Source organism: Algoriphagus marincola DSM 16067 (assembly GCF_000429405.1).
GTDB lineage: Bacteria > Bacteroidota > Bacteroidia > Cytophagales > Cyclobacteriaceae > Algoriphagus > Algoriphagus marincola.
Genome location: NZ_AUBU01000002.1, coordinates 344,701 through 402,371, shown reverse-complemented (window position 1 = coordinate 402,371; position 57,671 = coordinate 344,701). Strand labels below are relative to the sequence as shown.

Below are 57,671 nucleotides of genomic sequence, written 5' to 3'. Positions count from 1 at the left end.
GCCATTAGAAGCTTCCGACCCAAGGTGCTATTCAAGGTTTTTGTAACCCAACTCATAGATTTTTTCTTTGGTTAAAACGAACTTGTTTTTCTAAACTGGAGCCAAATTTACGCCCCGAACAGCTAGTAAACAATCCATTCGTCAAGCCCAATCTTATTTTAAAAGGTTCTAAATAATTTGTGCGATTTTAGAGTCTTTTACCCATAAAATCACATCGAAATAACCTACTGTTTGATTTTATTGTTTGATATTGAAAGGAATTTCTACTTTCTTCCGTTTATTTCGTAGAGAGTCTATATACAAACCATATTGCTCGGCAACCTTTGTCCGGCAAAAGGTGTTTTGATCAACAAAAGAGAACTTGAAAAATATGAAGCTCAATCATTTCTTATCACTATTTTTTTGCTTTCTGTTTTTTAGCATTTCCCAGGCTTGGGCTACTCACATCCGGGCAGGTGAAATCATCGCTGAACGGATCTCCGTCCAAACACTAACTTACAGAATTACTGTTGTTGGATACACGGACACCCGGTCGAATGTTGTTTTTGGTCCTGGTGTGATCAACTTTGGAGACGGACGAGAAGAACAACTCAATACAGAAAGTGATTTTTCACTTGTCGAATTGGTTGCGCCACAAGTGGAGAAAAATACTTTTGTCATCACGCACACTTTCCAAGGACCTGGAACTTACAACATCCGGTTTCAAGAATTCAACAGAAATGATCTAACGCTTAACATGGACAACTCGGTGGACACACCTTTCTATGTTGAGACTCAAATTACCATTGATCCTTTTATAGGGGTGAATAATTCCCCAGTTCTTACAATTCCTCCTGTTGACAATGGAGCTGTAAACGTTCGTTTTATTCATAATCCAGGAGCTTATGATCCGGATGGAGACAGCTTGGCTTATGAATTGGATATCCCAAAACAAGCTTTCCAAAGACCGGTAAATAACTATCGCGATCCAAATGTCGCTGAGTTTTCTACCAATCAGGAATCAGGAGCGACTCCAGCTCTTTTTGGAATTGATGAAATATTTGGTGACTTGATTTGGGATGCCCCGGGTACTGCGGGGCAGTTCAATGTGGCTTTTCGCATTAAAGAATATCGAAAACTTGATGGCGTATGGACTCAGATCGGCTATGTGGTTCGGGATATGCAAATCATCATTGAAAACTCCAATAATAGACGCCCCGAATTGATTCTGCCGCCTGATCTCTGTGTGGAAGCCGGAACACTGATAGAAGAAATTATTCAAGGTCAAGATCCTGATGGCGATCCGGTGAAAATTGAAGTCTTCGGCGAACCTATGGAAATTACTACCTCTCCTGCCTCCTATAGTCCAGAAGAGGCATTTCAGTCTTCCCCCGCCGTGATCGATTTCAATTGGCAGACAGTTTGCAACCATGTGCGTGCACGGGAATATGATGTACGAGTAAGAATTACGGATCAACCTCGTTCAGGACCTTCTCTGGTGGATGTGAAAACTTGGCGAATCAAGGTAATCGGACCTCCACCTGTCTGGGATGATTTGGAACAGCAGCAAGGTAGAACCGTAGATCTCACCTGGGATCCATACGTCTGTGCAAACTCGGCTTCAGAAATGCAGGTTTGGAGAAGAATCAACTCCGACCCTTATGTTCCGGATAGTTGCGAGACAGGAATCCGTCCGGGTTTTGAGCTAATCGGAACCACGGATATGGAGACGTTTAATTTCACAGATCTGAATGGCGGTGCAGGTTTAGCTCCAGGAAATACTTATTGCTACCGATTGGTGGCAGCCTTTCCAGAACCAAGACTTGGCGAGAGTATCGTTTCCGAAGAAATCTGTATCACGATCGACGTAGATGTACCGATCATCACGAATGTAAGCGTAGAAGAAACAGATACTGAAAATGGAGAAATCTTTGTAAAATGGACTCCTCCCTATGATATTGATCAAACACAATTCCCTGGACCTTACACCTATGAGCTCATCAGACAAGATGGCTTTACAGGGACAAGCAATCGAGTAAGCCTGGGGACGACAAGTGATACTTTATTTACAGACACCGGACTAAACACAGAAAATCTGGTCTATAATTACAAAGTTATCCTCCTGGACAACGGCACCAAAATAGATACATCCTCGACTGCTTCCTCTGTTCGATTAGAACCAAGTATAATCAATCAAGCTATCGAGTTAAATTGGACATTTGACGTACCTTGGAATAATTCCATCTCAGAATTTAGGCACGAGGTTTACCGAAACAGAACGGATGCGGATGCTCAGGATGAAAATACTTTTGAGCTCATTGCTGAAGTGGATGTCACCCAAAGCGGTTTTGTCTTCCTGGACGATGGCAGCTTCAACGGTATTCCATTAGTCAGGGATATCGAATATTGTTACTATGTCGTCACCAAAGGTGCTTACAATGTGGAAGGACTTGTTTATCCATTGGAAAACAAATCTCAAATCGTCTGTGCCAAACCTGATGACAATAGACTCCCCTGTCCTCCAGTCCTTACTTTCGAAGGTCCTGAATGCTCCGCTTATTTAGCAGAACAGCCTTGCAACACCAACACGTTTGTTCATGATTTGAGCTGGGAACCTGATTTCTCCGGGGATTGTGATGACGAACTAGCTGGATATAGACTTTATTTCACCCCAGATGGAGAAGAAGGTCAGTTTGAATTGGTGGCTGAATTGAGTTCGCTAGAATTGGCTACAAGAATCAATAACCTTCCAACCTACAGAGGCTGTTACTACATCACTGCGGTGGACAGATCGGGTAATGAAAGTGAGCCCAGTAATGTCGTCTGCGTAGACAATTGCCCAAATTACGAATTACCAAATGCCTTTACTCCGAATGGTGATGGTCTAAATGACACATTTATCGCCTTCGACAACCCATTCTCTCAATGTCCTAGATTTGTGACGGGGGTAGAAATATTCATTGTCAATAGATGGGGAGCTGAGGTATTCCGATACAACAGCCTGGAATCTGCCGAGAATGACATATTTATCCGGTGGGATGGTCGAGACCAAAACGGTAATGAATTGGCTGCAGGTACTTATTTCTATTCAGGAAAAGTATTCTTCGATGTCTTAGATCCAAGCCAGCGCGAGCAGGAACTCAAAGGCACCATTCAGATTCTTCGATGAATCGCCAAAAATCAATAATCTTCTTCGATGGAGTGTGCAATCTTTGCAATAGCTCCATCGATTTTATCATCAAAAGGGATAAAAACAACCAATTTTTAGTAGGAGCGCTTCAGGATGATTTTTCTAAGAAAATCCTAAGTTCCTATGATGTCAAAGAGGATTACCTTGATTCATTGGTACTCCTTGAGGACGGCAATATTTACTACAGAAGCACGGCGGCATTAATGATTTCCAGAAAGCTTTCTGGCTTTTGGCCATTTTTTTACGCCTTCATCATTCTACCCTCCTGGCTTCGGGATCCGATTTATGATTGGATTGGAAGGAATCGCTATCGTTGGTTTGGAAAAAAAGAAACTTGCCGGCTCCCGACCCCCGAGGAAAAGTCTAAATTTCTTTCCCCTGAAAATTTTTCTCAAAAAGACTGAATAATCATCCAATAAATCGGCATCCCCAAGGTGATATTGAAAGGGAAGGTAATCGCCAAGGCCATGGGAATGTAAAGACCTTCATCCGCTTCGGGATTGGCTAGCTTCATGGCCGCCGGCACTGCAATGTAAGATGCACTCGCTGCCAAAATCGAAAAGATAAATCGATCGCCTGCTGCCGGTGCAATCCAATAGCTCAACACCGCCACGATACAACCATTTACTAGTGGAACTAATATGGCGAAAACTGTAGAGAAGTACCCATTTTTGAAAAAAGACCTCAACTTCCTGCCACTACTGATTCCCATATCCAAAAGGAAGACTGCCAGAAAGCCTTTGAAAATATCCGTGACAAAAGGCTTGATTCCTTCCGCCTGCTTTTCATCAGCGATCAGACCTATCACCAAACTACCCAAAATCAGTAATACTGATCCATTTGTAAAGGCATGCGTGATGATTTTACTGAGACTACCTTTTGATTTTTTCTTTGTCGAATACTTCCTAAGCAAAACCACTCCTGAAATGATAGCAGGAGCCTCCATCAAAGCCATCACTGCAACCATATGCCCTCCAAATGTGACCCCTTGGGCATCCAAAAAGGAAGCTGCTGCTACAAAAGTAACTGCTGAAATGGATCCATACGCTGCCGATATAGCTGCCGAATTAGCAGTATTCAATTTGGTGCGCAGGATAAAGAAGGTATAAATAGGTACCGCTGCCGACAATACCAACCCGAAAACCAAAGCCCAAACGATGTATAAATCAAATTCACTGTGGGAAAGCTCCTGACCACCCTTGAATCCAATGGAAAGCATCAAATAGAGTGCAATAAACTTAGCTGAGGTAGGTGGTATCTCCAGATCAGATTTAAATCTTACCGCTAAGATCCCCAATACAAAAAACAGTAAACTTGGGTTGGTGAGATTGTTTATCAGAATTTCAAAATTCATGCGACAAAGATTTGCGGTAAAAAATTTAAAAAAAACAAAAACATAATTTTTTTTTATCGTATTAGTAAGATGTATTATAAAATGTTATGAATCTAAACTTCAACCATCTCAAAGCCCTGCAGGCAGTGGCCAAGTATGAAAGCATTACCAAAGCCGCTAAGTCTTTGGATATGACTCAGCCCGCGGTATCCGTTCAGTTGAAAAACCTTCAGGATCAGTTTGATGTCCCTCTTACCGAAGTGATTGGTAAAAAGGTCCACATCACGGAGTTTGGTCTTGAACTCGTCGAAATGTCAGAGCGCATATTCAGCGAAATGAATCAAATCGAGCAACGGATGAAAGAACTAAAGGGACTCCTGGCCGGTAAAATCCGTATATCAGCAGTCTCTACCGGCAAATATATCATTCCCTATTTGATTTCGGAGTTTATGAAACTGCATCCTCATGTAGAAATCAGCCTTGAAGTTTCCAATCGCTACAAGGTCTTGGCTCATTTGGAAGAAAATAGCACCGATTTGGCTTTTCTTTCGATTTCTCCTGAGGACTTGGACTTGGATTCAGTGACTTTAGCCGAGAATAAATGGTATTTAGCATGTTCTCCCGAGCATTCGGAAAAATTCCAGAGTCTAATTGATCAAGACAAATGGGGAGAGATTCCTTTTATTTTAAGGGAAAAAGGATCTGGAACCCGGGTCATCATGGAGCGATTTTTTGAAGATCGGGATATTGCTATCAAAAGCCGGATGGAATTATCCACCAATGAAGCTGTCAAACAGGCCGTGATGGCAGGACTTGGAGTGAGTGTTTTATCACTGTACTCTATGCGAAGTGAAGTGGCTGATGGCAGAATCAAACTCCTTGAATTCAAAGGATTGCCCATCAAGGCGCATTGGAGATTGGTATGGTTAAAGCAAAAAAGGCATCAACCTGCGGTCATGGCTTTTATTCGTTGGCTGACCGAAAACAATCAGGAAGTCTTCGGAAAGCTCCTCAATCCATAAGAAAGGTAAAGGCTTGTCTAAAAGCCCTATATTTGCGCACAAACCAACCTAAAATACATGAACGCATTTGTTTTTCCTGGGCAAGGAGCCCAATTCCCAGGAATGGGAAAAGAGCTGTATGAGACTAATTCTCTTGCCAAAGAGCTTTTCGAAAAGGCTAATGAAATTCTTGGATTTCGAATCACAGACATCATGTTTGAAGGTTCCGCTGAGGAACTTAAGCAAACCCAGGTCACGCAGCCTGCGATTTTTTTGCATTCCGTAATCTTGGCAAAATGCACTCCTGATTTCAAGCCTGATATGGTAGCTGGGCATTCTTTGGGAGAATTTTCTGCATTGGTGGCTAATGGAGTTTTAGCCTTCGAAGATGGGCTACGCTTGGTACATCAGCGGGCTTTGGCTATGCAGGAAGCTTGCGAGATTAATCCATCCACGATGGCTGCTATCTTAGGATTGGCAGATGAAAAAGTTGAGGAAATCTGTGCCAGTATCTCAGAGGAAATCGTAGTGCCGGCGAATTACAATTGCCCGGGTCAATTGGTGATCTCAGGAAGTAATAAAGGAATCGAAATTGCCTGTGAGAAAATGAAAGAAGCAGGGGCAAAAAGGGCGTTGCCCCTTCAGGTAGGAGGAGCTTTTCACTCTCCACTGATGGAGCCTGCAAGAGAAAAACTTCAAAAGGCCATCGAAATGACACAATTCTCTGTTGGCTCTTGCCCAGTTTACCAAAATGTAAGCACCACGGCTGTCACGGATGTAAACGAAATCAAGGAAAATCTTATCGCCCAGCTCACCGCACCTGTAAAATGGACTCAATCTGTCCAGAATATGGTGAAGGATGGAGCTACCGAATTTATCGAATGCGGCCCAGGAAAGGTACTTCAGGGTTTAGTTAAAAAAATCCATTCTGAAGCACAGGTTTCTGGGCTTTGATATTAAATAGCTAGGCTGTCTTTTTCAGAAGGCAGCCTATTTTTTCCATTTTTTCACTTTTGATTCATCCTCACATGCTTCGAGAAGCTCCAAAGAATTTTTATTAAGCTTAGGGTGAACCCAATCGGGAAGCAACTCGGCAAGTGGTGCTAAAACAAATCGACGCTTATGAAGATGCGGATGTGGAATAATAAGGTTTGGCACTTGAATCTCCTGATCTTCCCAATACAAAATATCAATATCCATGGTTCGATCTCCCCATGTGACTTCGCGCTCCCTTCCCAAATCGCGCTCAATGGTCTGCAAAAAGCTCAAAAATTTGAGAGGTACCTCCTCAGTACTTACCAAGAGCACTTGATTCAGAAAATCTCCCTCAGCCTTTCCTCCCCATGCTTCCGTAGAAAAAATGGATGATTCCCCTTTAATCAGTGCTTTTGAAACAAGCATTTGTTTAGCCTCTCGAATCAGCTGCTCCCGATCTCCTAAGTTCCCTCCCAAAATCAAAACTACCTCTTGAACCATTCCCCTTGAATTTTACTTTCATTAGTCCCTCAAAATAAACTATTTTTACCCCAACTAATACAACTACTATGAAATTCTTAGGAAATGTTCTGGCAGTCATTGTCGGTTTATTCGTTTTCACCATTTTGAGCATCCTGCTCTTTTTTGGGCTGATTGGAATTTTGGCAGCATCTGGCGAAAAGGAAGTCTCACTGAAAGACAACACCGTTCTGCATTTGAATCTCAATGGCCGAATGCTTGTAGAGCGAACCTCAGAGGATGACCTGAATTTTGGACAATTCGGAAACCCTTTTGGAGGAAGTATGCAGGCAGGCATGATTAATCTCAAAAAAGCAATTCGAGAGGCAAAAACCAACGAGAAGATCAAAGGAATCTATCTCAATACCGGACTGATTCTAGCTGGACAAGCTAATCTACTCGAACTTAGAGAAGAGCTAGAAAGCTTTAAAGAGTCCGGAAAATTCATCCTCGCTTATGACGAAGCTTATGGCGAAGGAGGATACTATTTGGCTTCTGTAGCTGATGAGATTTATCTCAACCCAATGGGGGCAATTGATTTCAATGGACTCGCCTCAGAAGTAATCTTTTTGAAGGGCTTCTTCGAAAAAGTCGGAATTAAGCCAGTAGTATTTCGGGTAGGTGAATTCAAAAGTGCCGTCGAGCCTTACATCTTGGAGAAGATGAGCCCTGAAAACCGTCTTCAAACAGAATATTTCTTAGAAGACATCAATCAGGAAATGATCAAGGCCGTGGCAGACTCTCGAGGTCTGAGCCTAGACAGCATGGCTACTATCAATGATCAAATGCTGGTAAGGGAGGCCGAAGACGCGGTGACATACAATCTGGTGAACAGATTGACCTACGAGGATGAGGTGCATGCTATCCTGAGAGAAAAACTGGGATTGGATGAGGATGACGACATCCCAACAATCAATGCCACTGATCTAGGTTCGTTGGCAAAAAGCAAAAACCTCACATCCAAAAATAGAATTGCTGTTATCCTTGCTGAAGGAGAGATCGTCAGTGGCAGTGTAGATGGGGTAATCAGCTCTGATAAATTTGCCAAGGAGATTCGGAAAGCCAGAAAAGACGATGATATCAAAGCAATCGTTCTTCGGGTTAATTCACCAGGCGGATCGATTTTAGCTTCAGAGGTAATCTGGAGAGAAATGAGTGAAGCCAAAAAAGTGAAGCCCGTCTATGTATCCATGGGAGAAGTAGCTGCTTCAGGTGGTTATTACATTTCCGCCCCGGCAGATACCATCGTGGCCCAGCCAAACACAATCACCGGCTCCATTGGGATTTTCGGCTTATGGTTCAATGTACAGGAATTGATTAATGATAAACTGGGAGTAACGACCGATGTGGTCACCACAGGTGAGCTTTCAGACTTTATGAATGTAGCCCGACCACTGACAGAAGTGGAAAAAACCATCGTACAAAAATCTATCGAAGATGGCTATGAAAAATTTATCAGCCGTGTAGCTGAAGGTAGAGACATGAGCCCTGAGGCTGTAAAAGAGGTTGCCTCCGGAAGAGTTTGGACTGGAAATCAAGCTAAAGAACGTGGTCTAGTCGATGTTTTGGGTGGTTTGGATACCACCATTGACCTCGCTGCAAAGAGAATTGAGGCAGGAGATGATTACCGGGTAATTTATTATCCGCAGCAAAAGCCATGGTTTGAAAAACTAATGGAAGACTTCTCCGATAATGTAGAAGCTAGAATCCTTCAGGCCCAACTTGGAGAATATTACGGCCTCTACAAAAATCTAGAAAAAGTAAAAACCTATCAGGGAATTCAGGCAAGGATGCCTCAGGAGATCAAAATCAAATAATGAAAAAAGCCTCGGTTGAAAATTTCGACCGAGGCTTTTTTTATGGCTTTTGCAGAAGAATCAACCAGGCTTTTTCTACATCTCCTTCTTCCAAAGTCTCTTTGGCTAGCAGATGTAAATGATCTGCCCAACTCGCTGGATCATTTTGGAAACGGACCCGCATTTCTTGTATTTCGGGTTTTTCTCCAAACTTTTCGATTTCCTCTTCACTCGGAAGACTCTCCACATTTCCCAACCTTCCCAGATTATTCCCAGTCAGTATAGCACTGTTTCGGATATCCTCGGGGATTTGGTCTACACCGATTCCCAGAGTCCTCAGTGGCTTTGGAATTTCGAAAAGACAAGATCCGTTGGTTCGTGAATACCAATTTCCACCAAGACGAGCTACCAAATCCAATTTATTGGGGTCGATTATACCCTTTTCATCCAAAATATCTTCGTCTACATGGACGCAAAGCACTTCACAAATAACTAGATTTCCCGCTCCTCCTGTGTCACCTAGTGATTTCACTTCATTGACTTTACACTCCATGGAAACCCTGGCTTCTTTGATCCTCGGAGGTTTGACTTGTGAGGAAGGCACAGCCGTAAAACCTGCCTTCACAAATTCATCTACTCCTTTTGGGTACTCGGTACTCGCCAAAGACATTTGCTCGACCATACCATAATGCACCACATGAATCACCACTTCCGGTACCTCATGGACATTTTCCAAGGTGTGCTTGGTGGTATTATCACGCACACGCCGAGAAGGAGAAAAAACCAAAATCGGGGGATTGGTACTGAATAGATTAAAGAAACTAAAAGGACTGAGGTTAAAATTTCCCTCTGAGTCAATGGTACTTGCAAAGGCAATGGGTCGTGGCGCCACGCTGCCTTGTAGCAAAGCATGAAATTCAGGAACTGGTAGGTCTTTTGGGTAAATAGTCTTCATGAATCAGTTTGATTGGAAAAATTCATTCTTTCTTAACAGCATGAATTACCTCAGGATTTTTCTTTTGTTCAAATTAAAAGGCAATTTTATCGGACTAAACCCAGAATTTGAAAATGAAATCTCAAGCACTTATCAAAAGCCTTTCCCTCCTTTTACTTTTCATAGTCAGTTTTGCGCCTTTCTCCATGGCCCAAACTCACCAACTAGCCACCTTCAATATCCGATGGGATAATCCTGGCGATACTGGTAATCTTTGGAAGGATAGGCTACCCCATGTTACATCGCTGATCCAATTTCATCAAATAGGAATCGTAGGGACGCAAGAAGGCCTAAAGCATCAAGTCGAACAGTTGAGTAACTCCCTTGGGTTTGATTATTTGGGAGTAGGCAGGGATGATGGCGCTCAAAAAGGAGAATACACCGCCATTCTTTACGATGGATCCCAATACGAATTACTTGACCAAGGTACTTTTTGGCTATCCCCTACTCCTGAGGTCCCAAGTAAGGGTTGGGATGCCGCGCTTAATCGGATTTGCTCCTGGGGGAAATTTCTAAGTGCTGAGAAAGAGGAGTTCTACGTGTTCAATATCCACTACGACCATATCGGGCAGGAGGCCAGGGAAGAAAGCAGCAAATTAGTTGTTCGGAAAATTGAAGAAATCAATACCGAAAAGCTTCCGGTAGTTTTATTGGGTGATTTCAATGTTACACCTGATAACCCTGCCTACACCACCATTACCTCCTCTGGGGGCTGGAAAGATGCCCGTTTGATTTCCAAAACACCTTCTTACGGACCTGCAGGTACTTTCACTGGATTTGATTGGGAAAAAATGCCTGATGGAATCATAGACCATATTTTCGTCAAAGGGCAGGTTCAAGTAATCAGACATGGTATCCTAAGCGATAATTATGGTAAAAAATACCCCTCTGATCACTTTCCTGTGATGGTTGAGGTTCAATTTCGGTGAGACTGGAAATAAAAATACCCCCAAAAAGTTATGACTATTTGGGGGCAAATAAGTGAAAACTTTCCTTAAGAATTCATCAGCTCTTCAATTTCCTCCGCTTCAATCGGGATATTCCGCATCAAGTCGAAGTAGCCATTTTCTTGGATGACGATGTTATTCTCCAAGCGTACTCCTAGGTTTTCTGCTGGAATGTAGATCCCTGGCTCAACGGTAAATACCATACCCGGTGTAATCGGGCCATGCATAGTTCCCACATCGTGCACATCCAAGCCTAAATGATGGGAAGTGCCATGCATAAAATACTTTTTGTAGGCTGGCCATTTTGGATCTTGGTTTTTCACATCAGTCTGATCAATCAGGCCAAGACCGATCAATTCGGATTGCATGATAAGCCCTACTTCTTTATGATAGTCTTGAATATTGGTACCTGGTCTCAGAATATTCATTGCTTCTCGCTGAACGCGTAAGACTGCATCGTAAACAGCTTTTTGGCGCTCGGTAAATTTCCCATTCACTGGAATAGTCCGAGTCATATCTGCATTGTAATTTCCATATTCTGCACCCACATCCATCAGCAATAAGTCGCCATCATGGCACGGGCGGCTATTCTCAATATAATGCAATACACAGGCATTGGCACCCGAGGCAATGATCGGTTCGTAGGCAAAGCCCTTGCTTCGGTTTCTCACAAATTCATGTAGGTATTCCGCCTCAATTTCAAACTCGGTAACACCGGGTTTCACAAAATTCAAAATCCGCCTAAAACCTTTCTCCGTAATATCACAGGCTATTTGGAGTTGATCGATTTCAGCCTGCTCTTTTGCACCACGGAGTTCATGCATAATCGGAGCCAGTCGCTCATACTCATGAAGCGGAAAACGCTCCTTGCACGACTTGATAAATCGGGCATCTCGAGTCTCTACCACCACTCCCGCTCTGAGGTGCTCATTTGTATTCAGGTAAACGCGCTCCGAAAGCGCCATTACTGAATTGAAGATTTGATCAAAATCAGAAAGCCAATGAATGTTTTTAATTCCCGAAGCTGCTTCTGCTTCTTCTTTGGTGTATTTATGCCCTTCCCAAACCGCGATATGTTCATTTGTCTCCCGCAGGAAAAGTACCTCCCGCCAAGCTGGATTAGGGCAGTCAGGTGCGATCAGGAGTATGGTCTCTTCCTGATCTATGCCACAGAGGTAAAAAAGATCATTGTTTTGTCGAAAACGCATCGTGCCATCAGCGTTGGTTGGCATGATGTCGTTCGAATTGAAAATTGCGACCGAATCTTTGGCTAGTTTTTGAGCCAGTTTTTCTCTATTTCGAATGTAAAGGTCCGCGGAAAGTGGTTGGTATTTCATTGTCTATCTTTTATTTTTTTGATCAAAGGGATTTTAAGAATAAGCTCATTAAAAGCAGAATCTGGGATAATTATATTTGATTTGAAACAAGACCGGGATAGAAATTTGTTTTCTTTGTGTTACCGGAAATTGAAATTGAAACAAACTTCTCAGGAATCCAAGTTTGTTTAGAAATCTTGGTTTTTGGTTTTCAAAATAATTTATGCATCAGATAAAAGAGCTTGCAAACGGCATTCGGATCGTTCATCAGGAAGTCTCTCATACGCGCTTGGTCCATTGTGGATTTGTACTCAATATTGGCAGCCGAGATGAGACCAAGGAGCAAGAAGGTTTGGCTCATTTCTGGGAGCACATGGCTTTCAAGGGTACCAAAAGACGAAAAACCTTTCACATCCTAAATCGCCTGGAATCCCTCGGTGGAGAGCTCAATGCCTACACAACCAAAGAAAAAATCTGCTTTTATGCATCGGTCCTGAAGGATCATTATTCCAAAGCTGCCGAACTGCTCTTTGATATCACTTTCAATTCAACTTTTCCAACCAAAGAAATCGAGAAGGAGCGACAGGTAATCTTGGAAGAAATGGCCATGTACCGAGATTCACCGGATGATTCTATTCAGGACGAACTCGACGCTTTGGTCTTTGACAATCATGCCCTAGGTCGAAATATCCTTGGAAGAGAAGAGACAGTGGGACATTTCACCCAACAGGATTTCTTTGAGTTTATTGGGAGTCGCCTTGACACCTCCCAACTTGTTTTTTCCATTGTTGGAAACATTTCCTTTGCCAAAGCTTTGAAGATCATTGAAGGCCCACTTTCCGAAATTCCAGCCAAGCGAACTCTCTACCTCAGAAGCCCTTTCAAAGGATACCTACCCAAGCTAGAAAGACTGAATCGGGATATCACGCAGTCTCTTTGTGGAATCGGAAGGCCTGCTTATTCTCAGCATGACCCAAGAAGGTATAAACTTTACCTTTTGAACAATATCCTCGGCGGACCAAGCATGAATAGCCGCTTGAATATGGCGCTTCGCGAAAAGCACGGGCTCGTGTATAGTATAGAGTCTACCTTCCAGCCTTTCTCAGATATAGGCTTTTTTGGGATCTTTTTTGGTACGGAAGAAAAGACCCTTCCCAAGGCCAAAAAGCTGGTTCAGAAAGAACTCAAGCGACTTCGGGAAAAAAAATTGGGTAGTCTGCAACTGCATATGGCCAAGGAGCAAGCAATCGGTCAGATGGCGATGGCGGAAGAAAACTATGCTGCCCTTATGTTGGTATTTGGGAAAAGCCTGATTGACCATGGCAAAATTGATCCTTTGGATAAGATTTTTGAGCAAATCAAGCAAACAACAGCTGAAGACTTACTCGAAATCGCGAATGAAATCCTAGACCCGGTACAATTAACCTCATTGACTTATTTACCCAATTGATCATGGAATTCATCGATTCGGAACTCCTAGACTATTGTGAAGCCCATACAAGCGAAGAAGATGCGCTTTTGAAAAAAATCACCCGGGAAACGCAGGCCAAGGTACTGATGCCTCGGATGCTTTCAGGTCAACTTCAGGGTAAATTTCTAGAGTTGATGGTCAAAATGCATCAACCGAAGACTATTTTGGAAATCGGTACTTATACCGGTTATTCGGCTATTTGCATGGCAAGAGGTCTATCCAAGGAAGGCAAACTCATTACTTTGGATATCAATGACGAATTGGAGAAAATGGTCAGAGGCTTTTTTGAAGAAAGTGGGTTGATTGCCCAAATTGACTATCGACTTGGGAATGCGCTTGACTTGATTCCTACTATTGAAGGTGATTTTGATTTTGTATTTATAGATGCCGACAAGGAGAATTACCTGCCCTATTACCAGCTCGTGATAGATCGGGTTTCGAAAGGTGGCGTCATCCTCGCTGACAATGTACTTTGGTCGGGAAAAGTCCTTCCAAAAGGCAGAAAAAAACTCGATAAGGATACAGCTGCCCTGCTGGAATTCAACCGATTTGTACAAGAAGACCCACGAGTCGAAAATAGTCTTTTGCCCATTCGAGATGGATTGATGCTTGCCAGAAAGCTTTAAACCCGAAATATGCATTAGACTTCTTATTACGAGTCCAAACCGCTTCAAAATCAATCCGCTTTGCTGCATTTAGCTCAATCACCGTAGCGGTGCTATGCCTCATTCACTAAATGCTTGATTTTATTGCGGTTTGATCTCTCACTACAGATTCTAATACATAGTCCGGGTTAAGGAAATTTTAGGAATCATTTTTGCAGAAGGTCAGAAAGAAAAATCTTTACTGTCCCCATGAAGCTGATTTCTCGCATCATTTTTACCAAAATCCTTTTTATAAGCCTTTTTTCGAGTCTTTTCGCTCAAATCCCGCAGGTTCCTGCTGAGATGGAATTTGCCGATCTTATTCTTCGGATAAACCCTCAAGCAAGAAGGGAAATTCAACTCGATGTGGATGCACTTCATCGCAGTCCCAAGCACTTTCAGGTAAAAATGGATCGATTCAATTTATATCGTCCCATTATAGAGCGGGAGTTTCGGGCAGCTGGTGTGCCTGAAGACCTCAAATATTTAGTCATTCAGGAAAGTGGATTGATTGCAGATGCTGTCTCTACATCCAATGCAGTTGGATTTTGGCAATTCAAACAAGGGACGGCTGAGGAAGTATCTATTCGGGTAGATAGACAGGTAGATGAAAGGAAAAATATCGTCAACTCCTCTCGCGGAGCGGCTTTGTACTTAAGAGGACACAATCGCACTTTTGACAATTGGATGGTATCCCTGATCGCCTATCAAATGGGTGCAGGTGGGGCCAAAGCTTATTTCGGTGACCGCTATCGGGGTAAACGCATAGTTGATGTGGATCGAAATTCGCACTGGTATTTCAAGAAATTCCTGGCACATAAAGTCGCCTTTGGGGAACAGGTTTTCCAACTTACGAGTAATACCAATTCGCTTCGACTTGCAGAGGTGAAGGTAAATGGCCCTACAAGTTTGGATGCCTTGGCTAAAAAGTACAAGGTCAGTGAGGAGCATTTGAAGGAAATGAATAAATGGACTTCCAACGGAAAAATTCCTACCGGTGGCCCCTACTACTTGGTTTTTGTGACTGATGATCAAGTTGAGTTTGAAACGGGAATCGAGCCTAAAAATCCAGCAAAAAGTAGTAATGCAGGCAAGTCAAGCCCCAAATACAGCACAGCTAACTCCTATCCGCGCATTGCAGGTAATACTACCAAAGCATCCCAACCGGACCAAATCACTGTCAACAATCTAGATGGTGTTCAGGCGGCATCTACCACCACACAGGATACTTTTGCTGAAAAGATCGGCATCAAAGAGAAGCGATTCCGTCGATGGAATGACCTGGAGCCAGGAGAGCGAGTAGAAGCAGGTGAATATTATTACACCGAAAAGAAAAAAGCCAAAGCTGAGGTAGCGACTCATATCGTACAGCCCGGTGAGACACTTTGGAGCATCTCGCAAAAGTATGGAATCAAACTTTCATCCTTGAAAGCTAAAAACCGTATCCGAAGGGATCAGGATTTGAAAGCTGGAATGGTATTGAACCTCCAAGAACACCGCAAGCGGGGTGAGGACATCCCATTGGTACAGATTTCAAATACTTCTAAAACAGTGATTGCCAAAAACGAGCAAATTGTCAGCCAGCCGAAGCCGAACCCGGTAACATCAGCCTCTTCCAACCAGAAGGCTACGAACTCAGCTAGTTTAACGCATACTGTTTCTCCCGGAGAAACATTGTACGCGATATCCAAAAAATATGGTGTGACTGTAGATCAGCTCAAATCCTGGAATCGAATCGGAAGTCAAAATATCATTAGCGTGGGGCAGAAATTAACTATCTTCAAGCCCTGAAACGCGTCTGTTTTAATCCCATGAAACGATTTCTTCTACTTTTAAGCCTTATTTTCATTGGGCTTGGGGGAAAGCTTCTTGCCCAAGACCAGCAGATTATCCCGGATACGGTTTTGATAGCCGGGGATACCCTGCTCATGATTGGGGATTCCTTGATTGTAGAAGAACCAAAAAAAGAGATTTTCTGGAAGACAGGTGGGAATTACAACCTCAATATTGTACAGGTAACCTTGAGTAATTGGGCTGCGGGTGGAGCCTCCTCCTTTGCACTGAATACCGGAGTTTCACTTTTTGCCAATTACAAAAAAGACAAAAAGGTATGGGACACGCAGCTTACCGTCAATCTGGGTTTTAGTAGGCAGAATGATCGGGTTTTCCCTACCAGAAAAACCAATGACAATTTTCTTTTTGTGAGTAATTACGGTAGAGAACTCTCGGAGACATTCTACCTTTCCACGCAGTTGGAAGCTCGTACCCAACTTTTGGAAGGATTTAAATATGCCCGCCCTTCGGGAAGTGAGTCGGATACCCGTACTAAAATATCCGATCTATTGTCCCCAGGCTATGTGCAGTCATCCACGGGTCTCAACTACAGGAAAACTTATGAGAAAAAAGGGAAATTATCAATCATCCTCTCCCCTTTCACAGGCCGTTTTACCATCGTCCTGAATGACTCTTTGAGTAATGCCGGAGCTTTTGGTGTAACCCCGGGAGAGAATGTCCGAGCTGAAGCCGGGATGTCTTTGGCTACTTCGATCGCAGACTTCCAGCTGATGGAAAATGTGACCTGGCGTGCTGATCTAAATCTCTTCTCAAATTATGAGCGATTCGGAAATATGGTTGTAAACTTCAACTCCATCATTCGAATGAAGGTAAACAAATACATCTCCACCCGAATAGAGACGACTTTGATATATGATGAGGAGGTGTTTATCAAGCAAGATGACGGCCCAGCAAAACAAGCTGTTCAGCTACAGAATCTCGTCAACTTTGGCATATCGCTGGACTTTTAGAAGTCCGGGTCTAGGTCAAACTTCTTCGAAAACTCCAATAAGGCCGGATGCTTTTTGAGCAGATGCTTAAATTTATCCTGATCGGTGTAAAGCTTGGGTGAACCAGCATCATCTTCTTCCTTGACATCCAATTGGATGGCGATTTTTCCAGCCCCACTTTTTTTACGGAAGATCCCAATCAAATCAGGCTTCATTTTTTCAGCAATCTCTTCCTGAACATGGCCCATGACTTCAATGAAAATGGTTCCCTCCTCCACTTTTTTAACTTGCTGTAGGATGGCCAACTCCAGGTTCCGCTTTTCAGACTTCCAAAGTTCAATCACCTCAGGCAAATATTGATCTAGCATTTCCTGCTTAAAAACTCCTACAGAAGTGGTAGGAATCAATTCTATTGGCATCTTCTCCTCTTGGGATGGCTCCTTTACTTCCGGCTTTACCTCTTTCTTTAAAAAAGTTTTTGCCTGAGAAAAATTCGTGGGAACCGAGATAGTCTTTTGGACAGGAGTCTTTTTGGAATGGACTTCGGCTACTTCAGGTTTTGGAGTTCCGTTCGTGGTCTCAGCTTTGGGAGCTAAGCTTTTTTTTTTGAATCCTCCACAGCAAGCGCTGCAAGGTTTAAAGCTGCCGGAATTTTGGCCATTTTCATCAAAGCCAATTCCACATGCAAGCGCTGATTTTTACTGCTCTTGTAATGAATATCGCATTGATTGGCGATGGATAGCGCACTCAAAAGAAATGACTGACTACTCGCTTTGGACTGCTCAATATAGTTGGCTTTCACCTCATCGGACACTTCCAGTAGATTCACCGTAGCCGAATCCTGTACCACCAACAAATCTCTGAAATGCTCCGCCAGTCCCACGACAAAATTATGCCCATCGAACCCCTTTTTGAGGATTTCGTCAAAGATCAACAAAGTGTCTGCAATATTTCCAGCGAGAAGCGCCTCTACCACTTTGAAATAATAGTCATAGTCCAAAATGTGGAGATTAGCGATGGTCTCTTGATAGGTGACTTTCTTCCCCGCGGAATAGGTAACAATCAAGTCAAAAATCGAAAGTGCATCCCGAAGTGCTCCATCTGCTTTAGCAGCAATCAGTCGCAAAGCCTCATCCTCATAATCTACACTCTCCTCTTTGGCGATGTATTGCAAATGTTCCGCAATGTGCTTGATCTGAATTCGGTTGAAATCAAAAATCTGACATCGGGAAAGGATAGTAGGTATAATCTTATGCTTTTCTGTAGTCGCAAGAATGAAAATCGCATACTTCGGTGGCTCTTCCAAGGTCTTCAAGAAAGCATTGAAGGCTTGATTGGAAAGCATGTGAACCTCATCAATGATATAGACCTTGTACTGGCCTTTTTGAGGGGCATAACGAACCTGATCAACCAGGTTTCGGATATCATCGACCGAGTTGTTGGACGCAGCATCTAGCTCGTAGATATTGAATGAAGCATTGTTTTGGAAAGAAAGGCAGGACTCGCATGTACCACAGGCTTCCTGATCTTCACCTCGGTTTTCGCAGTTGATGGTTTTGGCAAGGATTCGCGCACAGGTAGTTTTTCCTACTCCCCGAGGCCCACAAAAAAGAAAAGCTTGAGCTAAGTGATTGTTTTTGATCGCATTCTGAAGTGTGGTAGTAATGTGCTGCTGCCCTACGACACTTTTGAAGTTTGCCGGTCTATATTTTCTTGCCGAAACAACGAAATTTTCCATCGCTGCAAGATATAAAAATCTCTTTGATTGGGGAGGAATTGGAAGATTTGAAAATTGAAAAATTAAAAATTAACCGTCATAGCGAGGAGCTCTACTTAAAATCAAAAACAATCTATTTACTAGTGAAGCGACGAAGCTATCTTAAGGTTGATTAAAAAATTGAAAGATTGGTTGAAAAGTGTAAAAGTTGGAAGGTTGGAAAGTGTAATGGTTGGAAGGTTAGAAAGTGACTTTGGTGGCTGCAAGCAATATTGAAACTTCAAGCGGGACTTCGAACCTAAATGAACTCAGAACCGAAAACCCAAAACCCAAAACCATTTTGCCTCCTATTGCAAATTGCTCCTTGAGTGGAACCAAATTTGCCTTACCTTTGTCTGAATAAAAATGGGGCTGACCGGTATTGACAGTAAGTGTAAAGATCGGGCTCGCATGCAGGCTGGAGTATGTACGGCCTTGAAAGATTCATACGAACCATAAATGGCGAAACTTCTTACGCCATGGCTGCCTAATCTAACCTACTAGGATAGATCGCTTAAAGGGTTGAGTTGCAAACAGTAATTCCCCGGCCACATCTCACCACCTGTGGTCTGATCCGGGTGGAGTTGAGGTGTCGATCAGGTCAGACTGCTGCTTGCGATGCGATTAAGCAAGCTTAAGACTCAGTCGCTAAGCTAGACTCAGGTGTGTCACCCAGCATAGTCTAGTCGAAAAGCCAATCGGTGACTAAGCATGTAGACGGTACGGTGTTTCCTTATCTGGACGCGAGTTCGAATCTCGCCAGCTCCACAACTGGACAAAATTAACCCTGTAAGAAATAGACTTACAGGGTTTTTATTTTTATAGCTTTTTGTTTCTTGAAATGAAGATTTTACAATTCTAAAAGTTTTTCTCAACCGGCTGATTCCGTTCTATTTAGCACCTGTTGAAGCAATTTCATTTTTTTATTAAAATTTAACTTTTTAAAGAAAATTGTATTTATTTTAGCAGATTATTTGATTTTTCCAAGAATCAAATACTAGAATTAACCAAGTAAAATTATCATTTATTCAATCCTGTGATATCCAAAATTGTAAAACAACATGAAAGGATTCTATAAATCACCGTGTGAACATAAAGTAAAAATTAGCAATAGATTAAATAAGAAGGCAGCAAATACCACATTTATCCTATCCTGTTTAATAGTATTTTTTCTTTTTTCAAATTGTGTATTTGGCCAGACGAAGCAGACTCAGTTTAATGGATTTGGTCACCTTGAGTTCTATTTTGATCGTGATGAAGATGGTAGACGTGCTTCTTTTGCAATTGGTGAGCATGACTTTTTCGTAAATGCTACTATTTCAGACAAGATTACTTTCATTGGAGAGTATGTTGTTCGATTTAATTCTAATTCAGCAACAAACTACCTACCGAGCATTGAGAGGTCTCTTGTAAAATACAACTATACCAACAACCATTCGGTGATAGTTGGAAAAGTCCATACTCCCTTAAATTATTGGAATGACTCTTATCATCATGGTCGGGTATTTTTCCCTGTCATTGATCGTCCTCTTGCCTTTTCATACTTCATTCCCCTTCATACTTTAGGACTTCAATTTCAAGGTCAAAATTTAGGTAGACTCAATTTCGGATATGATGTGATGATAGGCAATGGTATCAGTTCGACAGATATTTATCATGATTCTGTAGTCCCTGCTGTTTCTGCCGCATTTCATATTAAACCAAGAGATGGAATGCGTATCGGTGCATCCTATTATTGGGACAATTTACACGATAACACTCCAGGAGTGCATAGTGGCCATAGCACCGCTACATCAGTACCATTGGATCAGCGATATGAAGGACCTGTAAAATTCCGGTTGACGAGTTTTTCTTTTGCCTACTTCAAGGACAATTTTGAGATCCTTAATGAGTCAGGCTATAATGTTTCCACTACTGATACTACAGGACGAGCCAATAATTTCTACCAGTTTGTCTATGCCGGGCTAAATGTGACTGAAAAAAGCACCCCTTATATATTAGGAGATTACATTCATGTGGCAGATAATGATGTACATGCTTACCCTGCTGAAAGGCTTAAGATCGCTCTTGGTTATCGTTATTCTTTTGACTATTTATTAAACGTAAAAATCCAATTGGAAAAAGAATGGGAATTCAAACACGCTTTTCATCAGAACCATCCCATATCCTACGGAGGACCATTTTTAAGGATTCAAGTCGCATATGGATTTTAATCAATGAGGACTATGAAAACCTGGTATCTTATTGTTTTGGGGCTATTGGCAGCCCATCTCAGCTATGCACAGAAAGCCGACATAGGTGAATTGGATTTTATAATCAATGTAAATGATGTGACTGAATTACCCCAATCTGAAATATTGAAAACTTTCAAAAATGGGAGGTCACTTTGGGATAGTAATCAAAAAGTAATCATTGTTCTACCTGCTAAAAACTCTAGCCTTGCATCTGATGTGGCTAAGAATCTTTACAACACAAGCGTATCTGGAATGCAAAAGTTTTGGCTTGCCCTAGTATTTCAGGGAAGGTCCAGCCCCCCTGTATTTCTACAGTCGGCTAAGGACATTGTAGAATATGTTGAAAACAACCCAGGTGCAATTGCAGCTATTCCGGCAGGAAGTATTGAGATTCCCTCTAATTTGAAATTATCGATCAAATGAAACAGAATCCTTTAAAAAATATTCTCTATGGGCTTTCCTTTCGTATATGGTTTCCTTTTGCCCTATCGATTACCATTCTATTAGCATCCTTATTAGTCCTCTACCCTAGTCGGCAATCCACACTTTTTAAACAAAATTTTGAGACCGAATTTAATCAACTAGCGAGAACCACAGCACTTGGTGTCAACTTAGCCTTGCGAAATAATGACTTTGAAGGACTGGCAGACATCATTGATTTGGCCAATGTAAAGTCTGAACTGGAATATATTGCCTTGGTGGAAGAAGACTCCCTAGGTAACCTGACCGTATTCGCAAGCAATCCTGAAGGAGTAAATCCGGAATTGATACTAAATGCAGATTCCATAAACTATTTATTAGTAAAAAACCCGATAATTTCTGATGATTTGAATGGCTTTGTAGCCTTAGCCATATCGAATAAGGTAATTGAAGAGGCAATTTTTCGAATCAATTACCCCATTTACGTTTTCCTTGGGATCATCTTGGTAATGTCTTTAGGCTTATTTTATGGAATTGCCGAACGGATTGCTACACCGATCACCTATCTTACCAATATTTCAAATCGCCTACAAACTGGTGAATATGACATCGAAATAGAAACCATTTCAAATGTCGATGAGATTTCAAGTCTAAATACCTCACTGATAGAATTAAAGGAGCATTTGCTCCAAGCAAAAATCCAAAATGAAGAATTCAACTTTAAACTTGAAGAACAAATTCAAGCTAGGACAAAAGCTCTTGAGGAAACAAAAAACAGGCTGATAGAAGCTCAACGAATCGCCAAACTCGGGAATTATGAAGTAAACCTGATTACTGGTGAATGGCAAAATTCTGAAATGATCGATAATATCTTCAGAATACCGGATGATTTCGAGCGTAATAACAATTCTTGGCGGACATTTTTAAATGAGAAGAATAGTGAAAAACTGATTGATGCATTCTATAGATGTCGGGTTTTCAAAGAGTCATTTAAGATGGATTTGCAAATAGTGGATCCTCTCACGCAAGAGTCAAAATGGATTAGTATTACGGGATCTCCAGTAGTCTTATCCAATCAGGATATCCGAACTGTGACTGGGACAATTCAAGATATCACAGACCGGAAAGTGATAGAGCGGGAAGTAGAAAAACTCTCATTGGTAGCAAAAAGAACGTCAAATGGAGTAATTATCACTGATACGGATTTGAAAATCACTTGGGCAAATGAAGCATTCTTGAATCTCTCAGAATATTCTTTGGAAGAGATAATAGGACAGACTCCTAGGATGTTTCAATTCGAGAAGACAGACCATACAATTGCCAAACAAATCAAAAATGATGTTTTAAAAGGTAAAAACGTTACGGCTGAAATCTTAAATCGGGGGAAAAATGGAAAAGAATATTGGCTACAATTGAATATTGTACCGATGCGGGAGGATTCTGATAAAATCACAGGGTATATGGCTGTAGAAGTCGATATCAGTGAACTTAAAGAAAATCAAGCCCTTATTCAGCATCAGGTGGCACTTCAGAATATCTTAATTGATATTTCCTCTACTTACATCAATATTGACATCAATAAGATCGAGAATGTTATTTCAAGCTCACTTGAAAAAATGGCAAAATTCGTTAATGCAGATCGAGCTTACATTTTTGATTACAACTTTAAAGAAAAAATTACCACCAACACCTATGAATGGTGTGAAATCGGAATTGATCCGGAAATTCAAAACTTACAAAATGTTCCACTAGATCTTGTACCAGAATGGGTCGAAAGACATCTGAAAAAACAACCCTTCCTGGTAGAAGATATAAATGAGTTGCCTGCCGCAGAGGATGGGAAAACTAATTTAAGATCAATTTTGGAACCTCAAGGAATCCAAAGTTTGATTACGATTCCAATTTTTGAAGGCAAAAATTTACAGGGGTTTGTAGGCTTTGACAGCGTCAGGTCAAAACGAAAATACGCAGCTGAGGAAATCAAGCTCCTGACACTTTTCGGTCAAATGATCATCAATGTTAAAGAAAAGCAACGCGTCCAAAAACAACTCCAAATTCAGGAAGAAAAATACAGGAACATCATTGCGAATATGAATTTAGGATTCCTGGAAGTAGATGAAGACGATAAGATTATAGATGCAAATCTAAGCTTCTCTCTAATGTCAGGATATTCAACAGAAGAGCTTATCGGAAAAAGAGGCATTGATTTATTTTTCCCGGATGAAAAAGGAAAAAGGACCATTATTCAGAAAAACATCCTACGAAAAATCGGACAATCCGATGTTTATGAAACAGAAATAATAGACAAATTTGGAAACCGACGATGGTGGTTGATCAGCGGTGGTCCGAACTATAATGATGCAGGAGAAATGACAGGTTCGGTAGGTGTACACCTAGACATCACTGACAAGAAAAAATTAGAAGATGAGCAAACCCAATTACTTAATCTGACCCAAAAACAAAATGACCGTCTTAAAAACTTTGCCCATATAGTTTCTCACAACCTTCGGTCACATGCAGCCAACCTAAGCGGAATGATATCTTTTATTGAGCTACAAGACAAGCAGTTTGCGACCAATATCTTCTTTCAAAATTTCAAGAATGTCGTTGATAATTTGATGGAATCTATTCAAAACCTTTCGGAAGTAGCAGATATTCAAATAAATGAAGCTGGGGATTTGGATAGACTGAATCTAGTAGAAATAATTAACTCAACACTTCTTAATGTATCTTCTCTTGCGAGAGGCTCAGAGGTACAAATTAATTTTGAACAAAATCAAGGAAAAGCCTGGGTAATGGGTATATTAAGCTATTTAGAAAGTATTGTTTTGAACCTCCTTACCAATGCCATCAAATATTCTGATCCCAAAAAGCAAAAAAGAATAAATATTTTCATAGAAATTTCAGAAGAATGGACTATACTTCGGGTCTCGGACAATGGATTAGGAATCGATCTGAAAAGGCAAGGCCGAAAAATCTTCGGTATGTATAAAACTTTTCATAATCACCCTGATTCCAGAGGAATTGGTTTATTCATCACCAAATTCCAGGTAGAAACCCTAGGAGGAAAAATAGAAGTGGAAAGTGAGGAAGGTATTGGCTCTATCTTCAGCGTTCATCTAAAAAATCAATGAAAAAAAATAAGACTATCTGCATCATAGAAGATGATGAGAACTACTTGACTCTCACTCAAAAAATGATTGAATTCACAGGTCTTTTTGGCGAAATACTGACTTTCAGTAATGGGAAAGAAGCCTTTGAGGGAATTCTTCAAAGAAAAAAAGAAACGGATAACTTCCCGGACTTTATTTTATTAGATATTAATATGCCTATCTGGGACGCTTGGGATTTCTTAGATGAATTCTCAAAATTTTCATCAGAATTTTCTGGAATGATATATATAATCACAAGCTCCATAAACAAAGTAGACGAAGCTAAATCAGATCAATACCCCTTTGTCAAAGGTTATTTGAAGAAACCAGTAGGACTTGAAAAACTAATTGAAATTTTCAGTTCTTAAGACTAAGCCTAATAGGCTACAGACCCTCCAAGCCCTTTTCTTCAATCATTAATCTTAAATACCAACCCCTTAAATTCAATAGTCTTCCCAGTCTCAAGTAACAAAGACAGATAGCCAGAAGAGCTATATAAATCAATCATTTTAAGGAATCAGCTCCAACTCCTTTTGCTTCTCCTTGATCCGCAGCACAAAATCACTTAGTACATTCATATAATTGATGAAGGCATCATAAGGCGTATCGTAAGGACTAAAGTAAGAGTGAATGTCTCCATCGGAGAAAAACTTGGTACACATGTAGTAGAAGTGATCGGAGGTCTGAAGGTAATTCCAGTCCCGAATCAAATCCGGATCATCTAGCTTTCTCACAATTTTCTCCAATTCATAGAGTCGATCAAAGGCTTCATCCTGCAGGTCATTTCCCAACCAAGCTGTCAAGTCACGCTCTTCATCCGCCCAACTGATCGGATATGGCACATGAATGGCACTGACAGGCTCTACCTGACTCAAAACCTCTGATGGGGTAGAGAATCCATAATCCGTCTGACTCAAAACTGCCTCCGGCAAAGCGCGCATAAATTCAAAGATCCCTGTCTCCTTCCACTGATGCTCGCCAAAGGTCTCATAATCCATAAAGAGATTGAGAACCGGTTCGGACGCTGGAATAGGCTTGATCCAAGAGATGAATTTATCTACTGTCAAAGGATAATCCTTCCAAGTCTTGTTGGAGAAGCGGAAGGCAATATCATCCGAAAGCAGGAAATTTTTCAAGAGTACCTTGAGCTCCGGCTTGATACTGTTTTGGTACACATAATTGGGGCTTTTCCAACCCAAAACATGCTTTGCACCTTCTGTTAAAATGCCTTTATATCCCATATCCGCGACCATTTCTCCGATCTGATCGGAATAGATCAACTCGGTATTTCGGAAGACTTTGGGCGTGTAGCCATTAAATAATCGCTGGATTTTCTCCTTATGCTGATTCACCATGCGAGCAAACTCTTCCTTGCTCTTCAGGGCAGCCAGTGAGTGACCATAGGTTTCGCTCAGCACCTCCACATGACCTGTCGCCACCAGCCTTTGGAAGCTTTCGAGCACATCCGGCGCATAGGCTTCCAATTGGTCCAAATAGGTCCCTGAGAAAGAAAAAGTCACTTTAAACGCACCTTGATGCTTTTCGATCAGCTCTAGCAATAGGGCATTCATCGGCAAGTAGCACTTTTGAGCTACCCTTCGCATGACATTGCGGTTTAGAAAATCATCCCAATAGTAGTGGTCATCTCCAATATCAAAAAAGCGATAGGGCTTTAGCCGGTACGGCTGATGCACCTGAAAGTAAAAGCAAATCGTTCTCATGGTTATTGCGCTAAAGTTTTCTCATAAATCTTAACTAGTCGGGCAGCCACATGCTCCCATTTCAAATTCTTCAGTTCTTCGCTGCCTAATTCTTTAAACATCTTAGAAATCCCTTGGTAATGCAGCAAGGCAAAAGTGGCATCCGCCATCGCATCTACATCCCAATAATCGATTTTAATGGCATTCTGAAGGACTTCTGCTACCCCAGATTGCTTGGAAATAACGGTAGGCGTATTATGCCGCACTGCCTCCAAAGGTGCAATTCCAAAGGGCTCAGAAACCGATGGCATAATGTAAACATCTGAAATCGCGTACATATGATCTACATCCTCCCCTTTCAGGAATCCCGTGAAGTGAAATTTATGTCCCATTCGGAGCTCTGCAACTCGGTCAATCATCCGGTTGAGCAAATCCCCGGAACCTGCCATGACAAAGCGTACATTTTCATCTCGATCCAAGACCTTTTTGGCAGCCTCCACAAAGTATTCAGGGCCTTTCTGAAAAGTAATTCTCCCTAAGAAAGTGACGATTTTCTCCGGCACTTTCTTCACATATTTGGACTTGATGATGCTTGCATCCAAGACAGCATTGTGCAGCACACTGACTTTTTCCGCAGGAATTCCATAGCGGCGAATGATCGTATTCTTCGTGAGTTGGCTTACAGCCACTACATGGTCGGCGGCTTCCATCCCCGCCTTTTCAATATCAAAAACAGGCTTATTAACTGATTCACCGGATCGATCGTATTCGGTAGCATGCACATGGGCCACAAGTGGTTTACCACTGATTTCTTTTGCAGCTATACCTGCAGGGAAAGAAAGCCAGTCATGGGCATGGATGATTTCGTAATCATCGCGATCCCGGGCTATTTGAGCAGCAGTAAGAGCGTATCTGCTGACCTCTTCCATGAGGTTTTTACCATATTTCCCGCTGAACTCATATTTGGTAGTGAAAATACTTTCATCTACATCCGTCCGATCATGGATGGCATAATCAGTAAACTTCTGATACTCTTCAGGCCCCAGATATGGAACTAAAAAACTGGAAACTTCCAAGTAGGTCAGGTTTTTCCAGATACTTTTAAACTTCTTTTCCCGATAGTCTATGGTGATATCACTGGCATTGACAAAATCTGCCAATTCCTCTTCATCACCCCAAAGTTTGGGCACTACAAAAATCACCTCCTGATTGTGGTGAACCATCCCCTTGACCAAACCATAACAGGCAGTACCAAGGCCTCCGGAAATATGCGGCGGGAATTCCCACCCAAACATTAAGACTCTCATGAAAAATAATTATAAGCGTTTAATTAAATCCATCATACGAAGCAGCTCTCCCACGCTCCAAGCTTGAGAAATTGCTCCTTTCGGTCGATGCGGGGCATCTCCGTCAAATATTTCTGCTACAGTTCCTACACCATATTGGGTCATCACCCCATCAAAACCCTGAATGATTTTCTTAATGAAATTCTCCGCAGACTTTCCGTGTAGCTTGAGATAAGCATCGACAAAATGCCCCAAAGGCCACACCCAAACGGTGCCATTGTGATAAGCATTGTCCCGACTGATTGGATCACCGAAATAGTAACCTTTATAAGCGGGATCATCAGGCGCCAATGTTCGAAGTCCACGGGTAGTCAGCAGTTTGGACCTGACCAGATCTAGAATACTGGCTTTTTGATTTTCATCGAGCATGGAGTAAGGCAAGGAAGTCGCAAAAACCATATTAGGACGAATAGCCCAATCTTTTTCTCCATCATGAACAACATCGGCCAGATAGCCATTTTCTTCATCCCAAAACTCACTCAGGAAAGATTCCTTGGCTTTTTCTGCCAGCTTGCCATATTCCTGATCTCCGGAAAGCTCCTCATAGAACTTGAGTGCATTGTACCAAAGGGCCTGAATTTCCACAGGCGAACCGGTTCGAGGGGTTACCGGCCCATCCACTGTGACTGCATCCATCCAAGTCAATGCGACCCCGTCATAGCCTCCGTAAACCAAGCCATTATCCATGACATGAATATTGAAGTCGGTTCCTTCCCGATATCCATCGATTATGCCTTTTAGCTTATCCAAATACCTTTTTTGGATGGTCTTTTTATCTCCTGTAAAGAAAATGTATTGCTGAAGCGACCAAGAGAACCAAAGTGGCGCGTCGATGGAATTCATATTGGTGAAATCACCGCTGCCAACATTGGGAAAAAGCGGTCCCTTCAGATCACGGGACATCGTATCCATGATTTCCAGGAAAGTTTCCTTATCGCCTCTTGCCAAAGTCAATCCGGGTGCGGCCACAAAAGTATCCCGACCCCACCAGCCAAACCATGGATATCCTGCGATAATTCGGGTATCCCCTTCTCGCTTTCGGATAAATTGAGTAGCCGAGTTAATCAGGCAGTTTTCAAAATTATTTCGAGGAATTCTACGAGCTACTTCCTTTTCGAAAGCCCGCTGTCGGGTAGCCGGATCCGCCTCTGTCAGACCTGCCGCAAAAATCACGGATTCTCCCTTTTTGATATCGAATTCAAAGTAACCAGGCACATACAAATCCTCTTGATAATCGTAGCCTCGCTCCCTTTCGATGATGTACTCTACGTTATTGTACCATTTCGGGTCAGACTCAAAGGTGTTCTTCTTGGAAAGCTGTAGATACAAGGGATCATATACAGGGTAAAGTTGAAACTTCACCCCATTGGGCACTTTTTCAAAATCCTTATTGATGTCATTGTTTTCCTTACAAAGGGTATGATAGCCTCGGAAGGCCAAAAAGGGCTGAATTCGAATTTTGGTAGGAGAATGGGCTTCAAGCAAGGTGTATCGAATCATTACCCGATCCCGATTGGTATCGAGAATCAATTCCTTTTGGAGCAAAACCCCACCGACACGATAAGTCAGTTTCGGTATGGGTTCAGAGTCAAAATCTTTCAAGTACTTATGCCCCCGTGGGTGATAGTTGCCAGGAAACTTACTGATTCCCAAGTTGAAACTAGCGCCATGCTGAATAACGGTTTCATGGACCGTGGAAAGAAAAACATGGTTTTGAGAATCAATCTTTGGCTGAGGAGCCACCAAAAGCCCATGGTATTTCCTTGTATTACAGCCAATTATGGTAGTACTTGTATAGGTTCCCGAACGATTGGTACGTATGATTTCCCGGTCAAGGGAATAATTTAGGTTGACTAGTTGGGTCTTGTCAAAATGGATATAACTCATGGGTTGAAAAGTTGCTTCCGTTAAAATAGAATATAGAAACGGAAAGAAAAATCAAATGCAAAAAAATAAAGGTTATGTTGCCATAACCTTCTGATAATCGAATCTTTTTTAGGAGCGTACAGCTTCTTTTTGAATTTCCTCAAAATTTTTGAGGGACTCCTCAAACTTGACCATGTAATTACGGACAAGCGAGATATTCACCGGTTTCACCACCGGGAATTTCGGTGAGTTTTTAAACAATGTAAACATCTGAAGTTGGTTTAGTTTGTCGATTTGCACCAAATCCTGTGCCAAAGTACTGAGGATTAAAAGGAAAACCCCTCATTTTGAGGGGTTTTAGGGGTGAAAGACCGGGTTCGAACCGGCGACCTCTGGTGCCACAAACCAGCGCTCTAACCAGCTGAGCTACAATCACCATTTGATAATCTTCGAGAACTTTTTCTCAATCGGATGGCAAAGGTAGACAGAAGTCCCTTTTTGCGCAAGAATCATCCCGAAATTATTTTTAGAAATTGAGGAAAAAATCATGGACATCCTTTATCCACATTTCAAGTCCATTGATACTCTGAAGGAATAGACCCGAAAAGTTCCAACTGGTAATCGCTATATTTGCACAATATTCAATCTTTTCTCCTTCCAAATTCATCCATCATGGCCGAGCAGGCAATCAACTTTGAGGCATTTAAACTGAATAAGCAGCTACTTAATGCCATCGCAGAGGCAGGCTACAGCACTCCTACCGCTATTCAGGAGAAGGCTATTCCGCTTGGCTTGGCAGGTCATGATGTATTGGGAATTGCGCAGACAGGTACCGGAAAAACCGCTGCCTATGTGCTTCCCATCCTGATGAAAATCAAATATGCCCAAGGGATGCATCCTCGGGCGATGGTCCTGGCCCCTACTCGGGAGCTCGTCATGCAAATCGAAGCCGTCTGCAAAGATTTAGGAAAATATACCGATCTACGCGTAGTGTGCCTTTATGGAGGATTGGGACCAAAAACCCAAATAGAACAGATTGAAGCTGGAGTTGACCTGATTATTTCTACTCCGGGACGATTTATGGACTTATATAAGAAAGGTGTCATTCTGACCCGGGAACTGAAAACAATGGTCTTGGATGAGGCGGATAAAATGCTGGATATGGGATTCCTACCGCAGATTCGGGCCATTTTGGAAATTATTCCAGTGAAGCGTCAAAATCTACTTTTCTCAGCGACCTTCTCCGATAAGGTCGAGCGACTTTCTGCCGAATTTCTTGAATTCCCGGAGCGCGTCGAAATCACGCCATCTGCCACCACGGCGGAGACCATCGCCCAGGTCAAGTATTTCGTGCCAAATATGCGAACGAAAATCAACCTGCTGGAACACTTGCTCGAAAACGAGGAAATCAGCCGAGCCATCATTTTTACCCGAAGTCGGAAAAATGCCGAGGAAGTATCCAGCTTTCTGATGCGAAAAAAGGTAGGCGAAGTACGCGTCATCCATGCTAATAAAGGGCAAAATACCCGAATCAACTCCATGGAGGATTTCAAAGCCGGAGAAGTGCGACTTTTAGTAGCGACAGATGTGGCCTCCAGAGGCTTGGATGTGACGATGGTTTCCCATGTGATCAATTTTGATGTGCCCTTGATCTATGAGGATTACGTGCATCGAATCGGTCGAACCGGAAGAGCAGAAAATGAAGGAAAAGCGATCACCTTTATCAATCCGGCAGAAGTCTGGCACTTTGAGAAAATCGAGGAGCTGATCCGGATGGAGGTTCCTGAGGTCGCCATTCCAAAATCTGTGAAAATCACCGAAACGCCTTTTGCAGAGCAGCAGATTTATGCCCGTGAATTGGATAAGCTCAAGCAAAAGGAAAACCCTGATTACAAAGGGGCTTTTCATGAAAAGAAAGCCAAACCAAAACGAAATATCGGAAAAGGGGAAAAAGTGAAAGCAAAGAAATCCGGAAAGAAAAAGAACCGGAATCAGTTGAAGACGAAGAATAGGAGGAATTAAACAGGTATTGTTAAAAGAGACTAATTTCTTTTAAAATTGATCAACTTTTTTGGATTTTAGCTGAATGAATAGGTTTCTAGTTATCATTACGGCAGCCATATGCTTTTTTTCATGTCAGAACTCACCGCAGGAGGAACTCCTTTTCAAATACAAGATTGAAACTATTGAAATCCCTATTTCTCCAGAACAATTAAACTCTTATCAAATACAATCAAATTATTCTCTGAAAGGAGACAATTTTCTTGTTTCCTATAATGATAAGCGGCCTAGCTTAGATTTTTTTAATCTGGATCAAGGTGAAGTTATAGTATCAAAAAAATTAGAGTTTGAGGGCCCAGACGGGATTGGTAAAATTGAGTCCCTCTACGCTCATTCATCAGATTCCATTTTCGTCTATGAATTAGGTAAACTTCATCTTTTAAATGGCGATTTGAGTAAAAATCAATCTTGGGACCTATTTCAGATTTATGGCGAATTGAACTTTGGGATTCCACAGTGTAATTTTTATTTCAAATTATACTATGATTCAGAACGCCATTCTGTGTATTTTTTTATGAATCAAATGGGAGTTGACCCCAATGATTTAGGTGATTTACCAATTATGACCTCCTTGAATTTGGAAACTACTGAGGTAGAGATATTGCCTGTTTATCATTCAGAATATTTTAAATCTGTTTCGGGCCAGGTAGGATTTATGACATATTTGGGCTTTTACGGGAAGCTTGACAGTCAATTGATTTTCAATTATCAGTATGAGTCTTCAATTAACGCCTTCCATCTGGAGAATAAAAAACTGAGTAAAACCTCAAAGTCTGGATTAGAGGTAGTACCAACTATTCCTCGAACCAACGATCCTCAAGCCTATGATCAGCATGCCATTGAAAACCCACATTTTTTATCACCAATTCCTGATCCTTGGAGAAACGTGATTTACAGTATTGTTTGGGATAGCCCAGATGCTAATTCTTACAAAACTTATCTGGATAAAAGCCAGGTTCTGAGGGTCTTTAATAAGGATTTGGAGCTAATTCAGACTTTCCCTCTTCCTGATCGTACTTATCAAATTAATAATTGGTTTGTCAATGAAAATGGACTTTATCTCAATAAAGCTCACCCGGGAGATACTTTGTTAAATGAGGATTTTTTGATGTTTGATGTATTTAAAATTGAAGTCAATTAATCATGAGTCTTTTTGGTTTTATATTCCTTTTATTTTTTGGTCATTCAGATTGGATAGAAGTTCCCTTAGATCATGAAGACCCCTATTCCAAAAAAATCAAAATTGAATACTCTATTCAACAACCTTTTGACCCTAAAAAGAAAACTATTATTACTCATGCTGATCCATTTGATGAATATTTAGGATTAGAAGATTTGCTTGATTTGGAATTGACTGAGTTCAATCTTATCAAAATCCAAGGAAGATATTCTTCCCCTTATTTGAACCAATTTATTCAAGAAAACACCGAAATAAGATCTGATAAAAAATATCACTGGTTAAGTCGAGATCAAATAATCAAAGATATAGAACTGGTCCGAAAAGAAATTTTAGGGGATGATCCAGTGATTTTAATAGGATTTGGAAGTGGTGCAGGCCTTATTCACTACTATCTTCATGAATTTCCTGATAGAGTTGAAAAGGTGCTTAGTTTAAATCCACTACTTCTAGATATTCCAAAAAACCTAAGCTTTTGGGATCTTTTGGAAGGATTTGATTCAAAAATCGAAGAATACTCAACAGATCAAATTGTAAGATTCTCAGCACAATCTTCCGAACCCTATTTTTTCATGGATAAGCCCATTCGAGATAGCTTAATAGAATTGAATATTCAAAAATTCGTAGATACTTCTTATTTAGAGAGTCAAGAGGAAATAAGTCTCGGATTAGAAGCAAGGGCATTTGAGCATTATTTGGATATTGGAATCTATGATTTAGGGCCCTTTGGCCATTTTTTAGGCTTGCTCTCTTTAAACTTACGATCGAATACCATGTCTTTGGAATACTTCAACGGGACCAATTTTGATCGTGGGAAATTATTTTCTTCCAAAATAATTTTGGTAGGGGGCGTTTACAATTTGCTTTTAGACCCTAAGTCTTTTGATGTTATTGGAGAGTTTTATCCCAATGCTTCTGTACATTATCTAAGAGATGGGTATGATTTTTCGGAATCCCGAAAGCGCGGGATATGGGAAGCATTGATTTCAAGCTTATGCTCAAATGATGTTTCGGCCAAGATTGAATTGTTTAAGTTATTGCAAGAACAAGAATTACTGTTCCAGGAAAAAAATTACAATTCCATAATAGTGGGAAAATAAAAAAGGATCTCAGCTGAGATCCTTTTCCAATTTTATCGCTCTCCGCGAGTGTTCGTGCCATCTACTCGAGTTCGCTTCTCTCTGTTGGCAAGATCCCAAGCTGTATGGAAAATCAAATGCGCCCGCTTGGTCATTAGTGGGAATTCGATTTTATCCACAGTATCCGTCACTTGATGGTAATCATCATGTACTCCATTGAAGAAGAAGATGACTGGAATATCAAACTTCGCAAAGTTGTAATGATCTGATCGGTAATAAAATCTATTAGGATCATCCTCCGCATCATATCGGTAGTCCAAGATCAAGTCGGTATAGGTAATGTTATTGTACTCGTTGATTTTCTTCAAATCAGTAGAAAGCATTTCCGATCCGATCACATAGACATAGTCCTTGTTTTCCGCATCCTGATATTCGTAGTCAATACGACCTACCATGTCAATGTTGATGTTATTCACGGTATTAGCGATCGGGAAAATTGGATTTTCGGAATAATACTCGGATCCAAGCAATCCTTTTTCCTCACCAGTCACATTCAAAAACAGAATGGATCTTCTTGGCCGGATTCCGTCTTTGGCTGCAGTGGCAAATGCTTCGGCAATCTCCATGACAGATACTGTACCCGAACCGTCATCATCTGCTCCATTGAATACCTCTCCCGTAGAGCTCACACCTACGTGATCGTAGTGGGAAGAAATTACTAATACCTCTTCTTTTTTATCAGTTCCTTCCAAGAAGCCTAAGACATTGTATGCCTCCACCGGGGTCACACTTTTTTGCACTTGGTAAGACGCTTTTTGGGATTTGATGGACTCAGGATTGGACTTTGCAGCTTCCTTGAGCTCCTCCACCGGAGTTTCGAAAAGTTCCCCCATTTTATCAGAACTCACCAAGAAGATTGGCCGCTGTTCGATTTCACGCTCAAATCCGATTCTTCCTCTTCCGGATAGTGTCTTGTATCGGTTGGCAATCCGATCAAAGTTGGCCTGACCCTCCATGCTCACAATCACCACCCCGGCAGCTCCGGCATCCATGACCTTAGCCACCAAGCCATTGCTTCGCTCACCTACGGCCCAGATTCCGACTAGTTTTTCGCTTACATCTACTTTGGCAATGTTTTCATCATTGGCAAGGCCCAAGAAAACCAAATCCGTTTTAGAAGCCTTCTTCATGTCACCGTCACCGATAAACACAAAATCCTCGTTCTCAACCAAATTGGCTTTTCCAACTTTCAAACTGACCTTTTCAAACTTAGCGCTCACCAAAGGAACTTGCTGAAAATAGCCTCCGTCCACGGGACCAGTCAGTCCTAGTTCTTTGTAAAAATCAGCCAGATAATTGGCAGCAATCAGCCCTTCAGGTGAACCCGTATCCCTGCCTCTCATTTCATCAGAAGCCAAGAAAGTAAGGTACTCTTCCAAATCAGCCTCAGTAATCGTGTTGGCATATTTTACCTGCACGGGATTCTGCGCAAAAGAGCCCCAGGATATCCCCAAAGCCAATGCAGAAGTCAGTAGAAATCGTTTATTCATTTGTTTAAATTTTATTTTGATCGCTAAGCTAGACATTTTTTTATCCTATCGGTAAACCGTTTACACGAAAGGGGTGTTGAGGAGGTGAATTTCTGTCTGTTAAGCAAAGATTATCCCTTGATTAATTGTACCTTTGCCGCCAGAAATTGAAAATATTTCAGACCCTACTATTCATCACAGCTTCCATTAAAAAAGTATGAAGATTAACCTTTCGAATGCTGTCAAGTTTGAGAGCAGACACAATGGCCCGACAGAGGCGGAAATCGCAGAAATGTTGGAGAAGATCGGTGCCACATCCCTTGAGGAACTTATCAATCAAACCGTCCCAAAAGCAATTCAAAACGAAAGACCTTTGGATTTGCCCAAAGCGAAACTGGAATCTGAATTTCTGAGAGATTTCAAAAAACTCGCTTCCAAAAATAAGGTATTCAAATCCTTCATCGGGATGGGTTATTATGATACCATCGTTCCTGGGGTGATTTTGAGAAATGTGCTGGAAAACCCAGGGTGGTATACTGCCTACACTCCGTATCAGGCAGAAATTGCCCAAGGTAGACTGGAAGCTTTGATCAATTTCCAAACGGTGGTCATGGAACTGACCGGCATGGAGCTGGCCAATGCCTCTCTATTGGATGAAGGCACTGCAGCTGCCGAGGCCATGACCATGCTTCACTCCGTAAAACCAAGAGCGAAGAAAACCGCAAACAAATTCTTTGTAGACGAGAAAATCTTTCCTCAGACCAGAGCGCTTCTTGAAACTAGAGCTGAACCGGTTGGAATCGAATTGGTATTTGGATCTATTCAAGATTTGGACGTGACAGACCCTGAGCTTTATGGCGTCATGTTCCAATACCCTGATGCGGAAGGTGCTGTGAGGGATTATTCTGCTATCGTAGCTGCCGCAAAAGAAAACAATGTATTGACTGCCTTTGCCACAGACCTTTTGGCGCTCACATTGTTAACCCCTCCGGGAGAAATGGGAGCCGATGTGGTAGTAGGGTCTGCACAGCGATTTGGTGTACCAATGGGATATGGTGGACCTCACGCAGGATTTTTTGCAACCAAGGAAGACTTCAAAAGACAAATCCCAGGCCGAATCATCGGTGTATCTCTAGACCGTGCCGGAAACAAGGCTTATCGTATGGCGCTTCAGACGCGCGAGCAACACATCAAGCGTGAAAAAGCCACATCCAATATCTGTACCGCACAGGTATTGCTTGCCGTGATGTCCTCTTTCTATGCAGTCTATCACGGTCCGCAAGGATTGAAAAATATTGCGCTTCGTACGCATGGCCTAGCCAAATTGACAGCCCAAGCACTGAAGATGGTAGGCCTCGAAGTTTCTGATCAAACCTTCTTCGATACCATTCAGGTAAAAATGAATGAGGTATCTCGCGAGCGTGTAAGAGGATTGGCTTTAGGAGCTGAAATGAACTTCCGCTACGAAGAGGACTCTATCTTCATCTCCTTTGATGAGACTAAGTCGCTTGCTGATGTAGAAGCTATCGTATCCATCTTCGCTACAGAAGAAGGAAAGCATACATTGAACTTGGACGAATTGGTAGCTGACTTGAACTTGGAATTGCCAGAAGCCCTAGCCAGAAAGTCTGAGTACCTCACCCACCCTGTGTTCAACAACTTCCACTCCGAGCATGAAATGCTTCGCTACATCAAGCGATTGGAAGCAAAAGACCTTTCCTTGGTACACTCCATGATTTCCTTGGGATCTTGTACCATGAAGTTGAATGCTACCGCTGAGATGATTCCTGTCACTTGGCCAGAATTTGGGCAGATTCACCCATTTGCTCCAATGGATCAGACCTTGGGTTACCAAGAGTTGTTTTCCAATCTCAGAACATGGTTGACAGAAATCACCGGTTTTGCAGACACTTCTCTTCAGCCCAACTCAGGTGCTCAGGGCGAGTATGCTGGCCTGATGGTCATCAGAGCCTATCACATGAGCCGTGGCGAAGGTCACCGCAATATCGCTTTGATTCCTACTTCTGCCCACGGAACCAACCCTGCTTCTGCTGTTATGGCCGGAATGAAAGTAGTCTTGGTGAAATGTGACGAAAGAGGAAATATCGATGTGGCAGACTTGAAGGAAAAAGCTGCTGCAAATGCTGAAAACCTTGCAGCCTTGATGGTAACCTATCCATCTACGCACGGGGTATTCGAAGAAGCTATTCAGGAAATCTGTGCTACTATCCACGAATTTGGAGGGCAAGTTTACATGGATGGTGCGAATATGAACGCACAGGTAGGTTTGACCTCCCCGGGACGAATCGGTGCTGATGTCTGCCACCTCAATTTGCACAAGACATTCTGTATTCCTCACGGTGGTGGAGGCCCTGGCATGGGACCAATTTGCGTAGCTGCTCACTTGGCGCCTTTCCTACCCGGAAATCCAATCATCAAAACCGGAGGAACTCAAGCAGTATCTTCCATTTCAGCTGCACCATACGGTAGTGCGAGCATTCTTCCAATCTCCTACGCTTACATCGAGATGATGGGCGGAGACGGTCTGACCAATGCTACTAAAATGGCCATTCTAAATGCCAACTATATCAAGGAAAGATTGGATGGTCATTACCCTATTCTTTACACCGGTGCAAATGGAAGGGCTGCTCATGAGATGATCATTGATTGCCGTGGCTTCAAGGAGTTCGGGGTTGAAGTAGAAGATATCGCTAAGCGATTGATGGATTACGGGTTCCACGCTCCGACTGTATCTTTCCCGGTAGCAGGCACGATGATGATCGAACCCACAGAGTCTGAGACCAAGGCTGAATTGGATCGATTCTGTGATGCACTGATCGGAATCCGAGAGGAGATCAGAGAGATCGAAAATGGATCTGCTGACAAAGAAAATAATGTATTGAAAAATGCTCCGCACACGGCAAACATGGTCTTGATCGGAGAGTGGGAATTACCTTACTCCAGAGAAAAGGCTGTTTATCCTTTGGCTTATGTGAAGGATAATAAATTCTGGCCTACCGTACGGAGAATTGATTCTGCCTATGGTGACAGAAACTTGATGTGTAGCTGTATCCCTGTTGAGGAATACGCCCAAGAGCAGGAGCTCGTATAAATTCATAAAGAAGCCCGGTCTTTCGATCGGGCTTCTTTATTGATAGTCAAATTTTTACTTAGGAAATCACCCCTTTCGTTTCTTTTGATTTTCTGAAAATCAACCAGAACATCACTAAAATCAGGATAATTAAAAGCGCAACTTCGAATTGTGCCCAAATCTGAGAGCGATTGATTAGTCTTTTAGCTTTCTTGATCAATCTTTCACCTTCATCCAATTGGATCGCACTGAGATCATCCAAGTCCTTTCTCGCCTGAGAAATTTTTGCATCATATCGCTTGACTTGGTCGATATTTACTCCACTAGAATCAGTGTAAAGTAAATCATAACTCTTGATTGATAGATCATTCACAATGATATTTTTGAAATCTGTCAAATATTGAGATTCATCCGGTGTTAGCTTTGTCTTTTCAAACTCTTCTATGATCTCCAAAATTTCATTTTCCTCCTGTTCAATTTCATCCAAAACGCGTGAGTAATCATAATCAATATCGCAGTGATCTACGAGCTTTTGAATCTGAAAAAGACCTTCAGAAATATCAAAAATGTAGCTTTCTACCACCAGTCTATCATTATACACCTCGGTAAAGGTGGAACTGATCTCTTTAAAATTCTGACGCTCAATAAGATTTTTCGCATAGATCAACAAAAGCAAAAGGCTGACGATAAAGAAGGCCTGAAATTTTTTTCTTCGAATTGAGGACATGGTATTTTAGTAAGTAAGGCTAACTAATTTTCTTCTTCAGTTTAGGCATTCTTGGACAGTTTGCCAAAAATTAAATTAGGGGTTCTCTCCCGGCATTTCATCATAGACCCGGACAAAATCGACCACAAGCTGCTGTGGCCAAATATCCGGATCTACACCTTCTCGACCTCCCCAATTTCCTCCGACAGCAATATTCAGAATCAAGTAAAAAGGTTGATCAAAAGGCCATTCCTGATAGCTTCTTCCCGTATTTTCAAAGGTGAAATACTGAACACCATCCACTAGAAAATCAATTTTTTCTTCAGTCCAATTGATGGCGTAAACATGAAATTCAGAATCAAAATCAGGAACTTGAATCTGCTTTCCCTTCTGGGTCCCTTTGACATGATTAAATGCCTCTGTATGTACAGTGCCATGAACCACTCCGGGATCATATCCCACATGCTCCATGATATCGATTTCACCATTTTTAGGCCAACCACCATGACGGTTCTCCTCCGCTAGCATCCAGATAGCCGGCCAGGTCCCAACTCCTTTGGGAAGCTTTGCCCGCACTTCTATGTAGCCATATTTCCAGGTTGCTTTTCCCCTAGTGAGTAATCGAGCAGATGAATAGCCTTTTGGAAAACCCGCATCAGACCTCGCCTCAATGATCAAATATCCATCTTCTACCCGGGCATTTTTAAGGTCTTTTTCTGTATAAAACTGCAACTCATTGTTTCCCCAGCCATGATCACCGACGTCATAAGTCCATTTGGCCGGATCAGGTAAGCCCGGATTTTCAAATTCATCTGACCATATCAGTTTTTGAGCTTTCATAGATGGGATGTTGACAAAAAGAAATAAAAAGGAAAGGTACAAAAAGGCCTGATAAGGATTTTTTAATTTAATAGGCATGGAACTATTTTTTAGGTAGATAGGTTTTATTGTTGTTAATCTTTTATTCTAACCAAAAATATACATTTTATGTCATTACAACTGAAAGGAAACTGGAATCAACTGAAGGGACAACTCAAGCAAACTTACGCCGCATTAACAGACGATGATTTAAAGTTTACCGAGGGACAGGAAGATGAGCTTTTGGGCCTATTACAGGAAAAAACCGGTGAAAAAATAGAAAACCTCAGAAAGATGATTTTTGAAACTGAGGAAGAAAGCAAATAAGTCTACCCTAACAAATATTGAAGAGGCTGGTTAAATTGATAATCAGCCTTTTTATTTAGGCTGTTTTTTCTCTCAAAGGCTAATTGTAAATTGCCTTCGTAAACCCAAATAAAAACCCATGGCATATTATCATAGACTCGGTCAGATTCCTCCCAAACGGCATACCCAGTTTCGACAGCCAGACGGAAGCCTTTACAAGGAAGAGCTTGTGAGTTCAAAAGGTTTCTCAGGAATCTATTCCAATCTCTACCATATCTACAATCCAAACGAGGTAAAAACCATCGGTAAGCCAAAACCTTTCAAATGGGAAGTGGCTAAAGATCACGGCCTCCAACAAACTCATCTCAAAACATCAGGAGTAGGCACCACCGGTAAAGACTATCTCTCCGCCCGTCGCATGCTTATGATGAATAATGATGTGATGATGGGTATCTGCTCTCCGGAGCAGCGGAAAATGGACTATTACTTCAAAAATGCAGATGGTGACGAACTCATCTACATCCATGATGGAAAGGGTGTTCTTTATTCTCAATTTGGAAAATTGGAAGTACAGAAAGGCGATTACATCGTGATCCCACGAACAACGATTTATCGGTTTGAATTTGAAGAAGAAGGTCCTTTGCGATTACTAGTCATCGAATCACATGGTCCGATCGAGACAGTGAAGCGATATAGAAATGAAGTAGGTCAATTGCTTGAGCATTCCCCTTATTGCGAGCGGGACATTCGGCCTCCACATGAACTTCACATTGAAAAAGAAAAAGGTGAATACCTGGTTCAAATCAAAAAACAGGGGATGTTGCACCAATATTCTTATGGACATAGCCCACTAGACATTGTGGGATGGGATGGCTACCTGTATCCTTATGCCCTGTCAATCTATGATTTTGAGCCGATTACCGGCCGAATCCATCAGCCACCACCCGTACATCAGACTTTCCAGGCCTGGGGCTTTGTGATTTGTTCCTTTGTACCACGCTTATTCGATTATCATCCATTGGCCATTCCAGCACCTTACAATCACTCCAACATTGATTCTGACGAAGTATTGTACTATGCAGAAGGAGAGTTTATGAGTCGAAGAGGAATTGATCGAGGATCTTTCACGATTCATATGGGAGGACTGCCACACGGACCCCATCCAGGGACGGTTGAGAAATCCATTGGAGCCAAAGAAACAGAAGAATATGCCGTCATGCTGGATACCTTCCGACCGCTTCAGATAACTACAGATGCGCTGGATTTTGTAGATGAAAATTACCCTATGAGTTGGACGGATTGAAAAAAGATTAAAAATTAGAAAATCAAACACCTCAAAAAGTTTTTTGCTTTTTGGGGTGTTTTTTTAAATAGGATTTTCGATTAAACATATAATTAATATATCTCCTTTCTGTGCCCTAAATCAATCACATCTACCAACAGAATCTTGTCTTGTATTTCGTATAGGATACGGTAATTGGCTACCCTAATTCGATACCCTTCCCTACCTTTCAACTTTTTATAACCTTTGGGCCTTGGATTATCTGCTAATGCCAAAATGGCTTCTTTAATGTTTGAAAAATAGGGGTCAGGAATCTTTATTAATTTCTTTTTGGCTCTTTTTGCTATTCGAACCTTATACTTGCTCATTTTTTCGGGCTTCTTCGATTTCCTTAAAGACCTCTTCAGCATCAAAAAATTCCTGATCTTCCTTTTTGGCCTCATCGAAAAGCCTAATATCATCCAATTCCTCCAACTCTTCCAAAATCGCTTTAAAATCCTTCATAGGGAGAATTACAGAAACTTTTTTCCCTTTTTTATCTGTAACATATTTTGGGTTGACACTTATCATAGCGATTAATTTTAAAGATCAAATATTTGAACTGAGTTTACAGGTATAGCTTAAAATAAGGCTGCATATCTATCGAACGTACGAAATTAATCCAAGTTCTTTATCTTTCCGCAGTACTCTTATCCTGAAATAGCTCGTGGTTTTCATTTCCTCCTGCCATCAAATAAGCCATCAAATCCTTCAATTCCTCCTCGTTGAGCCGATTGATTAATCCCGGAAGCATGATAGACACTTCTGAGTTTTTGGTGAAGGAAACGGTGCTTTTTGGCACCTCACGTAAATCATCTGGAGCAAATGGATTCTGAGACACAAAATACGCCTCCTCATTTTCATTCACCAGTCTTCCTACCACAGAACCTCCATCTTTCAATTCAAATACGGTCGCATGATATTGCTCCGAAATGACATCACTCGGATTGATGGTAGCTTCCAAAATGTCTTTTTTGGAAAAACGGGTTCCTAATTGAGTCAAGTCCGGTCCGACAATTCCTCCCTCTCCCTGCATGGTATGGCATGATTGACAAAGAGTCGCCTGATACATGGCCTTTCCTCTGACATAATCCTGAGCTCCTAAATTATCCACCACTGCCAAGGCTTCGTCTACAGTCCATCTTCTTCCTGGACCTTCGGGCTGAATTCCAGGTTCGACAATATCATTCCCACTGGCAGAAAGCAACTTCCCACCAGATAGCTCATCATACTTTTCAAAATCTGCAGGATCCACGGATGCTAAGGCCATCTTTCGGGCACGGTCCAAGAATCCCACATAGCTTCTGCCTCCTTTATATTCCGTCAACGCATTTTTGATCCATGCAAAATATTCTTCACGCATCGCTGGAGTCCATCCTTTTTCGGCACCTCCCAAAACAGTCGCATAGTAAGTAGCCTGAGCTGGAGGCACGTTTGCAAGCATATTTGCGATATCCAAACCATACTGTGGATTTCTGAAAACCAGCTCAGAAGAAGAAGTAAAGGTCTTTTGATAATCTTTATCATCCTCGGCTGTCTGAAGCAGGGCTAAAGTCTTTTCCACTGCATCTGGAGCATCCAAGTGGGTCAATAGCACCGAAAGTGAACGGTTTAATAAATTATCATCTGCCGGGAAATTGGGGGAAAGATAGGCGACCAAATCAGACTTGACCGAGGCAACGTCATCATCATACCGATACAATATGACCTCAACTGTTCGAAGCAAATCCTGTTTTTCTTTTTCGGAAAGTGCTGAATAATTTATTTCCATCAAACCATTCAGCAAGTCAACTGCATCCCCCGAGGCTCCCTGACGAGCCAAGGCTAAACTGGCTTGCGTTTTCTTGACTGGATTTGTTTCTGAACTAACTTTGTCTCTCCAAGATTCCAAAGGCTGATGTTCCAAAGCTACACGAGCGGCATACTGAACAAAACGATCTTCGTGATCTAAGTTTTGCCATGCCAATTCCAGACCTTCTGGGCCTGGATTTCTTTCGTGAAAGCTTTCCAATTCCCGTCTCAGCTTTGCTTCGGTGGGTAATTTTTCCACCGTCAAAGCTGAAACATCATCAGGATTCCCGGTGTAGTAAACCCGGTAAAGGTCAGACTCCAAGCGTCTACCACCCGTAGCAAAATACATTGCGCCATCAGGTCCGATAGTTCCATCCGTCAGGGGAAGTGGTGAACCAGAAATAAACTCCTCCGCATTGGCAGAGTAGCTCGCTCCTTCTGGAGTAAGGTGAACCGCATAGATAATCCCAAAACTCCAATCAAAAGCATACAAAGCCTTTCGATACATAGCAGGAAATGCAGCCTCAGTTCCAAACATGACGTTGGTAGGAGAGCCTTGTCCAATATTCAAAACAGCTGGGAGGTTATCGGGGTAATTGGGGGACCATTTCGCATTTCCTGTTCGCCAGCCAAACTCTGCCCCGGAGGTCACATGATTGATTCGGGTAGGCCGATACCAAGGCATCCCAAAATCCCACTCCATATCGGAATCATAGGTAAACAAATCGCCCACTTCATTGTAAGCAATGTCAAATTCATTTCTGAAGCCAGCTGCCACTAATTCCCAGTCTTTACCCTCAGGATCAATGGTAGCTATCCAGCCGCCGGGAGCCTGTCGATTGTTCGCATGACCTCTTGGGTCTTTGATCAATGGGAAAAGATTGTCTTCATCCCATACCCTTGGAAGTCGATAATGATCCATCTGAGGCACATCCACATGATTACCTGCGGAAAGCACAATTCGGCTTCCATCCGGGGTCAATTTCATGGAGTGAGGTCCATGCTCACCTGGCTCTCCTGTAAAAGTGCGAATCTCGGTTACGTTCTCATACTGATCATCACCATCCAGGTCCTGAATACGGTAAAGCCCTGTTCCTCGGGAAAAAGTCTCATTGGGATTGTGATTGACCATCACGTAGATGGAATTAAAGGCAAAAAGCAGGCCTTGTGCATAGCCCATCCCAACTTGAGGCTCCTCCACATTTCCCACCAGCATTTTCTCCACCTTAGGCTTGACAGAGTCAGAACCTACTTTTGGGATGGTCAAACGATAGAGAAACCCATATTGGTCTGCTGTAATCATCCGGCCTTTATCATCAAAAGTCATAGCCACCCATGACCCCTGATCGTTTTCGCCAGGACTGTACAGATGCTCCACCGCAAAACCTTCGGGAAGCTTTAACTTGTCAATTTTAGGATTACCAGTGAGTTGACGCTCTGACTTGGGCTGCTGACAGCTAAAACCCAAGAGGACTAAAACGAGTAATGAAAGGCTCGAAATGCTTTTTATTGAACTTTGCATGAAAATAAATTTCAGGTTGAAAAAGAAATTTAAAAAAAGCAAAATAGATTTCAGCCAAAAGATCCGACCGTTTACATAAAAAACTGGAAAATTATATTTTTTACAAGATGCATCCTGCTTCTTTTGGTCTCTTTTGAAAATAAAGCGATATTTTCAAATCTAATATTGCCTCAAAAACCCATAAAAACCATGAATCAAATTCGTCTTTTAATTTTTCTAGGTCTCGTTTCAATTTTCTCTGCATGCCAAGAGCAAAAGCATTTAGAATTAAGCAAAGACGCCCGAATCGCTATAGTCGGGGGGAATTTAGCTTCTCGGATGATGGAGTATGGCTGGTTTGAAACCTCCATGCATGCTCGCTATCCTGATTCCACACTTTTCATCCGAAACATGGCCGACCCAGGAGACACACCGGGCTTCAGACCACGATCTGCCACTAATGATCCTTGGGCCTTTCCGGGAGCAGAAGAATTCCAGGACGAATATGCCACCAACTCCAACTCACAGGGCTTTTTCGAAAAGCCCGATCAGTGGTTGACTAGACTGGAAGCCGATATCATAATAGGTTTTTTTGGTTTCGGCGAGTCCTTCCAAGGTTTAGAAAAGCTTTCAATCTTCAAAGACGAACTCGAAGCCTGGGTACTTCATTCTAAGTCTCAAAAATACAATGGCACTGATTCCCCTCAACTAGCCTTAGTCTCCCCGATCGCCATGGAGGATATTTCTGATTGGAAGGATGTGCCAAACGGAATTGCTCAAAATGAAATTATAGAGGCATACGCCCGGGCGATGGAAAAAGTTGCAGAAAAGCATGATTTGGTGTTTGTAGATGCTTTTTCAGCTAGTAAAAAATGGTACGCTGATGCTTCTTCTCCATTAACACTCGATGGTTCTCAGCTGACTGAAGAAGGCTATCAAATCTTCGCTGACTTTCTGGCTGATCAGCTTTTTGGCCAGACTGATCAAAAAAATCCGGAGAGACTTGCATCCATTCATGAAGCTGTACAGGAGAAAAACTGGATGTGGCATAATGACTACAAGATTCCAAATGGAGTTCACGTATTCGGTCGTCGCTATGATCCCTTTGGTCCTGATAATTACCCATACGAATTGGAAAAAATCAGACAACTAACCGCAAATCGAGACTCTGCCATTTGGGCCAGCGCCAAAGGAGAAAACTATGATTTGGCTGCAGCAGATGTAAAAACCAGAGACCTTCCTGAGGTAGAGACCAACTACAATCCAAAAGCCAATGGAAGCTTGGAATACAAATATGGGGATGCTGCTCTTGCAGAATTGAAAGTACCCGAAGGCTACAAAATCGAACTTTTCGCCTCGGAGGAAGAATTCCCGGATTTGGCTAATCCCGTTCAGCTTTCTTTTGACAACAAAGGAAGACTTTGGGTAGCTACCATGCCTTCCTATCCTCATTATAAGCCGGGCGATCCCAAACCTTCCGACAAACTCATCATCTTGGAGGATACTGATCAGGATGGAAAAGCCGATAAGCAAACGGTTTTTGCTGATGATCTTCACCTTCCTGTAGGTTTCGAACTGGCAGCGGAAGGGGTGTATGTATCTCAATTACCAAACTTAGTTTTGCTGGAAGATACCGACGGAGATGACCGAGCTGATAAAAGAACGATTCTTCTTTCGGGATTTGATGACCATGACACTCACCATGCGATTTCTGCCTATTCTACTGATGAATCCGGGGCAATCTACATGGCAGAGGGTGTCTTTTTGCATACCAATGTCGAAACCTCCTATGGACCAGTACGAGCCACGAATGGCGGTTTCTACCGCTATGAACCAAAGCGGCATAAATTGGAGCGAGTCAATCAGGTGGCAATTCCCAACCCTTGGGGAATAGCCTTTGACGATTGGGGTCAAAACTTCTACCTCGAAACTTCCGGACCCAATCTCAATTGGATGCTTCCAGGCTCGGTACTTCCCCGATATGGAAATTCCAATTACAAGGGTCCCAATCTGATCGAACAAGAGCAGATGGTCAGACCGACTTCTGGTTTGGAATTTGTCTCCAGCAGGCATTTTCCGGAGGAAGTTCAGGGAGACGTCTTATTGAATAATACCATAGGTTTCTTGGGAACTAAGCAGCACAAAATGGTCGAAGATTCTGTAGGCTTTCATACCGAATACCGACAGGATTTGGTGAGTTCTACAGATCGTAATTTCCGCCCTGTCGATTTGGAATTTGCGCCAGACGGCTCACTTTATATCGTCGATTGGCATAATATCCTGATCGGACATATGCAGCATAATGCCCGAGACCCATTGAGAGATCATGTTCATGGCCGAATTTACCGGGTGACTTATCCATCTCGCCCTTTAGTCGAGCCAGCCAAAATCGATGGTGCCAGTATCCCCGAGCTTTTGGATAATCTCAAGCTACCTGAATATCGAACACGCTACCGAACACGAAGAGAGCTCAGAGGAAGGGATGCCAATCAGGTATATCAAGAGGTGGAAAATTGGCTTAGTCAGTTGGATACAGAAGACCCCAACTACGAACATCATCGCTTGGAGGCTCTTTGGGTGACTTGGGGAATTAATCGAGTCAATCAAACCCTACTTCAAGAACTCTTGGATTCCAAGGATCATCGGGCTAGAGCTGCGGCTGTGAGAGTCCTTAGATACACCGGGCATCAGGTGAACAATCAAATAGACCTCCTAAAAAGTGCTGCTTCAGATCCACATGGACGAGTTCGCATGGAGGTAATTGCTGCAGCATCTTGGCTTCCTCAAGAAGATGGCGTGGATATTTTGAGTGTGGTAGAAAAGCAGCCACAGGACAATACTTGGATTCCTAGAACTTTAGAGACGGCTATTGCACATATCAATGGTCTTTCTGTTGATGAGAAAAAAGAAGAAGATATCAAGTCCAATCTGACAGGATCTGACCGTGAGCTTTTTGTCATTGGCAAGGAGATCTACGCACGCGAAGGCTTTTGCGCCACCTGCCATCAGCTCGATGGAAATGGTCTGACAGCTTCTCAATTCCCCCCACTCAAAGGTACGCCTTGGGTGACGGGAAGCCCGGAGCGACTGATCAAGATCGTCCTAAACGGACTTCTCGGTGAAATCGAGGTGAATGGTCGGGTCTACCCGGGTCAAGTACCCATGACTCCCTACGCAGGCATGCTCAACGATACGGAAGTTGCAGCCGTTTTGACCTATGTAAGAAACTCATTTGGGAATCAAGCGAGCCCTATTTCTCCTGAGCTTGTCAAGCAAGTTCGGGAAGAAGTCAAAGACAAGGAAGGGTTTTGGAGTCCAGACGAACTTCTGGAAATACATCCCATGGAAGAGGATTAAGATCAGGTAGTTTAAAACTATAAATGAAACTGTTTTTAGGAAATCTTGAATTAAAAACTCAAGCATTTCACCTAAAATCAGAGACTCGCATTCCTTTTCGAAAGGTGTCAAAACCAAACATGGTGGGTTCATAAGTTCCGACAAAGTCCACATTCATTTCTGGATCGATATCCTCATCCATTCCGATCAACCAAAATGCGGCATTGATTACAAGCCTTCGTAATCCTTCACTCTGAAAATCCAAGGAAGCGCCCATGGTCGAGGCAAAAGCCATTCCCTGCTTTCCACCCTTGAGTTGGTAGGGTTTAGTCCAAGCGATAGGCATCAGGGCTTTTTCCCAGATCAAGTCAGAATTCGGGTCCAATGCGACCGTTCCCTGCCCGTGAACCAATACATTCGCTGATTCCGGCAGGTGACGGATTCCGTATACATCCGACGGTCCCCAGATATCGTTTACCCCTCGCAAAATAGGATGCTCATTCATTTGATCTACCCCATCGATCATGCCGCGGGTACCCTCTTTGCCGTGGACGCCGTGATGATTGACCCAAGTCTCTCCAAATATCCGCTGACCAAAACCCCGCTCCCATCCCGGAGCCTTACTCATCCAGTCCCACTTCGCAAACTTGGATTCTTTATTCTTTTGGTAAAAAAATGCATGTGTGGACGTTCGAAGTCCGATCACTGGTTTGCCTGCCATCAAAAAGTCCTCAATGAACTGAGTTTGTGTATCCGGCAACTCCCGAAATCGAATCAACATGATCATCAGGTCAGCAGACTGCAAATGCTCCAATCCCGGGATATTGTTTTGATAATTGGGTACTATGTCCCCTGACTCAGGATGAATCGGAAAAAGAACGGTAGTCTTAAACCCAAAACGCTCCGAAAGGATTTTCGCCAGCATCGGCATACTTTCCTCCGAGCGATACTCATCATCTCCTGCTACCAAAACGATGTGCTTTCCTTTTCCTTGACCTTCTCCACCTTCAAATTGCAGAAAAGTCTCGCCATTCTGTGCGGCAAGTGGTTGTAAAATCAAAAGGAGGATAGCAAATGTCAGGATATGGGCTTTCATTTTTCTGATTATTTAATGGTTTAAGCAGCTTTCTTTTTAAATAGTTTTTTGAAAAGGGAGACAGGTACTAAAGTTAGAAAACCTACCACCAAACCAATTAACCCGTCTCGAAGGAAAGTCGGCCAAGTGGGCAATAGGTGATGAAAGAAATCAATGTTATGTGTGAAAATCCCTCCAGAAACCAATAAAAGTGCGATAGTACCAATAAAGCCGAGTGCTCGAACTACCCATGGCAAGCCTCTCACAAGTAGCTTCCCCACCTTATCCGAAAAACTATCATCCTCCTCATTCATGGCTATTAATTTGTAGCCCATTTCATCCATTCGTACGATCAGCGCCACAATTCCATATACACCTACTGTAGCCAAAACAGCTATAATGGACACCACCATTATTTGTGTAGACAAAGCTTCTGTTGATACCGCCCCTAATGCGATGATTACAATTTCTACAGATAATATAAAGTCCGTTGTGATGGCTGATTTTATTTTGGTCTTTTCAACAGCTAAAACTTCCTTCTTCGAGAGTTCAAGATCTGGCCTATCCTTTACCTCCTTTTTATGAGGAATGATGTAATGATAAATCTTTTCTGCCCCCTCATAAGCCAGGTACAAGCCACCAATGATCAAAATAATTGTCACTGCCATTGGGACAAAAGCACTTAAAAGGAAGGCTAATGGAAGAATAATCAGCTTATTTAAAAAAGAACCTTTAGTAATAGCCCATAAAACAGGCAATTCCCGATCTGGCAGAAATCCGGATGCCTTTTCCGCATTGACCGCCAAATCATCCCCTAATAATCCTGCTGTTTTCTTTGCTGCTACCTTGCTCATGACAGCTACATCATCCATAAGCGTGGCGATATCATCTAAAAGTGCAAATAATCCTGAAGCCATTTGATTGATTATAATTCGAGAGCCTCAAGTTTGAAATTTGAAGCCTAAAAAAAAAGTGCTTTTTTGGGCTATCCCTGAATTTTTGAAAAAGTAAAAGCCTGTTGAAGCTTTTTCGGGGTTAAAAAAAAGCAATCCGAGTATTTCCATCCGAAAGCTAAGAGTATTCTTTTGATAGAGTCTTCTGCCGCTCTTCCAATCCACATTTGTGGTATTCCTTGCTTTTTGTAAATTGATTTTCAATCTCTTCAAACCCTGTAACCTATGAATCAACTTAATCGCCGCGAATTCCTAAAGGGATCTTCTGCATTTATGACTCTTGCTAGTTTTGGTCTATTTGGTATGGACTTCAAAAATCCAGATGGTCCTATTCGAACAGCCTTAATCGGAGCAGGTTGGTACGGGAAATCCGACCTTTTCCGATTGATCCAAGTAGCAGACATTGATGTGGTAGGCTTGGCCGATCCGGATAAGAATATGCTTGAAGCTGCTGGAAAGCTGGTTTCAGAGCGACAAAAGTCCGGTAAAGTTCCTCCACTCTATGAAAATTACCAGGACCTCCTAGCCAAAGAAAAACCAGAACTTGTTTTGATCGGCTCACCAGATCACTGGCATGCCTTGCAGGCGATTGACTCCCTAAAAGCTGGTGCTCATGTCTATCTCCAAAAACCCATCTCGGTTGACGTGATCGAAGGTGAAGCCATTCTAGCTGCCGCCCGCAAATACAATCGCGTGGTACAAATTGGAACGCAGCGAAAATCCACTCCTCACTTGATCACTGCCAAAAAAGAAATTATCGATACCGGAAAGCTTGGGAAAATCTCTCATGCAGAGGTTTGCTGCTATTTCCACATGCGAGCCAATGGGAATCCTCCCGTTCAGGAAGTTCCGGACTTTTTCAATTATGAGCTTTGGACTGGTCCAGCACCGCTTCGCCCTTATGATGGGCTACCGCATACACGTTGGTGGAGAACATTTATGGAATACGGAAATGGAATTACCGGCGACATGTGTGTGCACATGCTTGATACGGTTCGTTGGATGCTGAAATTGGGCTGGCCTACTCAGGTCACAGGTACAGGAGGTATTTATGTACAAAAGGATGGAAAATCCAATATCGCAGACACCCAAACAGCCATTTTCGAATTCCCTGAACTCAACGTAGTCTGGCAACATCGTACCTGGGGCAACCCGGTAGATCCGGAATACCCTTGGGCTTTTAAAATCTATGGTGAAAACGGGATGCTAGCCGGAAGTACCATGCAGGCAGATTATTTCCCCTATGGAGATGGGGAAGAACCCATTCACTATGATGTGGTCTATGAAAAAGAGGAGTATCCTGAGGACGTCACAGAAGACCGAATCGAACTGAACGCAGCTCCTGCAACTCGTCTGCACATGAAGGATTGGCTCAAAGCGATCGACAACAATACCCGACCCATCGCTGATGTGGAGGAAGGTCATATCTCTACTGCTTCCTGTATTCTAGCAAATATCTCCATGGAGCTTGGAGGCAGACCACTTCGCTACGACCCCAAATCAATGACTGTAATCGATGATCCTGAAGCTACAGCAAAACTCCGCAGACCTTATCGGGCCCCTTATCAGCACCCTGAACCAAGTAAGGTTTGATCCGGAAAACGCATTAGAATTTATTATCCATTTTGATATTATTATAGAGAAAGGTCTACAGAGGTTTGAATCTCTGGCAGACCTTTCTATTCTGATTCTTAAATTTTTATTCGAAATCTTTGAGAAAATCGCCCATGCCTGTCTGTCCGATCAGGCAGGCCTATGGCATTTTACAAACCTTTACCCTTCATCCATCCTTCCAGCCATTAAAATGGCGGGCTAAATAATCACTCATGCCTACGGCAATTATACGATCAAAGATCAATCAGCCGGTACTCGATTGATGACTCCATCTGTGATTTGTACAGAATTACCTTGAGCATCAGTCCCGGACACACTGAATGTTCCGCTTACCGTACTTCCTACTTCGGTGATTTCCACTGTTCCGGAATTTCCACTTGCTCCCCCTGAACCACTTGCCTTGAAATACTGAAAACTCGCATCGCCCGAAGACCAATTTTGCCCGACTATAGGATAGGAACCCGGAGCAGTTCCATAAAAATCAATCTCGATGTTTTCATAGGAAGTTCCCGAACCATTTTCATAATAAACCCGGGTTCGCTGCCCATTGATATCAAACCATACTGCGTCTACCTGAGTATCAGAACCATTAAGCTTAAAACAAATTTTTCCGGCAGGGCAATCTCCTGCAACTGGGCTCATATCATCATCCTCTCCGCAGGAGGAGATTAATAGAATAAATGAAAAAGCGAAAAGTAATTTTTGAAAATTTTCCATAGTTTTTATTTCAAAATTGCTTGAATCAAAACCCAAAGTCCATACGACAAATGCCCTAATTAGCTTGGACATTTCCTAAATATTAAGCAAATGCTACCTACTTAGATTTTTAATAAAACAAGCTTAACGCCTTGGGAAAGGACAGGGAAAGGCTTTTGCCTAATTTTGAACTGTACAGCAAAAACTTTTTAACTCCTTGCATAAATTTTTCGCCCCGGCTTGTCCGGGGTTTATTTTTTCCTAAATCTTCGATAGAAAATCACTTGGGATTTTATGCCCTTCTTGTACCTTAGTTGGGTAAATCAAGCACTATGGAAATAGCCACAACGCCCAGCAAGGAACTGAATTTTGATCGGAAGAAACTCAGCAAAGCCAAACTTTTGGAACTCTATGAAGCGCTTGTCATTCCAAGACGAATTGAGGAAAAAATGCTTATTCTCCTTCGACAGGGCAGAATTTCCAAATGGTTTAGCGGTTGGGGGCAAGAGGCAGTTTCTGTAGGGGCTGTGCAGGCATTGATGGAGGATGAGTTTATCCTTCCCATGCACCGGAACTTGGGGATTTTCACTGGAAGAAATGTCCCACTCGCTAAGCTTTTTGCACAGTTTCAGGGAAAGAAATCAGGCTTTACCAAAGGTCGGGATCGATCCTTTCATTTTGGGTCAATAGAGCATCACATCGTGGGAATGATTTCCCATTTGGGACCCCAACTTGCCATTGCGGATGGAATTGCCCTAGCACATAAACTTTCAAAGGAAAAGAAAGTGACCTTGGTATTTTCGGGCGATGGAGCGAGTTCGGAAGGTGATTTCCACGAGGGCCTGAATGTGGCAGCGGTTTGGAAGCTTCCGGTCATTTTTGTGATTGAGCACAATGGCTATGGCCTTTCCACTCCCAATCAAGAACAATTTGCTTTCAAAAATTTCACGGACAAGGGGCCTGGCTACGGCATGGAAACAGTCCGAGTCGAAGGAAACAATGTCCTCGATGTCTATCAGACGATCAGTGAACTGGCGAAGGATATCCGAAAAAATCCCCGCCCCGTCCTTGTAGAAGCCATCACTTTTCGGATGCGAGGCCATGAGGAAGCCTCCGGGACGAAGTATGTTCCGAAGCAACTGATGGAGGAGTGGTCCAAATTGGATCCTGTAGAGAATTATGAATTGTATCTAGAAAGCATCGGGGTGCTTGATGAGAAAAATAAGGAGCTAATCAATCATAAAGTCCGAAAAGCAATTACAGAGGCTTGGGAAATTGCTTTTGCGGAGGAGTCAATTTCTCCAGATATAGCCGAAGAAATGGCAGATGTCTATGCACCTTATGAGCAAAAGCTGATCAAGCCCAGTTCTGATAAAAGCAGCGAGAAGCGATTTGTTGACGCTATCAGTGACGGGCTTAGGCAATCTATGGAAAAATACCCAAATCTTGTCCTAATGGGACAGGATATAGGAGAATACGGTGGAGTTTTTAAAATCACCGATGGATTTGTCAAGGATTTCGGAGCAGATCGGGTACGAAATACTCCGCTTTGCGAAAGCGCGATCATTGGTGCAGGCTTGGGACTTTCGGTCAAAGGCTACAAAGCCATGGTCGAGATGCAGTTCGCTGATTTTGTTTCCGTAGGTTTCAACCAGATTGTCAATAATCTGGCAAAAATCCACTACCGTTGGGGACAAAATGCCGATGTGGTCATCCGCATGCCAACGGGTGCAGGAGTAGCAGCAGGACCTTTCCACTCCCAATCCAATGAGGCTTGGTTTTTTCACACTCCTGGCTTGAAAATCGTCTATCCCTCCAATCCCTACGATGCGAAAGGACTGTTGAATGCGGCCATTGAGGATCCAAATCCTTATTTGTACTTTGAACACAAAGCGCTCTATCGCTCTTTGAGCGCAGAGATTCCGGATGACTATTACACGATTGAGATAGGCAAAGCCAAATTGGTCACTGAGGGTAATGATTTATCCGTTATTACCTATGGAATGGGGGTTCATTGGGCCAAAAAAACTATGGAAGAGTTAGACGTTTCGGCTGATATTTTGGATTTGCGAACCCTACTACCTTGGGATAAAGAATCCGTCCGAGAATCGGTGAAAAAGACCGGAAAAGTGATCTTCCTTCAGGAAGACTGTTTGACCGGAGGAATCGGAGCTGAAATCTGTGCCTGGATTTCGGAGTTTTGCTTCGAATACCTGGATGCACCTGTGATGCGGGAAGGAAGTCTGGATACGCCGGTACCTTTTGCGCCAAGTCTGGAAAATCAATTTTTACCCCAAGGAAGATTCAAAGAAAAAATTCAGCAATTGATAAGTTTTTGATCCCTAACTTAGAATTGCTATTTTCATTAGACAATCGACTTTTCAATTTAAAACTGCAATCATGACAACCTTCAAATCCATTTTTTTAACAGGAGCTCTAATTACCATTTTCGGAATAATCGACCAATCAATCGCGCAAACCTTTGTCGGTGCTCAAATAGACAATCGAGCTGGCATCAGAGGCTTGACCCTGAATCCAGCCAATGTCGTAAATCCAAGATTAAAGTCTGAGTTAAACCTTTTTTCTACAAGTGCCTTCTTTGGGAATGATTATGTGGGGGTGGACCTTGGGAATCTTTCCAACTTGACAGATGATTTTAAATTTGACGACAACTTAACTGTCAATGCAAAACCTGACAATAACTTCGTCGGTAATGTGGATATTTTAGGTCCTTCCTTTCAGATCAACTTGAGTGAAAAGCACAGTGTAGCTTTATCAACAAGAGTCAGAGGCTTTTTCAATCTCAACAATATCGGAGGAGAGTTTTTCGAGACGATCACCACCGGAGAAACTGAGGATGAAAATGGATATGCCGTAGAAATGGAAGATCTGAACGGAATCACCCATGTTTGGGCAGAAATTGGAGCTACCTACGGGAGACAATTCATCAACAATGACAAAATAAATCTGAAAGGTGCGGCAACACTGAAATACTTGGGAGGAGCAGCCGGTCTAGTCGGATCGAGCCAAGTTTTGGGAGGTCTTTTTATTGAGGCTACCAATACCTTGACTACCCGAGGAAATTTGAATTATGGATATTCTGAAGGTTTTGATAATGGAGAGATAGATTTTGGAGGATTCAGTTCGGGCTTTGGGATGGACTTAGGTTTGATTTTAGAGATGAAAAACGATTCAGAAAATTCTTATACCGATGGCTACAAACTGAGGGCAGGCCTGTCAGTACTGGATATTGGCTCGATCAATTATTCCAGATTTACCCAGTTTCAATACAACATGAATAATACGATCTCGGCAGCCGAATTTGAGAATGGAAATATAAGTGAGGTATTAGAGGAAAATTACCCCGGGACCAGTCAGACAGGCAGCGCGAGATTGGGTATGCCTACCTCCCTTCAGGCTTTTGTGGACTATTCGATTACGAATAAATTCTATGTTTCTGCCCACGGATCTTTATCAATCAAAGAACATGGAGAGTTGCCCGTAAGCCAAGTCATCAATTCGGTCAGTCTGACACCGCGTTTCGAATCGGGCTGGATCAGCGTTTACAGTCCTTTGAGCTATAGGCAATTTGAAGGAGGAATTTCCTGGGGTCTTGGGCTTCGTCTAGGTCCAGTGATTATCGGTTCGGGCTCCATTCTTACCAATTTGCTTTCCAAAAATTCAAGAAGTACCGACGCCTACTTCGGCTTGCAAATTCCATTCTACCGAAAAGGCACTAAGAGAAAAAATGAGCTTCCCTAAAACCAGAATGAGATTTTTCGTATAAACAGGAAAAAGTTCCTGTGAAAAAACTCATTCTGGTAATTTCCTTTTTTGGTTTATTTCAATCATCCCACGCTCAATTCTTCCTAGCCGGGGGATACTTCAACGGATCTGTTCCTGTCGGAAAACTTAAGGAAGAAACCGGTTCCCTCTTTTTTCCCACCATTTCGGGGATCTTTTTGTATGAATTCCAATCTGCTCCCCTACAACTCGGACTAGAACTAGGCTATGGAATCTACGGATCAAACCTGGAACGAAGGACCGATCTGTTCCAGGGTTTTAATGATGAGCTCCGATTAAGACGTAATAACAACCTAGCGACTGGAATGGCTGTCATTCGCTATTTGCCGGTGGTAAACAGTAAAATCACTCCTTTTGTTGAGGCTCAGTTTGGAGCAAATTACTTATACACCCGATATAAAATCAGGGAAACACTCCTCTCGGAAGAAAGTATAGAAAGTGGGCAGGATTATGGAGATTGGGCCTTGGCCTACCGCCTAGGAGGCGGGATTCAGATTCCTTTGGATGAGTTTCTGCGACTGGAGCTTCGGGCTACCATCCAAGATGGAAATTCGGTTCGCTTCCTTCAGCGGGGAGATGTCCGCTACCTACCCGATGAAGGTGTTTTTGATTATAATTTCAGACGCAGTCCGCTTCAATACATGACTTTTTCAGTAGGACTGATTCACTATGATGTATTTCATTAAATCAATCCACCCACTTCTCTAAAAAACTATTATACTCCTCCCCAAAACTAGGATTCAATAAACTGACAACTTTTCCTTCCTGAACATTAAGGACGATTCCGGTCAAGTCTCCCTCTAAGTTTTTTTTTCGAAAGGAATCCTCTGGGTCGAAAATTACTGGGAAAGAAAAATCATTTTCCGTCATCCAGTTTATCAATTTTTCCTCGCTTTGACCACCATAATAAAAAATGAAGTTGATTTCGGGAAATTTCTCAACAAGCAATTCCCAGTTTAGGTTAAAAGTGGCCAGTTCCCAAGTTAGATTCCGAGTATAAATTACAACTTGGTAATCATGGTCTTCAGCCAAAGGCGTATGACTTAAAAGGGTATCTAAAGACAAGCGTTTGCAATCCAAGCAATGCTGAATGACCTTACCTGTATTTCCTTGAGCTTCCATATTGTTTACCCAAAAAACCAAGCCTACGACCAAAATAATTAAGGCCAATAGAATACTATTTCTCCAACCTACCATATAAAATCACCGGATTAGAATCTTCTTCCAATACTTTTAGCTGCTCTAGAACTTTCTCCGTGGCATTCAACTCGTCCAAGCGCTGAATCAAAGCTGGTGCATAAGCAATGAATAGTACATGGCTTCCAACCAAAGCAAAAGGGGAATAGTATTC

At 42.4% G+C, this 57,671-nt stretch carries 47 protein-coding genes, 1 tRNA gene and 1 other RNA gene (2 of these 49 only partly in view); 26 read left to right on the top strand and 23 right to left on the bottom strand.

Annotated elements, in window-relative coordinates; translation table 11 throughout:
• Positions 1–56, bottom strand: partial view of a succinate dehydrogenase cytochrome b subunit gene (locus G457_RS0104845; RefSeq protein ID WP_026945457.1) — the 5' portion only. The gene continues 628 nt to the left of window position 1, outside the view; 56 of the gene's 684 nt are visible here — the first part of the coding sequence; it begins with the start codon at positions 54–56; its stop codon lies off the left edge, out of view.
• Between the two features lie 314 nt (positions 57–370).
• Between G457_RS0104845 and G457_RS0104840 the strand changes: the two genes are divergently transcribed.
• Together G457_RS0104840 and G457_RS0104835 are read left to right on the top strand one after the other, a co-directional pair.
• On the top strand, positions 371–3,148 hold the full coding sequence (locus G457_RS0104840) for a T9SS type B sorting domain-containing protein (protein ID WP_026945456.1): 2,778 nt from the start codon (positions 371–373) through the stop codon (positions 3,146–3,148).
• Positions 3,145–3,573, top strand: coding sequence for a thiol-disulfide oxidoreductase DCC family protein (locus G457_RS0104835; protein WP_026945455.1), 429 nt, complete (start codon positions 3,145–3,147; stop codon positions 3,571–3,573). The genes G457_RS0104840 and G457_RS0104835 overlap by 4 nt, the downstream gene beginning before the upstream one ends.
• Here the strand turns inward: G457_RS0104835 and G457_RS0104830 are convergent.
• Positions 3,561–4,523, bottom strand: a complete 963-nt coding sequence (locus G457_RS0104830; RefSeq protein ID WP_026945454.1) for a sodium-dependent bicarbonate transport family permease — start codon at positions 4,521–4,523, stop codon at positions 3,561–3,563. The two genes, G457_RS0104835 and G457_RS0104830, sit on opposite strands and share 13 nt — an antisense overlap.
• A gap of 86 nt (positions 4,524–4,609) precedes the next feature.
• Between G457_RS0104830 and G457_RS0104825 the strand changes: the two genes are divergently transcribed.
• Both G457_RS0104825 and fabD read left to right on the top strand, forming a co-directional pair.
• Positions 4,610–5,524: a LysR substrate-binding domain-containing protein gene (locus G457_RS0104825; protein ID WP_026945453.1), complete on the top strand. Its 915-nt coding sequence runs from the start codon at positions 4,610–4,612 to the stop codon at positions 5,522–5,524.
• A gap of 57 nt (positions 5,525–5,581) precedes the next feature.
• Positions 5,582–6,457 (top strand): ACP S-malonyltransferase, encoded by an 876-nt coding sequence (fabD, locus tag G457_RS0104820; RefSeq protein WP_026945452.1) that lies wholly within the window; start codon positions 5,582–5,584, stop codon positions 6,455–6,457.
• A gap of 36 nt (positions 6,458–6,493) precedes the next feature.
• Here the strand turns inward: fabD and folK are convergent, their stop codons facing one another.
• The gene (gene folK, locus G457_RS0104815; protein WP_026945451.1) at positions 6,494–6,979 is read right to left on the bottom strand and encodes a 2-amino-4-hydroxy-6-hydroxymethyldihydropteridine diphosphokinase; all 486 of its coding nucleotides are present in this window, start codon (positions 6,977–6,979) and stop codon (positions 6,494–6,496) included.
• A gap of 68 nt (positions 6,980–7,047) precedes the next feature.
• Between folK and sppA the strand changes: the two genes are divergently transcribed.
• The gene (sppA, locus tag G457_RS0104810; protein WP_026945450.1) at positions 7,048–8,814 is read left to right on the top strand and encodes a signal peptide peptidase SppA; all 1,767 of its coding nucleotides are present in this window, start codon (positions 7,048–7,050) and stop codon (positions 8,812–8,814) included.
• Positions 8,815–8,854: 40 nt separating this feature from the next.
• Here sppA and G457_RS0104805 read toward each other — a convergent pair whose 3' ends face one another.
• A complete protein-coding gene (locus G457_RS0104805) occupies positions 8,855–9,748 on the bottom strand; it encodes a flavin reductase family protein (protein WP_026945449.1) in 894 nt (297 codons plus the stop codon).
• 113 nt (positions 9,749–9,861) lie between these two features.
• On the opposite strand from G457_RS0104805, the gene G457_RS0104800 reads away from it, so the two are divergent.
• Positions 9,862–10,716 (top strand): endonuclease/exonuclease/phosphatase family protein, encoded by an 855-nt coding sequence (locus G457_RS0104800; protein ID WP_026945448.1) that lies wholly within the window; start codon positions 9,862–9,864, stop codon positions 10,714–10,716.
• A gap of 65 nt (positions 10,717–10,781) precedes the next feature.
• Here the strand turns inward: G457_RS0104800 and G457_RS0104795 are convergent, their stop codons facing one another.
• Entirely contained in the window at positions 10,782–12,071 is a 1,290-nt protein-coding gene (locus G457_RS0104795; protein ID WP_026945447.1) for an aminopeptidase P family protein, read from the bottom strand.
• Positions 12,072–12,273: 202 nt separating this feature from the next.
• Here G457_RS0104795 and G457_RS0104785 point away from each other — a divergent pair, with 202 nt between their 5' ends.
• The 4 genes from G457_RS0104785 (at position 12,274) to G457_RS0104770 (ending at position 16,969) form a co-directional block, all read left to right on the top strand.
• Entirely contained in the window at positions 12,274–13,500 is a 1,227-nt protein-coding gene (locus tag G457_RS0104785; RefSeq protein ID WP_026945445.1) for a M16 family metallopeptidase, read from the top strand.
• 2 nt (positions 13,501–13,502) lie between these two features.
• On the top strand, positions 13,503–14,147 hold the full coding sequence (locus G457_RS0104780) for an O-methyltransferase (protein WP_026945444.1): 645 nt from the start codon (positions 13,503–13,505) through the stop codon (positions 14,145–14,147).
• Between the two features lie 228 nt (positions 14,148–14,375).
• Entirely contained in the window at positions 14,376–15,956 is a 1,581-nt protein-coding gene (locus G457_RS0104775) for a LysM peptidoglycan-binding domain-containing protein (protein ID WP_026945443.1), read from the top strand.
• A 20-nt stretch (positions 15,957–15,976) separates the two neighbouring features.
• Positions 15,977–16,969, top strand: a complete 993-nt coding sequence (locus tag G457_RS0104770; RefSeq protein ID WP_035483139.1) for a DUF3078 domain-containing protein — start codon at positions 15,977–15,979, stop codon at positions 16,967–16,969.
• Here G457_RS0104770 and G457_RS0104765 read toward each other — a convergent pair.
• Positions 16,966–17,367 carry a hypothetical protein gene (locus G457_RS0104765; protein WP_155847083.1) on the bottom strand — a complete coding sequence of 134 codons (402 nt, stop codon included), beginning with the start codon at positions 17,365–17,367 and terminating at the stop codon, positions 16,966–16,968. The genes G457_RS0104770 and G457_RS0104765 overlap by 4 nt on opposite strands.
• A 173-nt stretch (positions 17,368–17,540) precedes the next feature.
• A complete protein-coding gene (locus G457_RS0104755; protein WP_026945440.1) occupies positions 17,541–18,686 on the bottom strand; it encodes a DNA polymerase III subunit gamma/tau in 1,146 nt (381 codons plus the stop codon).
• A gap of 386 nt (positions 18,687–19,072) precedes the next feature.
• On the opposite strand from G457_RS0104755, the gene ssrA reads away from it, so the two are divergent.
• The 5 genes from ssrA (at position 19,073) to G457_RS0104725 (ending at position 24,878) form a co-directional block, all read left to right on the top strand.
• Positions 19,073–19,475: a transfer-messenger RNA gene (gene ssrA, locus G457_RS22505) on the top strand.
• A 290-nt stretch (positions 19,476–19,765) separates the two neighbouring features.
• Complete coding sequence (locus G457_RS0104740) at positions 19,766–20,917, top strand: hypothetical protein (RefSeq protein ID WP_026945438.1); 1,152 nt, start codon at positions 19,766–19,768, stop codon at positions 20,915–20,917.
• Positions 20,918–20,929: 12 nt separating this feature from the next.
• Positions 20,930–21,361, top strand: coding sequence for a hypothetical protein (locus G457_RS0104735; RefSeq protein ID WP_026945437.1), 432 nt, complete (start codon positions 20,930–20,932; stop codon positions 21,359–21,361).
• On the top strand, positions 21,358–24,492 hold the full coding sequence (locus tag G457_RS22185) for a PAS domain S-box protein (RefSeq protein ID WP_051260707.1): 3,135 nt from the start codon (positions 21,358–21,360) through the stop codon (positions 24,490–24,492). Before G457_RS0104735 ends, G457_RS22185 begins: the two co-directional genes overlap by 4 nt.
• Positions 24,489–24,878 carry a response regulator gene (locus tag G457_RS0104725; protein WP_026945436.1) on the top strand — a complete coding sequence of 130 codons (390 nt, stop codon included), beginning with the start codon at positions 24,489–24,491 and terminating at the stop codon, positions 24,876–24,878. The genes G457_RS22185 and G457_RS0104725 overlap by 4 nt, the downstream gene beginning before the upstream one ends.
• Positions 24,879–25,019: 141 nt before the next feature.
• Here the strand turns inward: G457_RS0104725 and G457_RS0104720 are convergent, their stop codons facing one another.
• The 5 genes from G457_RS0104720 to G457_RS0104700 all read right to left on the bottom strand — a co-directional run bounded on the left by G457_RS0104720 (position 25,020) and on the right by G457_RS0104700 (position 29,859).
• Positions 25,020–26,231 carry a glycoside hydrolase family 57 protein gene (locus tag G457_RS0104720; protein WP_026945435.1) on the bottom strand — a complete coding sequence of 404 codons (1,212 nt, stop codon included), beginning with the start codon at positions 26,229–26,231 and terminating at the stop codon, positions 25,020–25,022.
• A 2-nt stretch (positions 26,232–26,233) separates the two neighbouring features.
• Entirely contained in the window at positions 26,234–27,517 is a 1,284-nt protein-coding gene (locus G457_RS0104715; protein WP_026945434.1) for a glycosyltransferase family 4 protein, read from the bottom strand.
• Between the two features lie 9 nt (positions 27,518–27,526).
• The gene (locus G457_RS0104710; RefSeq protein ID WP_026945433.1) at positions 27,527–29,443 is read right to left on the bottom strand and encodes an amylo-alpha-1,6-glucosidase; all 1,917 of its coding nucleotides are present in this window, start codon (positions 29,441–29,443) and stop codon (positions 27,527–27,529) included.
• 108 nt (positions 29,444–29,551) lie between these two features.
• On the bottom strand, positions 29,552–29,692 hold the full coding sequence (locus G457_RS22955) for a hypothetical protein (protein ID WP_165967536.1): 141 nt from the start codon (positions 29,690–29,692) through the stop codon (positions 29,552–29,554).
• A 91-nt stretch (positions 29,693–29,783) separates the two neighbouring features.
• Positions 29,784–29,859 (bottom strand) — tRNA-His (locus G457_RS0104700).
• 235 nt (positions 29,860–30,094) lie between these two features.
• On the opposite strand from G457_RS0104700, the gene G457_RS0104690 reads away from it, so the two are divergent.
• From G457_RS0104690 to G457_RS0104680, 3 genes are all read left to right on the top strand, one after another.
• Positions 30,095–31,444 carry a DEAD/DEAH box helicase gene (locus G457_RS0104690; RefSeq protein ID WP_026945432.1) on the top strand — a complete coding sequence of 450 codons (1,350 nt, stop codon included), beginning with the start codon at positions 30,095–30,097 and terminating at the stop codon, positions 31,442–31,444.
• 64 nt (positions 31,445–31,508) lie between these two features.
• On the top strand, positions 31,509–32,624 hold the full coding sequence (locus tag G457_RS0104685; RefSeq protein ID WP_026945431.1) for a DUF4221 family protein: 1,116 nt from the start codon (positions 31,509–31,511) through the stop codon (positions 32,622–32,624).
• Between the two features lie 2 nt (positions 32,625–32,626).
• Positions 32,627–33,760 (top strand): alpha/beta fold hydrolase, encoded by a 1,134-nt coding sequence (locus tag G457_RS0104680; RefSeq protein WP_026945430.1) that lies wholly within the window; start codon positions 32,627–32,629, stop codon positions 33,758–33,760.
• 32 nt (positions 33,761–33,792) lie between these two features.
• Here the strand turns inward: G457_RS0104680 and G457_RS0104675 are convergent, their stop codons facing one another.
• Complete coding sequence (locus tag G457_RS0104675; RefSeq protein WP_026945429.1) at positions 33,793–35,289, bottom strand: M28 family peptidase; 1,497 nt, start codon at positions 35,287–35,289, stop codon at positions 33,793–33,795.
• Between the two features lie 196 nt (positions 35,290–35,485).
• On the opposite strand from G457_RS0104675, the gene gcvP reads away from it, so the two are divergent.
• Positions 35,486–38,380 carry an aminomethyl-transferring glycine dehydrogenase gene (gene gcvP / locus G457_RS0104670; protein WP_026945428.1) on the top strand — a complete coding sequence of 965 codons (2,895 nt, stop codon included), beginning with the start codon at positions 35,486–35,488 and terminating at the stop codon, positions 38,378–38,380.
• A gap of 58 nt (positions 38,381–38,438) precedes the next feature.
• Here gcvP and G457_RS21045 read toward each other — a convergent pair whose 3' ends face one another.
• Both G457_RS21045 and G457_RS0104660 read right to left on the bottom strand, forming a co-directional pair.
• Complete coding sequence (locus tag G457_RS21045; RefSeq protein ID WP_035483136.1) at positions 38,439–39,086, bottom strand: MCP four helix bundle domain-containing protein; 648 nt, start codon at positions 39,084–39,086, stop codon at positions 38,439–38,441.
• Positions 39,087–39,161: 75 nt separating this feature from the next.
• Positions 39,162–39,983: a glycoside hydrolase family 16 protein gene (locus G457_RS0104660; protein WP_051260706.1), complete on the bottom strand. Its 822-nt coding sequence runs from the start codon at positions 39,981–39,983 to the stop codon at positions 39,162–39,164.
• Between the two features lie 69 nt (positions 39,984–40,052).
• On the opposite strand from G457_RS0104660, the gene G457_RS0104655 reads away from it, so the two are divergent.
• Entirely contained in the window at positions 40,053–40,250 is a 198-nt protein-coding gene (locus G457_RS0104655) for a CsbD family protein (RefSeq protein ID WP_026945426.1), read from the top strand.
• A gap of 118 nt (positions 40,251–40,368) precedes the next feature.
• On the top strand, positions 40,369–41,532 hold the full coding sequence (locus G457_RS0104650; RefSeq protein WP_026945425.1) for a homogentisate 1,2-dioxygenase: 1,164 nt from the start codon (positions 40,369–40,371) through the stop codon (positions 41,530–41,532).
• Between the two features lie 92 nt (positions 41,533–41,624).
• Here G457_RS0104650 and G457_RS0104645 read toward each other — a convergent pair whose 3' ends face one another.
• The 3 genes from G457_RS0104645 to G457_RS0104635 form a co-directional block, all read right to left on the bottom strand.
• Positions 41,625–41,879, bottom strand: coding sequence for a type II toxin-antitoxin system RelE family toxin (locus G457_RS0104645; protein WP_026945424.1), 255 nt, complete (start codon positions 41,877–41,879; stop codon positions 41,625–41,627).
• Positions 41,866–42,081, bottom strand: coding sequence for a hypothetical protein (locus G457_RS0104640; protein ID WP_026945423.1), 216 nt, complete (start codon positions 42,079–42,081; stop codon positions 41,866–41,868). The genes G457_RS0104645 and G457_RS0104640 overlap by 14 nt, the downstream gene beginning before the upstream one ends.
• Before the next feature lie 100 nt (positions 42,082–42,181).
• Entirely contained in the window at positions 42,182–44,863 is a 2,682-nt protein-coding gene (locus G457_RS0104635; protein WP_026945422.1) for a c-type cytochrome, read from the bottom strand.
• Positions 44,864–45,052: 189 nt separating this feature from the next.
• Between G457_RS0104635 and G457_RS0104630 the strand changes: the two genes are divergently transcribed.
• Positions 45,053–48,199, top strand: a complete 3,147-nt coding sequence (locus G457_RS0104630; protein WP_051260705.1) for a PVC-type heme-binding CxxCH protein — start codon at positions 45,053–45,055, stop codon at positions 48,197–48,199.
• 67 nt (positions 48,200–48,266) lie between these two features.
• Here the strand turns inward: G457_RS0104630 and G457_RS0104625 are convergent, their stop codons facing one another.
• Together G457_RS0104625 and G457_RS0104620 are read right to left on the bottom strand one after the other, a co-directional pair.
• Entirely contained in the window at positions 48,267–49,274 is a 1,008-nt protein-coding gene (locus tag G457_RS0104625; protein ID WP_026945420.1) for a ThuA domain-containing protein, read from the bottom strand.
• A gap of 20 nt (positions 49,275–49,294) precedes the next feature.
• Complete coding sequence (locus G457_RS0104620) at positions 49,295–50,170, bottom strand: DUF808 domain-containing protein (protein WP_026945419.1); 876 nt, start codon at positions 50,168–50,170, stop codon at positions 49,295–49,297.
• A gap of 261 nt (positions 50,171–50,431) precedes the next feature.
• Here G457_RS0104620 and G457_RS0104610 point away from each other — a divergent pair, with 261 nt between their 5' ends.
• Positions 50,432–51,799, top strand: a complete 1,368-nt coding sequence (locus G457_RS0104610; RefSeq protein ID WP_026945417.1) for a Gfo/Idh/MocA family protein — start codon at positions 50,432–50,434, stop codon at positions 51,797–51,799.
• 261 nt (positions 51,800–52,060) lie between these two features.
• Here G457_RS0104610 and G457_RS0104605 read toward each other — a convergent pair whose 3' ends face one another.
• Positions 52,061–52,609 carry a DUF6252 family protein gene (locus tag G457_RS0104605; protein ID WP_026945416.1) on the bottom strand — a complete coding sequence of 183 codons (549 nt, stop codon included), beginning with the start codon at positions 52,607–52,609 and terminating at the stop codon, positions 52,061–52,063.
• A gap of 239 nt (positions 52,610–52,848) precedes the next feature.
• On the opposite strand from G457_RS0104605, the gene G457_RS0104600 reads away from it, so the two are divergent.
• From G457_RS0104600 to G457_RS0104590, 3 genes are all read left to right on the top strand, one after another.
• Positions 52,849–54,855 carry an alpha-ketoacid dehydrogenase subunit alpha/beta gene (locus tag G457_RS0104600; protein ID WP_035483134.1) on the top strand — a complete coding sequence of 669 codons (2,007 nt, stop codon included), beginning with the start codon at positions 52,849–52,851 and terminating at the stop codon, positions 54,853–54,855.
• 61 nt (positions 54,856–54,916) lie between these two features.
• The gene (locus tag G457_RS21040) at positions 54,917–56,278 is read left to right on the top strand and encodes a hypothetical protein (protein WP_051260704.1); all 1,362 of its coding nucleotides are present in this window, start codon (positions 54,917–54,919) and stop codon (positions 56,276–56,278) included.
• Between the two features lie 41 nt (positions 56,279–56,319).
• Positions 56,320–57,006, top strand: coding sequence for a hypothetical protein (locus G457_RS0104590; RefSeq protein WP_026945414.1), 687 nt, complete (start codon positions 56,320–56,322; stop codon positions 57,004–57,006).
• A 1-nt stretch (position 57,007) separates the two neighbouring features.
• Here G457_RS0104590 and G457_RS0104585 read toward each other — a convergent pair whose 3' ends face one another.
• Together G457_RS0104585 and G457_RS0104580 are read right to left on the bottom strand one after the other, a co-directional pair.
• Positions 57,008–57,490 (bottom strand): hypothetical protein, encoded by a 483-nt coding sequence (locus tag G457_RS0104585; RefSeq protein ID WP_155847081.1) that lies wholly within the window; start codon positions 57,488–57,490, stop codon positions 57,008–57,010.
• 7 nt (positions 57,491–57,497) lie between these two features.
• Positions 57,498–57,671 carry the 3' end of a 6-bladed beta-propeller gene (locus G457_RS0104580; RefSeq protein WP_081701378.1) on the bottom strand. It continues 951 nt past the right edge of the window, so 174 of the gene's 1,125 nt are visible here — the last part of the coding sequence; its start codon lies beyond the right edge, outside the window; its stop codon occupies positions 57,498–57,500.

Excerpts from the sequence above, each read along its gene's own strand:
- G457_RS0104825 (WP_026945453.1), top strand. The coding sequence starts at position 4,610 with ATGAATCTAAACTTCAACCATCTCAAAGCCCTGCAGGCAGTGGCCAAG.
- G457_RS0104625 (WP_026945420.1), bottom strand. The coding sequence starts at position 49,274 with ATGAAAGCCCATATCCTGACATTTGCTATCCTCCTTTTGATTTTACAA.
- G457_RS0104660 (WP_051260706.1), bottom strand. The coding sequence starts at position 39,983 with ATGCCTATTAAATTAAAAAATCCTTATCAGGCCTTTTTGTACCTTTCC.
- G457_RS21040 (WP_051260704.1), top strand. The coding sequence starts at position 54,917 with ATGACAACCTTCAAATCCATTTTTTTAACAGGAGCTCTAATTACCATT.
- G457_RS0104655 (WP_026945426.1), top strand. The coding sequence starts at position 40,053 with ATGTCATTACAACTGAAAGGAAACTGGAATCAACTGAAGGGACAACTC.
- G457_RS0104840 (WP_026945456.1), top strand. The coding sequence starts at position 371 with ATGAAGCTCAATCATTTCTTATCACTATTTTTTTGCTTTCTGTTTTTT.
- sppA (WP_026945450.1), top strand. The coding sequence starts at position 7,048 with ATGAAATTCTTAGGAAATGTTCTGGCAGTCATTGTCGGTTTATTCGTT.
- G457_RS0104780 (WP_026945444.1), top strand. The coding sequence starts at position 13,503 with ATGGAATTCATCGATTCGGAACTCCTAGACTATTGTGAAGCCCATACA.
- G457_RS0104735 (WP_026945437.1), top strand. The coding sequence starts at position 20,930 with ATGAAAACCTGGTATCTTATTGTTTTGGGGCTATTGGCAGCCCATCTC.
- G457_RS21045 (WP_035483136.1), bottom strand. The coding sequence starts at position 39,086 with ATGTCCTCAATTCGAAGAAAAAAATTTCAGGCCTTCTTTATCGTCAGC.
- G457_RS0104835 (WP_026945455.1), top strand. The coding sequence starts at position 3,145 with ATGAATCGCCAAAAATCAATAATCTTCTTCGATGGAGTGTGCAATCTT.
- G457_RS0104685 (WP_026945431.1), top strand. The coding sequence starts at position 31,509 with ATGAATAGGTTTCTAGTTATCATTACGGCAGCCATATGCTTTTTTTCA.
- G457_RS0104650 (WP_026945425.1), top strand. The coding sequence starts at position 40,369 with ATGGCATATTATCATAGACTCGGTCAGATTCCTCCCAAACGGCATACC.
- G457_RS0104800 (WP_026945448.1), top strand. The coding sequence starts at position 9,862 with ATGAAATCTCAAGCACTTATCAAAAGCCTTTCCCTCCTTTTACTTTTC.
- G457_RS0104755 (WP_026945440.1), bottom strand. The coding sequence starts at position 18,686 with ATGGAAAATTTCGTTGTTTCGGCAAGAAAATATAGACCGGCAAACTTC.
- G457_RS0104830 (WP_026945454.1), bottom strand. The coding sequence starts at position 4,523 with ATGAATTTTGAAATTCTGATAAACAATCTCACCAACCCAAGTTTACTG.
- G457_RS0104765 (WP_155847083.1), bottom strand. The coding sequence starts at position 17,367 with ATGCCAATAGAATTGATTCCTACCACTTCTGTAGGAGTTTTTAAGCAG.
- G457_RS0104635 (WP_026945422.1), bottom strand. The coding sequence starts at position 44,863 with ATGCAAAGTTCAATAAAAAGCATTTCGAGCCTTTCATTACTCGTTTTA.
- G457_RS0104740 (WP_026945438.1), top strand. The coding sequence starts at position 19,766 with ATGAAAGGATTCTATAAATCACCGTGTGAACATAAAGTAAAAATTAGC.
- G457_RS0104630 (WP_051260705.1), top strand. The coding sequence starts at position 45,053 with ATGAATCAAATTCGTCTTTTAATTTTTCTAGGTCTCGTTTCAATTTTC.
- G457_RS0104640 (WP_026945423.1), bottom strand. The coding sequence starts at position 42,081 with ATGATAAGTGTCAACCCAAAATATGTTACAGATAAAAAAGGGAAAAAA.
- G457_RS0104675 (WP_026945429.1), bottom strand. The coding sequence starts at position 35,289 with ATGAATAAACGATTTCTACTGACTTCTGCATTGGCTTTGGGGATATCC.
- G457_RS0104600 (WP_035483134.1), top strand. The coding sequence starts at position 52,849 with ATGGAAATAGCCACAACGCCCAGCAAGGAACTGAATTTTGATCGGAAG.
- folK (WP_026945451.1), bottom strand. The coding sequence starts at position 6,979 with ATGGTTCAAGAGGTAGTTTTGATTTTGGGAGGGAACTTAGGAGATCGG.
- G457_RS0104725 (WP_026945436.1), top strand. The coding sequence starts at position 24,489 with ATGAAAAAAAATAAGACTATCTGCATCATAGAAGATGATGAGAACTAC.
- fabD (WP_026945452.1), top strand. The coding sequence starts at position 5,582 with ATGAACGCATTTGTTTTTCCTGGGCAAGGAGCCCAATTCCCAGGAATG.
- G457_RS0104795 (WP_026945447.1), bottom strand. The coding sequence starts at position 12,071 with ATGAAATACCAACCACTTTCCGCGGACCTTTACATTCGAAATAGAGAA.
- G457_RS0104775 (WP_026945443.1), top strand. The coding sequence starts at position 14,376 with ATGAAGCTGATTTCTCGCATCATTTTTACCAAAATCCTTTTTATAAGC.
- G457_RS0104805 (WP_026945449.1), bottom strand. The coding sequence starts at position 9,748 with ATGAAGACTATTTACCCAAAAGACCTACCAGTTCCTGAATTTCATGCT.
- G457_RS0104770 (WP_035483139.1), top strand. The coding sequence starts at position 15,977 with ATGAAACGATTTCTTCTACTTTTAAGCCTTATTTTCATTGGGCTTGGG.
- G457_RS0104605 (WP_026945416.1), bottom strand. The coding sequence starts at position 52,609 with ATGTCCAAGCTAATTAGGGCATTTGTCGTATGGACTTTGGGTTTTGAT.
- G457_RS0104690 (WP_026945432.1), top strand. The coding sequence starts at position 30,095 with ATGGCCGAGCAGGCAATCAACTTTGAGGCATTTAAACTGAATAAGCAG.
- G457_RS0104620 (WP_026945419.1), bottom strand. The coding sequence starts at position 50,170 with ATGGCTTCAGGATTATTTGCACTTTTAGATGATATCGCCACGCTTATG.
- G457_RS0104680 (WP_026945430.1), top strand. The coding sequence starts at position 32,627 with ATGAGTCTTTTTGGTTTTATATTCCTTTTATTTTTTGGTCATTCAGAT.
- gcvP (WP_026945428.1), top strand. The coding sequence starts at position 35,486 with ATGAAGATTAACCTTTCGAATGCTGTCAAGTTTGAGAGCAGACACAAT.
- G457_RS0104785 (WP_026945445.1), top strand. The coding sequence starts at position 12,274 with ATGCATCAGATAAAAGAGCTTGCAAACGGCATTCGGATCGTTCATCAG.
- G457_RS22185 (WP_051260707.1), top strand. The coding sequence starts at position 21,358 with ATGAAACAGAATCCTTTAAAAAATATTCTCTATGGGCTTTCCTTTCGT.
- G457_RS0104720 (WP_026945435.1), bottom strand. The coding sequence starts at position 26,231 with ATGAGAACGATTTGCTTTTACTTTCAGGTGCATCAGCCGTACCGGCTA.
- G457_RS0104715 (WP_026945434.1), bottom strand. The coding sequence starts at position 27,517 with ATGAGAGTCTTAATGTTTGGGTGGGAATTCCCGCCGCATATTTCCGGA.
- G457_RS0104645 (WP_026945424.1), bottom strand. The coding sequence starts at position 41,879 with ATGAGCAAGTATAAGGTTCGAATAGCAAAAAGAGCCAAAAAGAAATTA.
- G457_RS22955 (WP_165967536.1), bottom strand. The coding sequence starts at position 29,692 with ATGTTTACATTGTTTAAAAACTCACCGAAATTCCCGGTGGTGAAACCG.
- G457_RS0104610 (WP_026945417.1), top strand. The coding sequence starts at position 50,432 with ATGAATCAACTTAATCGCCGCGAATTCCTAAAGGGATCTTCTGCATTT.
- G457_RS0104710 (WP_026945433.1), bottom strand. The coding sequence starts at position 29,443 with ATGAGTTATATCCATTTTGACAAGACCCAACTAGTCAACCTAAATTAT.